43 protein-coding genes, 2 pseudogenes and 1 other annotated feature (1 of these 46 running past the window's edge) are annotated in these 52,580 nt (G+C 46.4%); of the genes and pseudogenes, 14 read left to right on the top strand and 31 right to left on the bottom strand.

Translation table 11 applies throughout. The annotated features are described in order from the left end of the window. Positions 1 to 186: 186 nt before the first annotated feature. From CS921_RS15640 to CS921_RS04160, 5 genes are all read right to left on the bottom strand, one after another. Positions 187 to 357: a hypothetical protein gene (locus CS921_RS15640; RefSeq protein ID WP_205527763.1), complete on the bottom strand. Its 171-nt coding sequence runs from the start codon at positions 355 to 357 to the stop codon at positions 187 to 189. Between the two features lie 53 nt (positions 358 to 410). Further along, positions 411 to 1,148 carry an SUMF1/EgtB/PvdO family nonheme iron enzyme gene (locus CS921_RS04175; protein ID WP_205527762.1) on the bottom strand — a complete coding sequence of 246 codons (738 nt, stop codon included), beginning with the start codon at positions 1,146 to 1,148 and terminating at the stop codon, positions 411 to 413. Between the two features lie 81 nt (positions 1,149 to 1,229). Further along, entirely contained in the window at positions 1,230 to 1,661 is a 432-nt protein-coding gene (locus tag CS921_RS04170) for a DUF805 domain-containing protein (protein WP_099221794.1), read from the bottom strand. A 110-nt stretch (positions 1,662 to 1,771) separates the two neighbouring features. Beyond that, the gene (locus tag CS921_RS04165) at positions 1,772 to 3,124 is read right to left on the bottom strand and encodes an MATE family efflux transporter (RefSeq protein WP_099221793.1); all 1,353 of its coding nucleotides are present in this window, start codon (positions 3,122 to 3,124) and stop codon (positions 1,772 to 1,774) included. Beyond that, positions 3,108 to 3,569 carry a MarR family winged helix-turn-helix transcriptional regulator gene (locus tag CS921_RS04160; RefSeq protein WP_099221792.1) on the bottom strand — a complete coding sequence of 154 codons (462 nt, stop codon included), beginning with the start codon at positions 3,567 to 3,569 and terminating at the stop codon, positions 3,108 to 3,110. Before CS921_RS04160 ends, CS921_RS04165 begins: the two co-directional genes overlap by 17 nt. 165 nt (positions 3,570 to 3,734) lie before the next feature. On the opposite strand from CS921_RS04160, the gene CS921_RS04155 reads away from it, so the two are divergent. Beyond that, positions 3,735 to 4,610, top strand: coding sequence for a PucR family transcriptional regulator (locus tag CS921_RS04155; RefSeq protein WP_099221791.1), 876 nt, complete (start codon positions 3,735 to 3,737; stop codon positions 4,608 to 4,610). A gap of 153 nt (positions 4,611 to 4,763) precedes the next feature. Here the strand turns inward: CS921_RS04155 and CS921_RS04150 are convergent, their stop codons facing one another. The 10 genes from CS921_RS04150 to CS921_RS04105 all read right to left on the bottom strand — a co-directional run bounded on the left by CS921_RS04150 (position 4,764) and on the right by CS921_RS04105 (position 12,543). After that, positions 4,764 to 5,375, bottom strand: coding sequence for an HAD family hydrolase (locus CS921_RS04150; RefSeq protein ID WP_099221790.1), 612 nt, complete (start codon positions 5,373 to 5,375; stop codon positions 4,764 to 4,766). 20 nt (positions 5,376 to 5,395) lie between these two features. Next, positions 5,396 to 5,746 carry a hypothetical protein gene (locus CS921_RS04145; protein WP_099221789.1) on the bottom strand — a complete coding sequence of 117 codons (351 nt, stop codon included), beginning with the start codon at positions 5,744 to 5,746 and terminating at the stop codon, positions 5,396 to 5,398. A gap of 83 nt (positions 5,747 to 5,829) precedes the next feature. Next, positions 5,830 to 6,786 carry a LacI family DNA-binding transcriptional regulator gene (locus CS921_RS04140; protein ID WP_099221788.1) on the bottom strand — a complete coding sequence of 319 codons (957 nt, stop codon included), beginning with the start codon at positions 6,784 to 6,786 and terminating at the stop codon, positions 5,830 to 5,832. Positions 6,787 to 6,860: 74 nt separating this feature from the next. Continuing rightward, the gene (locus tag CS921_RS04135; RefSeq protein ID WP_099221787.1) at positions 6,861 to 8,198 is read right to left on the bottom strand and encodes a hemolysin family protein; all 1,338 of its coding nucleotides are present in this window, start codon (positions 8,196 to 8,198) and stop codon (positions 6,861 to 6,863) included. 156 nt (positions 8,199 to 8,354) lie between these two features. Further along, on the bottom strand, positions 8,355 to 9,062 hold the full coding sequence (locus CS921_RS04130; RefSeq protein WP_099221786.1) for an NAD-dependent protein deacylase: 708 nt from the start codon (positions 9,060 to 9,062) through the stop codon (positions 8,355 to 8,357). Positions 9,063 to 9,068: 6 nt separating this feature from the next. Then, the gene (locus CS921_RS04125; RefSeq protein WP_276106742.1) at positions 9,069 to 9,350 is read right to left on the bottom strand and encodes a helix-hairpin-helix domain-containing protein; all 282 of its coding nucleotides are present in this window, start codon (positions 9,348 to 9,350) and stop codon (positions 9,069 to 9,071) included. Between the two features lie 2 nt (positions 9,351 to 9,352). Beyond that, positions 9,353 to 10,555, bottom strand: coding sequence for a multidrug efflux MFS transporter (locus CS921_RS04120; protein WP_099221785.1), 1,203 nt, complete (start codon positions 10,553 to 10,555; stop codon positions 9,353 to 9,355). Between the two features lie 160 nt (positions 10,556 to 10,715). After that, on the bottom strand, positions 10,716 to 11,069 hold the full coding sequence (locus CS921_RS04115; RefSeq protein WP_099221784.1) for an SH3 domain-containing protein: 354 nt from the start codon (positions 11,067 to 11,069) through the stop codon (positions 10,716 to 10,718). Between the two features lie 15 nt (positions 11,070 to 11,084). Beyond that, the gene (gene fsa, locus CS921_RS04110) at positions 11,085 to 11,729 is read right to left on the bottom strand and encodes a fructose-6-phosphate aldolase (protein WP_099221783.1); all 645 of its coding nucleotides are present in this window, start codon (positions 11,727 to 11,729) and stop codon (positions 11,085 to 11,087) included. 127 nt (positions 11,730 to 11,856) lie between these two features. Then, entirely contained in the window at positions 11,857 to 12,543 is a 687-nt protein-coding gene (locus tag CS921_RS04105) for a Crp/Fnr family transcriptional regulator (RefSeq protein WP_099221782.1), read from the bottom strand. A 356-nt stretch (positions 12,544 to 12,899) separates the two neighbouring features. On the opposite strand from CS921_RS04105, the gene CS921_RS04100 reads away from it, so the two are divergent. The 3 genes from CS921_RS04100 to CS921_RS04090 are packed head-to-tail and all read left to right on the top strand — an operon-like array spanning position 12,900 to position 16,396. Continuing rightward, positions 12,900 to 14,636, top strand: a complete 1,737-nt coding sequence (locus tag CS921_RS04100; protein WP_099221806.1) for an ABC transporter ATP-binding protein — start codon at positions 12,900 to 12,902, stop codon at positions 14,634 to 14,636. Between the two features lie 36 nt (positions 14,637 to 14,672). After that, a complete protein-coding gene (locus CS921_RS04095) occupies positions 14,673 to 15,341 on the top strand; it encodes a response regulator transcription factor (RefSeq protein ID WP_099221781.1) in 669 nt (222 codons plus the stop codon). After that, the gene (locus CS921_RS04090) at positions 15,338 to 16,396 is read left to right on the top strand and encodes a sensor histidine kinase (protein WP_099221780.1); all 1,059 of its coding nucleotides are present in this window, start codon (positions 15,338 to 15,340) and stop codon (positions 16,394 to 16,396) included. Before CS921_RS04095 ends, CS921_RS04090 begins: the two co-directional genes overlap by 4 nt. A 572-nt stretch (positions 16,397 to 16,968) precedes the next feature. On the opposite strand, the gene serS is transcribed toward CS921_RS04090, so the two are convergent. Next, a complete protein-coding gene (serS, locus tag CS921_RS04085) occupies positions 16,969 to 18,255 on the bottom strand; it encodes a serine--tRNA ligase (protein ID WP_099221779.1) in 1,287 nt (428 codons plus the stop codon). Between the two features lie 87 nt (positions 18,256 to 18,342). Next, positions 18,343 to 18,568 (bottom strand) — a binding site (T-box leader). Positions 18,569 to 18,767: 199 nt separating this feature from the next. Between serS and CS921_RS04080 the strand changes: the two genes are divergently transcribed. From CS921_RS04080 to CS921_RS04070, 3 genes are all read left to right on the top strand, one after another. Next, the gene (locus CS921_RS04080; protein WP_099221778.1) at positions 18,768 to 19,364 is read left to right on the top strand and encodes an anthranilate synthase component II; all 597 of its coding nucleotides are present in this window, start codon (positions 18,768 to 18,770) and stop codon (positions 19,362 to 19,364) included. Beyond that, complete coding sequence (gene pabB, locus CS921_RS04075; protein WP_099221777.1) at positions 19,361 to 21,091, top strand: aminodeoxychorismate synthase component I; 1,731 nt, start codon at positions 19,361 to 19,363, stop codon at positions 21,089 to 21,091. The genes CS921_RS04080 and pabB overlap by 4 nt, the downstream gene beginning before the upstream one ends. Positions 21,092 to 21,190: 99 nt before the next feature. Further along, positions 21,191 to 21,472, top strand: a complete 282-nt coding sequence (locus CS921_RS04070; RefSeq protein WP_162921689.1) for a helix-turn-helix domain-containing protein — start codon at positions 21,191 to 21,193, stop codon at positions 21,470 to 21,472. A gap of 403 nt (positions 21,473 to 21,875) precedes the next feature. On the opposite strand, the pseudogene CS921_RS04065 reads toward CS921_RS04070, so the two are convergent. Next, positions 21,876 to 22,868: pseudogene (locus CS921_RS04065) on the bottom strand (ABC transporter ATP-binding protein); the annotation flags it as partial. 339 nt (positions 22,869 to 23,207) lie between these two features. On the opposite strand from CS921_RS04065, the gene CS921_RS04060 reads away from it, so the two are divergent. Further along, positions 23,208 to 24,599, top strand: coding sequence for a DHA2 family efflux MFS transporter permease subunit (locus CS921_RS04060; protein ID WP_099221774.1), 1,392 nt, complete (start codon positions 23,208 to 23,210; stop codon positions 24,597 to 24,599). A gap of 94 nt (positions 24,600 to 24,693) precedes the next feature. Here CS921_RS04060 and pbpD1 read toward each other — a convergent pair whose 3' ends face one another. The 8 genes from pbpD1 to iolA form a co-directional block, all read right to left on the bottom strand. Continuing rightward, a complete protein-coding gene (pbpD1, locus tag CS921_RS04055; RefSeq protein WP_099221773.1) occupies positions 24,694 to 26,031 on the bottom strand; it encodes a D-alanyl-D-alanine carboxypeptidase PBPD1 in 1,338 nt (445 codons plus the stop codon). Between the two features lie 131 nt (positions 26,032 to 26,162). Next, on the bottom strand, positions 26,163 to 27,842 hold the full coding sequence (locus tag CS921_RS04050; RefSeq protein WP_099221805.1) for a CocE/NonD family hydrolase: 1,680 nt from the start codon (positions 27,840 to 27,842) through the stop codon (positions 26,163 to 26,165). A 354-nt stretch (positions 27,843 to 28,196) separates the two neighbouring features. Then, positions 28,197 to 29,084: an NlpC/P60 family protein gene (locus CS921_RS04045; RefSeq protein ID WP_099221772.1), complete on the bottom strand. Its 888-nt coding sequence runs from the start codon at positions 29,082 to 29,084 to the stop codon at positions 28,197 to 28,199. A gap of 302 nt (positions 29,085 to 29,386) precedes the next feature. Further along, positions 29,387 to 30,256: a class II fructose-1,6-bisphosphate aldolase gene (fba, locus tag CS921_RS04040; protein ID WP_099221771.1), complete on the bottom strand. Its 870-nt coding sequence runs from the start codon at positions 30,254 to 30,256 to the stop codon at positions 29,387 to 29,389. Positions 30,257 to 30,278: 22 nt separating this feature from the next. Further along, positions 30,279 to 32,195: a 3D-(3,5/4)-trihydroxycyclohexane-1,2-dione acylhydrolase (decyclizing) gene (gene iolD, locus CS921_RS04035; protein ID WP_099221770.1), complete on the bottom strand. Its 1,917-nt coding sequence runs from the start codon at positions 32,193 to 32,195 to the stop codon at positions 30,279 to 30,281. A 19-nt stretch (positions 32,196 to 32,214) separates the two neighbouring features. Continuing rightward, positions 32,215 to 33,192 carry a 5-dehydro-2-deoxygluconokinase gene (gene iolC, locus CS921_RS04030; RefSeq protein WP_099221769.1) on the bottom strand — a complete coding sequence of 326 codons (978 nt, stop codon included), beginning with the start codon at positions 33,190 to 33,192 and terminating at the stop codon, positions 32,215 to 32,217. 13 nt (positions 33,193 to 33,205) lie between these two features. After that, the gene (gene iolB, locus CS921_RS04025; RefSeq protein WP_099221768.1) at positions 33,206 to 34,027 is read right to left on the bottom strand and encodes a 5-deoxy-glucuronate isomerase; all 822 of its coding nucleotides are present in this window, start codon (positions 34,025 to 34,027) and stop codon (positions 33,206 to 33,208) included. A 17-nt stretch (positions 34,028 to 34,044) separates the two neighbouring features. Further along, a complete protein-coding gene (gene iolA, locus CS921_RS04020) occupies positions 34,045 to 35,511 on the bottom strand; it encodes a methylmalonate-semialdehyde dehydrogenase (RefSeq protein WP_099221767.1) in 1,467 nt (488 codons plus the stop codon). A 303-nt stretch (positions 35,512 to 35,814) separates the two neighbouring features. Between iolA and CS921_RS04015 the strand changes: the two genes are divergently transcribed. Together CS921_RS04015 and CS921_RS04010 are read left to right on the top strand one after the other, a co-directional pair. Next, entirely contained in the window at positions 35,815 to 36,585 is a 771-nt protein-coding gene (locus CS921_RS04015; protein ID WP_099221766.1) for a DeoR/GlpR family DNA-binding transcription regulator, read from the top strand. 13 nt (positions 36,586 to 36,598) lie between these two features. After that, a complete protein-coding gene (locus CS921_RS04010) occupies positions 36,599 to 36,988 on the top strand; it encodes a tautomerase family protein (RefSeq protein WP_099221765.1) in 390 nt (129 codons plus the stop codon). Between the two features lie 153 nt (positions 36,989 to 37,141). On the opposite strand, the gene CS921_RS04005 is transcribed toward CS921_RS04010, so the two are convergent. From CS921_RS04005 to recQ, 3 genes and pseudogenes are all read right to left on the bottom strand, one after another. Further along, complete coding sequence (locus tag CS921_RS04005; RefSeq protein ID WP_099221764.1) at positions 37,142 to 41,053, bottom strand: immunoglobulin-like domain-containing protein; 3,912 nt, start codon at positions 41,051 to 41,053, stop codon at positions 37,142 to 37,144. 342 nt (positions 41,054 to 41,395) lie between these two features. Then, a pseudogene (locus CS921_RS04000) lies at positions 41,396 to 43,551 on the bottom strand (DNA topoisomerase III). Between the two features lie 47 nt (positions 43,552 to 43,598). Further along, positions 43,599 to 45,380: a DNA helicase RecQ gene (gene recQ, locus CS921_RS03995; protein WP_099221763.1), complete on the bottom strand. Its 1,782-nt coding sequence runs from the start codon at positions 45,378 to 45,380 to the stop codon at positions 43,599 to 43,601. Between the two features lie 250 nt (positions 45,381 to 45,630). Between recQ and CS921_RS03990 the strand changes: the two genes are divergently transcribed. Then, complete coding sequence (locus CS921_RS03990; RefSeq protein ID WP_099221762.1) at positions 45,631 to 45,951, top strand: phage repressor protein; 321 nt, start codon at positions 45,631 to 45,633, stop codon at positions 45,949 to 45,951. Between the two features lie 366 nt (positions 45,952 to 46,317). Here CS921_RS03990 and CS921_RS03980 read toward each other — a convergent pair whose 3' ends face one another. Further along, entirely contained in the window at positions 46,318 to 46,842 is a 525-nt protein-coding gene (locus CS921_RS03980) for an O-acetyl-ADP-ribose deacetylase (RefSeq protein WP_099221760.1), read from the bottom strand. Between the two features lie 50 nt (positions 46,843 to 46,892). Then, positions 46,893 to 48,521, bottom strand: a complete 1,629-nt coding sequence (abc-f, locus tag CS921_RS03975) for a ribosomal protection-like ABC-F family protein (RefSeq protein ID WP_099221759.1) — start codon at positions 48,519 to 48,521, stop codon at positions 46,893 to 46,895. A 471-nt stretch (positions 48,522 to 48,992) separates the two neighbouring features. Here abc-f and CS921_RS03970 point away from each other — a divergent pair, with 471 nt between their 5' ends. From CS921_RS03970 to CS921_RS03960, 3 genes are read left to right on the top strand one after another with little or no spacing between them, the layout of a single operon-like run. Then, positions 48,993 to 50,447 (top strand): glycoside hydrolase family 1 protein, encoded by a 1,455-nt coding sequence (locus CS921_RS03970; protein ID WP_099221758.1) that lies wholly within the window; start codon positions 48,993 to 48,995, stop codon positions 50,445 to 50,447. 51 nt (positions 50,448 to 50,498) lie between these two features. After that, on the top strand, positions 50,499 to 50,798 hold the full coding sequence (locus tag CS921_RS03965; protein WP_099221757.1) for a PTS sugar transporter subunit IIB: 300 nt from the start codon (positions 50,499 to 50,501) through the stop codon (positions 50,796 to 50,798). A 53-nt stretch (positions 50,799 to 50,851) separates the two neighbouring features. Continuing rightward, a complete protein-coding gene (locus CS921_RS03960) occupies positions 50,852 to 52,222 on the top strand; it encodes a PTS sugar transporter subunit IIC (protein ID WP_099221756.1) in 1,371 nt (456 codons plus the stop codon). A 161-nt stretch (positions 52,223 to 52,383) separates the two neighbouring features. Here the strand turns inward: CS921_RS03960 and CS921_RS03955 are convergent, their stop codons facing one another. Next, positions 52,384 to 52,580 carry the 3' portion of an L-fucose isomerase gene (locus tag CS921_RS03955; protein ID WP_099221755.1) on the bottom strand. It continues 1,570 nt past the right edge of the window, so 197 of the gene's 1,767 nt are visible here — the last part of the coding sequence; its start codon lies off the right edge, out of view — the gene reads right to left on this strand; the stop codon is at positions 52,384 to 52,386.

The following is a 52,580-nucleotide window of genomic DNA, read 5'->3' as shown; positions in this document are numbered from 1 at the left end:
TGTTTAAAGTAAGTATTAGAAGTTAAAATTTCAATTAGTTTTTCCACTTTTATTGCTCCTAATCTTAAATTTGAAATATTTTTTACATAATCAGTATTCCCTCTAATAAAAATGTCAATCTACTACCTTTTTAAAATAAAAAAGAGAAGAAAATATTCTTTCTTCTCTCAAGCTTCAAATTTACTGTTACAAACGGATAATTCGCCGATAAGACGTATAGTCCCCGCCAATATCATCCAAATAATCCAGTTCATCGTCTTTTTTATCATAGCCCTTATAATAAGTGGCGACAGGAAGGAACCCTAGCACAAGTCCCGCGCCGCCACAAAGGTTACAGCCTCCGTCGCCTGCTTTCAAAAGAACGTCCTGATCTGCAACAATCTCATAGCGATATGGGTCAAAGGCGATTTTTAAACCAAACTGATTCGGCCAGTCAATATCCCAAACAGGTCATCTATTTGGAAATGCGGCAAATTCATTTGGAAGTCGAAGCTATCGCCCCATCGCCACAAAGTCCTCGAGCCACCCCCGCACAAATATTCCCACTCATCTTCTGTTGGCAGGTCAAAGCCATCACTCTGAACGCTTTGGACAAGCTCCTGATAACTGATTTCCTCATAAATCTGCACCAACAGCTTCCCATCTTGATACTGCAATTTTAACGTATTATTCAGCTCATGAATGCCAGGATTTTTTTCCTTCAAAAAGCCTGCCAAAAATTCTTTCGCGTACTTATCTTCGATAATTCGCGGATCGGTCTCTGAAGTGATTTTCCAGCCAATCTCATTCACATCCCGCTCGACAAGCATGGGAGAAATCACAGCGGTTCTGACCGGCGTACAGTTTTCATTTAGAAACTGTTCCAACTGCAAATCCCCAAGCATCTGCTCGATTTCCTGCCGCGTTTCTTCATTCATTTGACTAGTCTCGGCATTCCAGCCTAAAGTTACTGTGTCCCCTGGAACAAAGACGAATTCGCCGCCGTCCTTGTACTGAAATACGCCGGTTTCTGTTATTTGACCAAATGCTTCAAACCGCTCCATCCGTTTAAACTGAAAGTCGGGGAAGTGCTGTATGCGTTGTTTCAGCAGCTTTTCCTTGTCCGCTAAGGGCAGTGCCTGATATTCCGCGCGATGATTTAAAACCATGTGAGTCCCTCCTATTGCTGATTTTTTCCGCATTAACAGTAAAAGAATAACACCAAACCTGCAAAAGTCTGGTGTTTCTTTTTAAATATCAAATTCTTCATCCTGAAAACCGTATTTATCTGTTTTGACACTCGGCATGGCAAGGAGAACTAACATGATAATGCCTCCAACCCACGGAATTAGGCATAACCATATGAAGTGCCCGCTTTTGCCAGTATCGTGCAGACGGCGTACAGAACAGCTAAGACTGGGCAGCAAAACTGCTAGGCAAAACAGCACATAGATAACAATAAATACCATTGAACCTGTTGCCAGTGAATTAACGGTTGTCACATCTCCCGAAAACGGAATCGCCACTAAGCCCGAAAATAAGAAGATGAGACTAATCATCATCAAAAGTATTAGTATCACTACATTGATTAATGCACTAAACCAGTATTCCGAACGTGATGCCCGGCCATGAAAATTTACGTAATTTTTCCAGAAAAGCTTGTAAGCCCGAAAAATATTCATTAAAAATCGCTCCTTGGTGTATAGACTCTGTTTGTCATTATATAACTTCTCTTAGGGAGCTTCAATACTTGTTTGAAAGCTTCACGTGATCGTCACACATGACTGCTTTTTCAGTTTAATTCCCGCACACGAAAAGTCTTGCGCCATGTTTTCGCCATAATGAAGCAGCAGACGGCAAATGCGCCGAGATCTGCCAGTGGGAAAGCATACCAGACGCCTTCCAGACCGAAAAAGTTCGGTAAAATTAAAAGCAGCGGTACGAGACAAATAATTTGCCGCATGAGTGAAATAATAAAGGAAATGCGCGCCCTTCCAAGTGCCTGATAAAGCCCGCCGCAGACGATCTGAAAGCCAATTGTCGGAGCCGCAAGCAGGATTAGACGAACCGCATTTGTTCCTTCTGCAATCATTTCCGGTTCATTCGAGAAAATTCGGACGAGCTGCGAAGGGAAAATTTCAACCACTCCCCAAGCAATGATCGACATGACCGTCGCCACCACCATGGACAGCTTGACCGCCTTCATCACACGTTCATATTGTTTGGAGCCGTAATTAAAGCCCACGATCGGCTGCATGCCTTGCGTGACACCATTGATCGGCATGACCATAAACGAAGCGATCCGATTCGCCACACCATAAACCGCAATCGCCAGCGTGCCGCCGTAAATTTGCAGCATCCAGTTGACCACGATTGTCACGATACTCCCCGCCGACATCATGATAAAGGACGGAAAGCCAATTGCCATGATCTGCCAGCTGAGCTTTGTATCCAGCTGAAACTTAAAACCCTTCAAAGAAAGTGAACTCTTGCCTGACAGGAAGTAGATCAAAAGCCAAATCGCACCGACCGCTTGGGCAATAACCGTTGCCAGTGCCGAGCCGCGAACGCCAAGGCCAAAGCCCATGATGAAAATCGGATTTAAAATCATATTGATAACAGCGGAAATAACCATGGTCAGCATCGCCGTTTTGGCGTTCCCTTCCGAACGGACAATATTGTTCATCGCCATTGCAAAAGTCTGGAAAATCGCCGCGACTAAAATCAGCGACAAGAAGTCCTTGGTCATTTGATGGATTTCTTCTGGTGCGCCAAACATCGTGATGAGCGGATCCAAGAAAATAAATGTGGCAACCGCAATGACCACACTGGAAATCAGCACCAGCCAAATCACCTGATGGTAGACCCGGTTGGCATGCTGATTATCACCCGAGCCAAGTGACCGCGAAATAATCGAAGCGCCACCAATCCCAAACATGGCTGCCATGGCCATTAAAATCATTTGTACGGGAAAAGCGATCGACAGGGCTGCAACCCCATTTGACCCTACTCCGTATGAAACAAAAATCGTGTCGACAATATTGTACATCCCCATGACAAACATCCCGATAAAAGCCGGAATGGAAAGCCGCGCCATTAGGGACGCAATACCGTCTTCCCCCAAACGTTTACTCTGTTCTTTCATTCAGATACCCTCTTTCTATAACCTCTAGTGAATTGGCTGTCATTTTATCAAGCAAACGCAGCAATTCGTCCTTTTCGTTTTCCGACAAGCCGGCCGTGACACATTCACTCCACTTTGTCGTAATTTCTTCAATCAGTTCCTGCAGCTGCCAGCCTTTTTCCGTAACGAAAATGCGATGAACCCGCTTATCAGACGGATCCGATTCCCGGCAGATCATGCCAAGCTCTTCCAATCGGTTCATGTGGCGCGTGACATTGGCTTTATCGGTCATAAATCGTTTGGCCATCGCCTCTTGTGTCAAGCCATCATGGCGGTAAAGTGTGTAAAGATAACGCAGCTGTCCCTTGCTTAGACCCGTGTCTTTCAACCGCTCATTTTTAAACACCCATTCCGCCCGGTGGATGATTGCAATATCCTTGGTCATTTGTTCGTGCCGTTCGCTCACTTTTTCTCCCCCTATACATGAAAAAAGCACTCCGGTAAACGCCAGAGTGTCATTCTACTTGTTTATCTTATCAAAAAATAGTTGACTACGCAACCACTTTTCTTATTTGACTTCATGTCGGCAATTTGTAAAAATAAACCTATCAGTAGAAAGGACGCGCATGTGATGGATATAAAAGATCTCAAGCAGAAATACCCAGAAATCCGTTTTTCAAAAACGCCAATCAAGCAGGAGCAAGGTGAGCTTGTCTTTTTTGAAGCCCCCTTTTATTTTGCCATTCCTGAAAAGCAACTGACGGAAGCCGAAAAATCGCTGCTCCTGGTACTTTTTAAAGAAGCGGCACCTGAAATAAAAAATGAAGCGGCAAAAGCCTGGTATCAGCTGTTATTTACCGCGGAAGCAGTCGACATGGAAGAAACCTCGGCGCAATACCGCTTCATTCAATTTTACCTGCCTAAAACGGCTCCTAGTAAAACGATTTTTCAAGACTGGAAAAAGGCACTGCTGGGCTTCTTCCATTCAGATACCGAATTGATCCAGCTTTCCACGCAATACGGCGTACTAATCGAGCCGGTTTCCGATTCCCTTTTAGGCGACGAGGAGCTTGAAGCGGTTGCCAATACACTTGAAAATGATTTTTACTTCCCTGTTCGATTTTTCATGGGGCTGTTTTATCAAAAGTCCTCCGCAATGCGTCGCTATTTCAGCGAAGAACGCCGCTTTTTCGATTTCCAGTCCGCCAAATCAGTTCAAACGGTTGCTTCAGGCATGATTCATGATCTAGCAGGACATTGGCGCGAAAATCCGCTGGCTGAACTCGTTTCCCAGTCCTTCCAAAATGACGAGACTTTGCTTGACCTCATTGAGGCGCTGTTCCTTCATCAGGGCAATATCAGCATGACAGCGAAGGAGCTATTCATGCACCGCAACACGGTCCAGTACCGGCTCGACAAATATTATGAACAGACCAACCTTTCGCTTAAGACGGCTGATGGGTTGTTGATGGCTTATTTGAGTTTGAAAGGCATGCGCGACATATAGACCACAAAAAACCCCATTGTTGTTAAGAGCAACAATGGGGTTTTGGGTGTTTCAGTGCTAAAATTCTTTTCATTTACATGTTCAAATCCTGTGACCTTACACTACAGTAACTAGCTCGTGGTCATCCCTCACGTAAATTTCTTATATACTTTCTTAACGCGCAATCAATTTCAATATATCTGTCGGATGTTCAAATACATGCTCTGCCTGCTCAAAGCCGTCTGTCGAACCGGCTCCCCAAAGCGCCAAGCCAAAATCTGCACCGGCGGCATGCGCACAGGCCATATCATAGGGAGAATCCCCAATGTAGATGACTTCTTCTGGTGACCGCCCTAATACTTCGAGACTTTTCAGCAGTGGGGCTGGATGGGGTTTATGTTCGTCTGTATCGCTGGCGCAAACAATCGCGTCAAAGTGATGGTCAATCTCAAACGGATAGAAACCGCTCGCCATTTCATCTGCATTTTTCGAGGTCACAACACCGCTTTCTGGAATGGCAGCCAGAATTTCATGAACGCCCTCAAAAACCTCGACTTCTTCAATCATCGAAGCTTCGCGCGCCAGCCATTTTTCCAGAATAGTCTCTTCATCTAAAATGTTTAGCTGCTCAATCGCCGCTTTTCCTGTAATGCCCAAAACAAAGCGCAGTTCGTCCAGCTCATAATCAAGCCCTTCTTCTGCCAGCACCGATTGCAGCGAATGTAAAACCGCATTTTCCGTGTTTAAAAGTGTACCGTCTACATCAAAAATAATCGCTTTATACATCTTTTATCTGCCTCCTTGGTTTACTTTGCAAATAGATGATCGTGATGCGCGCTGAATTTACGCTTTCGTTGCGCGTCCTGTTCTGGCTCAAATTGATACGCTGAAAAATCGCCATTCAGTCCATCCGCCAGTGATTTGATTGCCTCATATGGTCCATCTATTTCAAAATGGACGTTCCCGCAGCTGAAAGTTAGGTTTGACCGCCGTTTTTTCAGCGACATTTCGATATGACAAAGCTTTTGGAGCGGGTAGGTGCGTCTGCTGCTGAGGCCATGCTCAAAAACAAGATAATCGCGCTCGATATAGAATATGCCGAATTGATACTCCATACCAAGTGCCGTCGAAATTTTGCACGTTCCTTCGATTTTCATTGTTTCAGCCCCTTTCATCACTCTCTACTTATGTTGTAAATGATGAAACGGGTTTCAGGTCAAGCCTTTTGTGAAAAAAATTTTTAAACCGTTGTGCGGATGATTAATGAATGATCAATTCGTTTCTTTTGGACCTTTCCACTTTTGAAAATTTGAAAAGCGGTCCTGCCAAGTTTCTTCAAATGTTGATCGAGCGTTGAAAGGCCTAGAACTACACCTATCGGCAAATTCTCCTGTCCGAGAACCGCCACATCTTGCGGTACCTTAAGGCCATGCTCGGCCGCATACTGCATGATGCCGGCACCAGCCTCGTCACCGGTCGCATAAATGGCATCCGGCCGAAAACTTGTCTCCGCGAAAAAATAATCCGCCGCATCGTAGCCATCTCGAACAGAATAACAATCGAGTAGCAAATTGTCGCGCGGCTCCTCGCCAAAAACCGCTTGGTAGGCTTTGATTTTTGCAGACGTGCTGGGACTGATCCCCGCGTCCCTTCCAGCCGTGAAAGCCACTCGACGATAGCCCTCATTATAGAGATACTGAAAGCCGGCTCGGTAAGCTTCTTCCCGGTCGAGATAGGCACACGACAAGCCTTCCAGTTCCGTATATTCACTGACAACAATCGGCCCATAAGCCGCATAAGGTTCAATAATTTCCAGCGGGTTGGCTCGCGAAACGATGATCAGCCCGTCGACCTGCTTAGTTTTTAACATCATCAAATATTTTTCTTCCGTTTCAGGATCATAATTAGTCGGAAACAGCGTCACAGAATATCTCTGTTTGAAAGCCGCCTCCAAAACGCCGCTTGTCACTTTGTCAAACCAGGGATGGTCATTATACGGCAAAATGACACCGACTGTTTCCGTCTTGCCGCGCGCCAGGTTGGTCGCACTGCGGTTGGGTATGTAATCCAGCTCCTTGATCACCTCTTGAACGCGCGCCCGTTTTTCTGCCGCTACATACGGGTGGTCATTCAAAACGCGCGATACGGTCGTCACTGAGACGCCAGCCAGTTTGGCAATTTCACGAATATTTGGCATGCAGACCTCACTTCTTTCGCTCTACTAAAAATGGGCAGGATCCAAAATCACCCTGCCCATTTGTTTTTTATTTATCAAGCCAGTTCAATCAGCTCTTCCGCCATTTCAGACTTTTTTTCAACGCGGATGGAGACTAATCTGGCATTTTTGATTTCCAGTACGGTAAATTTCAGCGGTCCGTATTCGACTTCGACCTGGCTCCCTTCATCTGGAATATCGCCAAGTAGCGTCAAAACAAATCCTGCAATCGTGTCGACTCCCTTTGCCGGAATCTCCACGTCAAGCATCTCACAAAAATCATCAATCGACAATTTGCCATCCATGATGTAGAGATGGTCATTGATTTTCGTAAATTCATTGGTAATTTCATCATATTCATCATCAATATCACCCACGATTTCTTCGAGCAGGTCCTCGATCGTGATGATCCCAGCTACACCGCCATATTCATCCATCAGAATCGCAATCTGATTGCGCGTTTTCCGCATATTTTTCAAAAGATCGTCGATAAAAATGGTTTCCGGGGCGAAATAAGCTTCTTTGACGAGTGATTTAACGTCGACATTTTCAAAACCCACTTTTCGCGCTTCTGCGAAATAATCTTTCATGTGCAGAATACCATAAACCGAATCTGCATCATTCAGGTAAACCGGAACTCGTGAATAATTTTCACTTAGCAAAAGATCGCATAGCGCCTCTGAATCCATCTCGCCATCGATCATGAAAGCATCTGTCCGCGGAACCATGGCTTCACGGGCATACTTGTTATCGAGCTCAAAAACACCTTGTAGCATGCTCAGCTCCTCTGCTTCCAAAATGCCGTCTTTCGTGCCGGCTTCCATCATTTTTTGCATTTCTTCCCTCGTCATTTTCTCTTCACTGTCGCCTTTATCCATGCGTGTCAGCTTGACCAGAATGTTCGTCGAAAATGATAACAATTTGACGAACGGGCGTAAAACGTATCCCACCACAATAATCGGACGAACCGAAAAACGCGCGATGGCTTCCGATTTTTGAAGGGCGATCCGTTTGGGATAGAGTTCACCAAATACCAGCGTAATGTAAGACAGAACAATTGTGACCAAAATAATTGACAGCTCTTTGGCAAAACTGCTCCCGCCAAGGTATACCTCGAGTCTAGTCGCAATACTTGTTGCGGCCGAGGCACTGGAGAAGAATCCAGCCAAAGTGATACACACCTGGATGGTCGCCAGAAAATTACTCGGATCATCAATCAGCTTCGTCAAAAGAATGGCCTTCTTGTCGCCATCTTCCGCCTGATTGCGGATACGGTTTTTGTTCAGTGAAACGAGCGCCATCTCAGCTGATGCAAAGAAAGCATTGAGTAAAGTGAGTACGAGGATAAGAATCAGTTGTACGATAATCTGCTGACTCTCGGGGTCAGGGCTCATAAAAGCGTCCACTCCTTGTTTTTCAAAAATTTTGACTGAGAAAACTCCCAGTTAATCAAATTTTATCATGGCTTGCAAGCGGTAGCAAGACAAAGTGCTTTTTTGCACAAGAAAGCCCGGCCTGTTTATTTGCCGGGCGGTTGGACCATTTACGCCTTACAATTTCGCGAATACAGTGGCGGCATCTGCTGTCATCATGGTGAACGGTGCTTGCAGGGTCAGTAGCTCCCGATTGATCGCGACAATTTGGGCATTCGGCTGCCGATAGTCGATCAGATTGCAGAACGGGCTGACCTGAAAACTCGTCCCCACAATGACCAGCAAATCTGCCGCGCGGACTGCTGCAAGCGAGGCCTCAATGACCCGCTGGTCGATCGCTTCCCCGTAAAGCACGACTGCTGGCCGAATGATGCCGCCGCAATTTTCATGTTGGTCGGAATGCAGATACACATCACTCGGAACCGTTTGACCGCATTTTTGACAGTAGCAATCGTATAGACTGCCATGAAAATTGACCACCTGCTTGGAGCCGGCCTTTTCGTGCAGTCCGTCGATATTCTGGGTAATGATGGTCACTGTTTTGTCTGGCAGCCGCTCGATTTCTGCCATCTTTTGATGAATCACGTTCGGCTTTGCATCTGGATAGTATAGATTATTTTTGACAAATTCATAAAACACATCGGGTTCGCGTTTCAGGCACTGCTCGCTTAAAAGATATTCGGGCTGCCTAACGCCTGAATAAAGCCCGCCTTTCGATCGATAGTCTGGGATTCCGGATGGCACCGAGACACCTGCGCCGGTCAGAAAAACAATTTTTCGTGCAGCCTGGATCATTTTTTCAAAAGTGATTGTACTTCCAGTCATTCTTTCTCACTCCTTTGCCGCCTGTTCATTTTTGTGGGTGCGGTCTTTCCAGTTCCACCATTTGGTCAGTTCGCTTGTCGTGTCCCCTGTTTCAGCCGCATGAACCGCACATCGATAGGTATAAAGCACGCAAGGATCGAGCCGTTCTCCCGCCTGCTGACAGGAACGTTCGTAAAGTGTCATCGGGTTTTGCCCTGCCAGATCTTGCGGGGTGTGGATGTCGATTTTCCCCAGCATGACGGTCATTTTTTTACCGATTGACGGCAAATCTGTTAGTTTTTGGTTCAAATTTATCCGCTCCTTTTAGAGGCGTGCAGTCGGCGATTGAAAAAGGCCGAGATCAGCACATTGATCAAAATAAAGCCGGCGACTACAAAGAATACATCATTGTAGCCAAAGTGTGCGGCAACTGTCGACCCGACCATGGGCCCCACTACGTTACCAATATATTGAAACGATTGGTTGTAGCCGAAAATCCGTCCTGAAACATCTCGCGGCGTATTCTTGGTCAGCAGGGATTGGACTGCCGGGAAAAGTGCCCCATCTGTCACGCCGAGCAAGAAGCGCAGAATGGCCAGCTGCCAAGGGCTTTCCACGAACGCCATCGGAATTTGCAGCACCATGGAGCCGACCAATGCCCAAAGCAGAATCCGTTCTGTCCCAATCTTATCGCCCCATCTTCCAAGGCGCGGTGCTGTCAGCAATGCCGCAATCCCCGGAACGGAAGAAATCACCCCACTGATGAATGCGATGTTTTGGGCATTTCCAGCCAGATCGCGCACATATAAGGTCAAAATTGGATTCACTGCATTGCTTGAAATTTGAATGATCATCGTTGTGAAAAACAGGGCGAAAATCAGCCAAGGACTTTGCAGCTTATGCAGTACCTCTTTGGCAGAGAGCATATCGGCCTTTTCGACAGGTGTGAAATTTTCCTTCACAAAGAAAAGCGTCAGAAGAAAGCTGCCTGCAATCAAAATACCGGTAATGAAAAATACCGGTCGAACGCCGAATGTATCGGACAAAAAGCCGCCGATCAGTGGCCCAATCAAAACACCTGACACGCCAGCAGTTGAAAGCAGTCCCAGTGCCTGCCCGCTTCGATGCCGCGGTACTTGAGTGGCAATCAGCGCATTGGCTGTAGAGATATAGCCGGAAAAGACCCCCATCAACAGGCGTAATCCGACAAACTGATACACGTTGGTCACAAGCCCCATCAGGATCATCGCGACCGACATGCCGAGTGCCGCACGGAGTAGCATGATTCGCCGTCCCTTGCGATCGGCCAAGCTTCCCCAAATGGGCGACATGATGGCTGAAACCAAAAAAGTCGAACTAAGGGCGATCCCTGACCATAGGCTGACTTGATCGGGATTATGAACACCTAGTTCTTCAATATAAAGTGGTAAAAATGGCATGATCAGATTAAGTCCAGTCCCTGTCAGAAAGCAGCCAATCCAAACAACATAAAGATTTTTCTTCCAATCTTGCATAAGCCCACCAGATTTCTCTTCTTTTTATCTTTATTATTCCACAAAACGGGCAAAAGATAAACCTGATTGCAGGCAAACAAAAAGACGGCAAACCGCATAAAACGGCTCCCCGCCTTCTTACTAACTGATTTTCAGAAATTCAGCACTTGGTTCAATTGTTTCACGTGAAACATTCCAGAGCTTCGAGTGGCACCCAGCCGGCTTGCCCATCCTCCGTAACACACCACGCCCATTCGTTCAGCTCGCGATTGCTTTCCAGCTTGTCTCCTGGCTCGACATTCAGCTCTCTGGCTGAGTAGTCCTCGGTGACTGTGCCACTTTTGCTTCCCGCTTCTGCACGAATGATTTGTTTAGGTACCCAGCCCTCCTTGCCGGTTGTTTTCACTTTGCAAAACAGCCAGTTTGGATACTCGGTGTCCTCCCGCCCGATCCAAATCGATTCATTTTTATTTACAAATAATGGGTCTGGATAATTGCTTTTATGGGCTTTTTTTACAATGAATTGTCGATTCAAGTCGATCCTCTCCTTTTAGTTCTTCGCCGCCTCCCAATCAGCCAAAAAGCGTTCAATGCCGCTGTCTGTCAATGGATGTTTCAGCATTTGTTCAAAAACTTTGTACGGAACAGTTGCAATGTCAGCGCCGGCTTTCGCGCATTCGATCACATGGATGGGGTGTCTGACACTGGCAGAAATAATTTCTGTTTGAATATCATGGATGGCAAAGATTTCGGCAATATCCCGAATCAAAGCTAAGCCGTCCGTGCCAATATCGTCCAGTCTTCCCAAAAACGGAGAAACATAAGTGGCCCCCGCTCTGGCCGCCAGAAGTGCCTGCGCTGCCGAAAATACCAGCGTGACATTTGTTTTGATGCCTTCCCTGTTCAGTACACTCACTGCCGCCATCCCTTCGCCTGTCATTGGGATTTTCACGACCATGTTCGGGTGGATTTTGGCAATTTCCCGCCCTTCTTCTATCATTTCTTCTGCTTTTAGACTGACGACCTCTCCACTGATCGGTCCGTCTACAATCGCTGTGATTTCTTGGATGACTTCATTAAAATCCCGGCCTTCTTTGGCAACGAGAGATGGGTTCGTGGTCACGCCTGCAATAAATCCCATTCTGCTTGCCTTTTTGATTTCCTCAACATTTGCCGTGTCAATAAAAAACTTCATGCTTCATCCTCCTTCGATTTTGCATTAGAAAACGATTTCACAGCCATTATAACGCAAACTGGTCAAATTTCTTTATGGAATGCTCAAAAAACCGACCTGCCATTAGCAGATCGGTTCGTACAAGATCTTATAAGCGGTGCTTGTCTAAAATCAAAAGTGGTTTTGGACGATTACGGACGATGTCTTCTTTGATCAGCTTCATAATCGTATGGGCCACATATTCGCGTGATGTGTTTGTGTAGCGGGCTAATACTTCCTGTGTGATTTCTTTTGGAAGCAAAATACCATTATCTGAATATGTACCAAGCGATTGCGCACATTTTAGCAGTGCTTTACGGATACGTTCTTCTTTTTTTAGGAAACTAAGCTGTGTAAAACATTGTGTTTCGCGAAGTTCTTCTGATAGACAACGAATCATAAAGAAGTTATTTTCATCCCACTCATCTAGAATTGAGAAAAGGAAATTGCTGTCGACTGCCATGACTTCCCCGCGGCCTAAGCTTTGCAAACTAACGCCTGGCTCCCAGCAATCATAATACATGAAATACAGGCCAAAACTATCACCTTTTTGAAGGAAACGGATAATGCATTCTTTTTCATCATCTTCACTTTCGTTGGCTTGTTTAACAGTCATCCCGTAAATGCCGTTTAAGATAAAGTAGATTTTTTCACTCTCTAAATTTGTGTTCTCCAACACCGTGCCTTTTTTTGTACTGATAATTGAACAGTAGTCTTTGTAATTTGGATGTTCAAAACATTGTTCCATTAACTTGTTGACTGTGAGATTCGTTTCTAGTTCTTTTAAAAAAAGCATAATGTCTCCTTTGTTGTTCAGTTTGTAATTTTATACGCATTATAACATATTTTAATTTTAAACCTCGCAAAACGAAAAATTACATATTTTAACAAAATAGAACTAAAAAAATCGTTTTTAGCACTAAATTTTATAAATTTTTCCCGAGAATTACCACATAGATACAAAAATCGACCTAATTATGAACATTTATCAAATTTTTTTAATTCCCTAAACAAGTAATTGTTAATTTGATAAAAATACCGCCTAAACTACTCTAAAGCACGATATAATTAGTATAAGCAAGTACTTTTGTTCATATAGGGTTCACAATAGGTGGCTATAATAGCTTTAGAACAAGGGAAAGGATGAAAGAAATGACATCAAAAAAAGACTCCAATTATGGATGGAAACAATTTTTCCAGCTGATTCTGTCGGCCAGACCAGGCGGATGGGTCATATTTTTTGCGTTGATTACAAGTATTATTACGACAATTGCAGGACTCATCATTCCTATATTTACCAAGGATTTGATTGACGGTTTTTCATTTTCAAAATTAAACGGGCTGATGATCTCCCTGATTGTCGGGGCATTCATTTTACAGGCAGTAGCAAACGGCATTTCCATTTACCTGCTTTATTATATGGGGCAGAAGGTCGTCGCTCAGATTCGTAACCGGCTTTGGAAAAAAATCGTTCGTCTACGTATGAACTATTTTGATGATCACAAGACTGGGGAACTTGTCAGTCGGATTATCAATGATACTGTAGTCGTGAAGGAGCTGATTTCCAACCAATTTCCGCAATTTATCACAGGGGTGATTTCCGTTATTGGTGCCGTAACGATTTTATTTGTGATGGATTGGAAAATGACGCTGATGATTCTAGTTGCGATTCCGATAACAGCAGCGGTTGTCGCCCCTCTCGGCAGTAAAATGTTCAAAATTTCAAAAGGACTTCAAAAAGAAACGGCCGATTTTACTGGCGCAATCAGTCAAACTTTGGCGGAAGCTCGCCTGGTAAAGGCCTCGAACGCGGAAACCTATGAAACGGAAAATGGTGTGGCACGCATTAGTCGACTGCTTGATTTTGGAAAACGGGAAGCCAAGATTTTTGCCATTGTTAGTCCGCTAATTATGTTTGTCGTGATGGGCGTAATTTTCGCCATTATCGGATATGGTGGGATTCGAGTTGAACAAGGGACTCTTTCAACGGGTACATTGATTGCCTTTCTGCTTTACTTATTCCAAATTATCGTTCCAGTAACTTCATTTGCGTCCTTCTTTACTCAATTGCAAAAATCGAAGGGTGCTACAGAGCGGATTGCGGAAATTTTGGATCAGCCGACGGAGGATTTTACATCTGGAAGCCGCTATGATCTGACAGGCAAGGCGATCAAAGTTAGCGACATTGCGTTTTCCTATAATAAAGAGGATCAAATTCTGCATGATATCAGTTTTGAAACGAAGCCGGGTGAAGTGGTCGCATTTGCTGGTCCAAGCGGCGGTGGGAAATCCACTCTTTTTGCGATTTTAGAACGCTTCTATGAGCCGGATGCAGGTGAAATCACGGTTGGCGACCGACCGCTTCGAGAGGTTTCGATGCATAGCTGGCGGGAACAAATTGGCTATGTTTCTCAGGAAAGCGCCATGTTATCTGGGACAATTCGAGATAATCTGTGCTATGGTTTAAAAGAAGTTGTATCCGATGAAAAGCTATGGCAGGTGGCAGCACTTGCCTATGCGGATATTTTTATTAAGGAGTTGCCTGACCAACTTGATACGGAGGTTGGTGAACGCGGCGTGAAATTATCTGGCGGACAGCGGCAGCGAATTGCGATTGCACGTGCTTTTTTACGCGATCCTAAAATTCTCATGCTGGATGAAGCGACGGCAAGTCTTGACAGCCAATCCGAACAAATCGTTCAACAAGCTTTGGCAAATTTGATGGAGGGGCGAACAACTTTTGTCATTGCCCATCGCCTTTCGACCATTGTCAGTGCGAATCAGATTTTGTTTATCGAAAATGGAACCATTACAGGGCGCGGCACCCATCAAGAGTTAGTGGATAGCCACCCTCTATATGCGTCATTTGCTGCACAGCAACTACAGTAGAAATTATTCCCCGGGAAATATTAGGAGGCAGGAAAAATGAACCGGATATTGATTGTGGATGATGATCCTCATATTCTTGAGCTTGTGGAAACGGTCCTCGGAAAAGAAGGCTTTCAAACATTTGTGGCAGAAGATGGTCAGGCGGCCCTTACCCTGCTGGAAACTCAGACAGTTGATCTGGCAGTCATCGACGTGATGATGCCGGGGATTGATGGCTGGGAGTTGTGCCGCGCGCTCAAATCATTTCTTGATATTCCGGTGGTTTTCCTGACTGCCCGTGGAGAAATTGCTCAAAAGGTGAAAGGATTTGATCAAGGGGCCGACGATTACATTGTTAAACCCTTTGCACCTGAAGAACTTGTAGCTCGTGCAAAAATGCTACTCAAACGGTATCAGATTCTTAGCGCCAAGAAGCTCCAGATTGGCCGGGTCACCCTCTTAGAAGAAGAGACTAGCGTCGAACAGGACGGCAAGACCTATTTGCTGCCACTGAAGGAATTCCAACTGCTCTACAAGCTGGCCGGCACGCCGAATAAGACTTTTTCGCGCGAGGCACTCATCGAACAGATTTGGGGCTATGACTACCACGGTGATGAGCGCACGGTCGATGTGCACATCAAGCGGCTTCGGGAAAAGTTTCCTGATAGCGGGTTTCGGATTCAGACGATTCGCGGCCTAGGCTATCGTTTGGAGGAAAGCAAATGAGCGACAAGGTGAAACAGATTCTTTACACCTCGCTGGTCGTGCTGGTGATCGTTTCCGTCTTTATGATTTCCTTTTATCTGGTGGTTCTGGCGGAAGATATTTGGTCTTTCCAGCTGGCGCCTTTTTGGGAGCAATTAGCGGTGGCAAGTGTCAGTATTTTATTATTGATGATGGCGGCTTTTACGCTTTTTATCGTATCGCGTCGCTCGGAACGCCGGTTTTATACGTTGCTGCTCGACATGCTGGCAGAAATTGGCCATGGGAATTTCCAATTGGGCGAGTCTTTCCAGCAGCTCTCCAAAATGACGCGCGACAGGCATTGGGACTTGATGCTCGATCAGGTGCGCCTGACGACGGAGCAGCTTTCTGAAATGGAGACTTTGCGGCAGGATTTTATTGCCAATGTATCCCATGAGCTTCAGTCTCCGCTAACCTCGATTGCCGGTTTCACGAAGCTGCTGGATGATGAGACGTTGAGCCCTGAAAAACGGAAGCACTATCTGGATATTATTGCGACTGAGACGGCTCGACTTTCCAAAATCAGTGAGAATTTGTTAAAACTGGCGGCACTGGAGCAGCAGGATTACCAACTGTCCACTGCCCCTTTTCGGCTTGATTATCAGATTCGCAGTGTGATTTTGGCATTTGAACCGCAATGGTCGGCCAAAAATATCGACGTGACGGCCGATCTGGATAGCGTTACCTATGATGGGGCGGAGGATCTGCTTTATCAAGTTTGGCAGAATCTGCTCCACAATGCGATTAAATTCACGCCGGATAGCGGTGCCATTCATGTGGGGCTCAAACGGCAGTCGGACAATGCTTTTCGTTTTACGTTGACGGATAACGGGGCGGGTATGACAGAGGCGGAGAAAAGCCGCATCTTTGAACGTTTTTATAAGGCTGATCAGGCCAGACAAGCAAAGACGGGCGGCAGCGGACTGGGGCTTTCTCTTGTGAAGCGTATTGTCATTCTGCATCAGCTGGAGATTTCTGTGGAGACGCAGGTTGGTCAGGGAACTTGTTTTATGATTGAAAAGAAGAAGCTAAAATGAAGCAAAATCCATTTTGATAAATGGGTATCATGCTTGATTTTAGCTTTTTTATTTGATGATTATCTTTGCGGGAATCCTTATATGTCTTTTTTTATTTTCCCCTTTCGGATATTTCTTGTATCTTATCGTTCAAATTATATGTATTTTCATTTGTTATTGATGTTACAGTTTATGGGGGTGGCTAAGGGGATGCCTCTTATGATTCCTAATTGCGTTGTCCCTAGAAAGGTATAACCTACTAATGATTGCTTTTGCATCTTTAGTGTTGCTCATTCGTGACGGTAATGAGCATAAAAAAATAACCTACCATAAGCTTTAGCCCCGCTGTAGTAGGTTATTTAAATCTATTCAATAATGGGTGCTTACAACTTTAAGCGTCATGTGGGTGCATGGCTCTTTTTCCGCTTACATTGTACCCTATTTTTTTCTTGTGTAAATGTGCAAATTGGTTCATCACTACCTATTCATCCTCGGAAAACATGGCTCTTTTTTCGCCCAAATCCATTATGTGCCTTCTTTACAGATAAAAAGCTCGCGACAATTGAGTCGCGAGCTTTTTAGTGTCATTATTTTTATTCGGCTGGGGCTTCGATGCGTTCGATGCCGCCCATGTAGCCTTGGAGAGCTTTTGGAATGCGAACGGAGCCGTCTGCATCTTGATAGTTTTCAAGAATGGCTGCGACTGTACGGCCGATTGCAAGGCCTGAGCCGTTGAGCGTGTGGACATATTCTGGTTTTGCACCGGGTTCGCGGCGGAAACGAATGTTGGCACGTCTTGCTTGGAAGGCTTCAAAGTTACTGCACGACGAGATTTCACGATAAGTGCCGTAGCTTGGAATCCAAACTTCTAAGTCGTATTTTTTCGCTGCCGTGAAACCAAGGTCGGCTGTACACATGCTGAGTACGCGATATGGTAGCTCCAACGCTTGGAGAACGGCTTCTGCATTGCCGGTCAATTTTTCAAGCGCTTCGTAGGAATCTTCTGGTTTGACAAATTGCACGAGTTCGACTTTGTTAAACTGATGCTGACGGATGAGTCCACGAGTATCACGTCCGGCAGAACCGGCTTCAGAACGGAAGCAGGCGCTAAATGCGGTATACTTGCGCGGCAGATCCTCAGACTTTAGAATTTCATCACGGTGATAATTGGTCACCGGTACTTCGGCAGTTGGGATTAGGAAGTAGTCTTCTTTTTCAACAAGAAAGGCATCTTCCTCAAATTTAGGCAGCTGACCAGTTCCCGTCATGCTCGCCCGGTTGACCATGTACGGCGGCAGCATCTCTTCATAGCCATGCTCCGTCGAATGCAAGTCCATCATAAAGTTGAGAAGTGCGCGTTCTAAACGTGCGCCTAGTTTTTTATAGAATACGAAACGGCTGCCAGTTACTTTCCCTGCATTTTCAAAATCAAGGATGTCCAAATCCACGCCTAAATCCCAGTGCGGTTTTGGCTCAAAATCAAAGGCGCGAACCTCTCCCCACTTGCGAATTTCCACATTATCATCTTCTGATTCACCGACTGGCGTGGATTCATGCGGGATGTTGGGGATCGACATGAGAATGCGATCGAGCTTTTCGTCAATTTCTTTCAGTTCTAAATCGAGTGTCTTGATGCGGTCACCTACAACACGCATTTCTTCGATTTTTGCATCTGCATTTTCTTTATTGCGCTTTAAAGTGGCGATTTCTTGGGAGACTTCATTGCGCTGACTTTTTAGTCCTTCTGTTTCAAGAATCAGTGTCCGGCGACGTTTATCCAGCTCGCCAAATTTTTCAAATTCTCCTAAGTCTTCTCCGCGATGTGCCAGCTTTGCTTTTACTTCATCAAAGTGGTTGCGTAGTAATTTTACGTCTAACATCTTTTTTCCTCCTCATATCATTTTTTCTCGAATTGTCTGTCGGTATAAGGAAAATAAAAAACTCCCCTCCCCTTATACTCGACGTATAGAAGGGACGGAAGTTAACCGCGTTGCCACCCTAGTTGAGATCATCCGAAATGATCTCCAGCTTCATTGAGATTTAACGGTTCACACCGGAATGATTTACTGACCCCAAAGGATGTTCCACCATTCACTCCAAGATGGATTCACAAAGCTTCTGCACAGGCTTGCACCGACCGCCTGCTCTCTATAGGAAGAAAACTCTGCTACTATTTCTTGTCAACGTTTTAGATTGTTCGATTACTTGTATTCTAACGTATCTCAGGCTGTTTGGCAACCGCTAGATTTTTACTTGTCCACTGATAAAAAAATCCCGGCTTCATCTTGCTTTTTATGCTGTAACGTACTACTTTATAGATATAACACTTGTAAGATTATTTTCATATTTTTCATTTGTTGTGAATAGTATCTTATTCGGCGGGAGGTCTGCTATGTTATTACTCATTGATCATCATGATTCTTTTACTTATAATTTATACCAGTATTTTTTAACTTTGGGTGAGGATTGTGAGATCGTTACTCCGGATAAATTAGTCGCGCTCCAGTCTGTGGAAAACTATTCTGGCATCGTGCTTTCGCCAGGTCCGGGAAGTCCGGCTGATGCGCACGAAACATTGGCCTTCTTGGCAAAATATGCGACAAAGCGTCCGATACTCGGCATCTGTTTAGGGCACCAGCTAATTGCGCATTTTTTCGGTGCGGATATTTTGCACGGAGCTGCTCCTGTTCATGGTAAAAATAGTCTGATTTCCGCAGACACTTCTAGTCGACTCTTTCAAAAACTGCCGGCTGAATTTTCCGTTACTCGCTATCATTCGCTGATTGTTTCACGTGAAACTTTGCCGAACTGCCTGACTGTCACGGCTGAAACTAAGGCCGATCAAGTGGTGATGGGGCTTGAGCACACGGAATTGCCAATCATGAGTGTACAGTTTCACCCGGAAGCTGTCTTAAGCGAAAATGGGCATGCACTCTTGGCGAATTTTATTGCCTGTTTGGCCACGGATCGAGTGGTGACGGCACGATGAGTCGACTGCGATTTGATTTTGAGGGGCAGACGAAGATTTTTACTAATCCGGAAGTGGTGCTTATGACGGACGATGTGGCTGAGATTCCGGAAATAATGGCACAAATGGAGGGTTATCGGGCGCAGGGCTATTACATTGCCGGCTATATGAGTTATGATGCGGCGCCGGCATTTCATTCTGAGATGGTCGTTCATTCTGGAAATCGGGCATTGCCGCTGATCTGGTTTGGCATCTATCGAGATTTTTCGACGGGTGAGCAGGTGGGCGCAGATTTAGCCTGGCCGCTCGACTTGGTGCTGGATACGGCCGAAAGTGACTACCGGCGGAAAATTGAGCAGATCAGGCAGCACATTAAAAATGGTGTGACCTATCAAACGAATTATACGGTACGGGCCACTGGGGCGCTTGATGTCGAGGCGAACTTGGATGACACTGCATTTGCACGGCTTTATGGGCAGCTGCGGCATGTGGGGCAGGTCGACTATGCGGCACATTTGGATTTGGGCAGGTGGCAGATTCTGTCCGCCTCTCCAGAATTGTTTTTCAAGGTGCGGGATGGGCAGATTGTCACGCGGCCGATGAAAGGAACCGCACGACGAGGGGCCAATCAGGAAGCGGACCGGCAGCTGCGGGCATTTTTGGCAAATGATGAGAAGAATCATTCGGAAAACGTTATGATCGTGGACTTGCTGCGGAATGACCTGGGACGAATCGCCAAAACTGGCAGCGTGAAAGTGCCCAAACTTTGCTCGATTGAAGGGTATCCGACTGTTTGGCAAATGACTTCCACGGTTACTGCTGAATTATTGCCGGAGACGGACTTGTTGGAAATTTTTCGCGCCCTCTTTCCGTGTGGCTCGATTACTGGGGCGCCGAAAGTCAGTACCATGCAGGTGATTGCGGAACTCGAGACGGCTCCTCGGGAAGTTTATTGCGGGGCGATTGGCTATATCTCGCCAGATAGCGAAATGATTTTCAGCGTGCCTATTCGGACGCTTGTCTATGAGGCAGCCAATCAACGGGCAAGTTATGGCGTGGGTGGCGGCATTGTCTGGGATTCTGACCCTGCCGCCGAGTTTCAAGAGGTGCATGCCAAGATGGCTGTGTTGAAGCAGGCTTTTCCCACGTTTGGACTGATTGAAAGTATGCGGCTTGAAAATGGCCAAATTCTGCGGTTTGAGAAGCATCTCGCCCGGCTTGAGAAAAGTGCGCGGGAGCTTGCTTTCACATTTGATGACCGCAAAATCAAAAATAGCTGGCAACGAGTAGCCGCCGCTCATTCTGTTGGCATCTATAAACTGCGCAGTGTTTTATATGCCAACGGAAACTTGGAAGTAACAGCTGACCCTATTCCGGCGCAGGTGCCCGAGTGGGATTTTCAGCTTGCCGACCGGCCGATCGATTTTCAGCCGCTGCTCGCTCATAAAGTAACGGAGCGAGATGCCTATGAAATGTGCCGAAAAGCGGGTAGCGTGGAGACCTTGCTTTGGAATGACAAGCATGAATTAACAGAGTTTATCAACGGAAATTTGGTGATCGAAAAAAATAATCAAAAAATGACACCTCCGCTCTCCGCTGGAATTCTCGGCGGAATTTTCCGGGACTCGCTTCTTCAAGCCGGCGAAGTTCATGAACAGACTCTTTCAGTAGCTGATTTACATACAGCTGACAGGGTTTGGTGCACAAATAGTGTCCGAGGTTGGATACAGATGAAATGGCAAAAATAAATTATTTCCCATTTCACGCCAATATTTTACTTGTGTAGAATGCTGGGAGGCTCATTATTGATTAAGATGAAAGAAAAAATCATAATGAGGTTGACTCACATGGAAATTACTTATGAAATTTTAAAAGTCGTTGGGACGACTTTAAAAGAGAGACGAATGAAGAAATGTTACACCGTTTTACAGCTATCGGAGATCTCCGGAGTCACTGCTTCTTACATTAGCCAAATTGAGAATTATAAGCGTGAGAATGTCAGTTTATCAAAGCTTCTTGAGATTGCCATTGCGCTTGAATTACGCCCTAGTGAGCTGTTTAGTCCGCTAGATGAACTTCCGCCTTTTTCTTCTATCAAAGATGAAGAGCCGGAATATGTCCGTTACTAGTTAAACTCATGTTACAATTGTGAAATTTTGCTATTATACGGGTATTATGCTATTATTTGCACGTAGGGTCTTATCCCCAACAACGACTCTATCCAAAAAAGGATTTCTCATGTGAGAAATCCTTTTTCTATTGTGCTGGAATCTTTAGCGTCTGACCTGGGTTGATCGTGTCTGTTTCCATATCGTTTGCTTCTTTGATTTTTTCTACACTTGTCTGTACAGAATCATCGGGATAAAATTGGGCGGCAATGCTTGAGAGCGAGTCCCCTGCTTGCACTTCATAGGTTTGGGCTGTTGCAGATGCTGCCTGCTCTTGCTCCGTCTTTTCGGCAGATTGCTGTTCCTTTTGTTTCTTTTTATCTGCTTGCTTCTCCTTGTCCGCCTGATTATCGGTGGATGTTTCTTTTTTCTTGGTCTGTTCGGTCTGTGTTTTTGCTGGCTCGGCGGTTTGGTCTTCGCTTGTAAAAAGACCGATAAACGATGTGCCGCTTCCAACTAAAATGGCGAAAAACAGCGTCAGTAGTGCCAGCAGGATTCCGGAAGCGGTGGTTTTCCATGACATTTTTTCCTTCGTGGGGGATTTCATGATGCGCGACAAGCCGACGCCATGTTTTTGCTCCTCGCGATGCTCTTTAATATACTTGCTTTTTACTTCTTTGGAGAGTTTGTTATACCAGTTGACAAAATCCACGTAGTTCTGGGCGATTTCCGTGTTTGTACCCACCTCGCGCACCTGTCCATAATGCATCCAGACAATGCGGTCGCAAAGATTTTTGACCTGCGTGATGGAATGGCTGACAAAGATGATTGTTTTGCCGCGCGCCTTGAATTCATTGATTTTGTCGACACATTTTTGGTAAAAGGTCTGGTCGCCTACTGACAATGCTTCGTCAATGACTAAAATATCCGGGTCCAAATGCACTGAAATGGCAAAGCCCAGCCGCGACTTCATCCCGCTTGAATAGTTTTTGATCGGCTGGTTGATGAAATCGCCAATATCCGCAAAATCAATGATCGACGGGATTTTTGTATCAATTTCTTTATTCGTCATGCCGTGCATTAAAAGCTTGAGTCGAATATTTTCAAGTCCTGTGAGCGGCCCTTTCAACCCGACTTGGATCGCAATCAGCGACACTTCACCCTCCACTTCCACCTTTCCAGATGTTGGAACGATGACACCGGAAATAATATTGGAAAGGGTCGACTTGCCTGATCCGTTGATGCCAATCAAGCCGATCGCTTCCCCATCATAAATCGTCAAGTTGACATCTCGCAGTGCCCAAAAAGACTCCGTGTGCTGATTAAACAGCATTGCTTTGATTTTTTCACTTTTTGTCTTTGTCAGATCGTATTGTTTTGTAATATGTGAAAGCTTGATTCGATGTTTTTTCTCCATCTTTCCTTCTCCATTAATCGTATTGTTGTTTGAAATCTTGTTTTAAATTATACACATTCTTACACATTGTGACAACCTCTCACGCCGCTTAAACCCTTGAATTATCAAGCATTACTTCGTCTTTCCAGCTTGATTATAAGTAGGATAAATTACATAATTATTTAATTTGACATTTTATAGTGTGCTTTCCCGCTAAAATTTTTCAAAAAAAAAACTTACGAAAAAATTTTTTATCTGCTATGATGGGTACTGTTGTTGTTTCAGAGCAGGTAGTCGTTTCATTGGATTATTTCCAAGATTTGCGCTTGTTTGAAAACAGCACGATTGAAAGGAGAATTTATGACGAAAAAACATACAAATCCCAATCTAATTATGCTTGGTCTGCTGATTGGCGGTTTCGTAGGCATGTTCAGTGAGACGGCGCTCAATATTGCGATCCCTGAACTAATGACTCAATTTGACATCAGCGCGGGTACGGTGCAGTGGCTACTGACTGGCTATCTGCTGTTGATCGGTATTACTTTACCGCTTGCAAGTCTGTTAACAAAGCTTTTCTCGACGCGCAAACTGGTTATTTTTGCAATCTGCGACTTTATGGTCGGCGCGATTATTGCTGCTCTGGCGGTGAATTTCCCGATGCTACTTGTCGGAAGGCTGATTCAGGGGCTGGCGACCGGGATCATTTTGCCGCTTATTTTTATCGTTCTACTGGCTGTCTATCCGCCTAACAAACGCGGGGCAGCGATGGGACTTGTCGGACTCGTGATCATGTTTGCACCGGCGATCGGGCCAACACTTGCCGGACTGATTATCGGCTTGCTTTCATGGCGGTTCATTTTCTGGCTGCTCGTCCCACTCATGCTTATTGCACTTTTTATCACCCTTCGATTTATGAAAAATGTAACGGAGGTCACCAAGCCGAAAGTGGACTTCTTCTCAATCCTACTTTCTACGATCGGTTTCGGCGGCCTTGTAATTGGCGCCAGCATGGCCAGTGATGCAGGTTGGGGATCGCCTGTCGTTTTAGTCAGTCTTTTGATTGGCCTGCTTGCACTCTTTTTCTACGGAAAACGCCAGCTTAAACTCGACACACCGATCCTAGATGTTCGTGCTTTCCAAACCAAACGCTTCACACTCGGCCTTTTGCTGGTGATTCTTAATTTTGCTATGATCATGTCGTCCATGTATCTTTTACCGATGTTTTGGCAAAAAGGGATGGGCATTTCGGCAACGGAAACCGGTCTTTTAATGTTACCTGCTGGTGTCCTGAACGCCTTCTTTTCGATTATTTCGGGACGGCTGTTCGACCGTTTCGGTGCCAAGGCGATCGTCCAGCTCGGCTTCCTTTTCGCAATCTGCGGTTCGGCCCTGCTGGTATTCGCCACGAACACCTCATCGATCTGGTACGTCCTCATCGCCCACATGGTGCTGATGGTCGGAATCCCGCTTATCATGTCACCTGCACAGATGTACGGTCTGAACGCGCTTAGCGGCCCACAGGCTTCAGATGGCAGTTCGATCTTGAATACGTTACAACAAATCTTCGGCGCCGTTGCAACAGCCATTACGACGAGCTTGTTGAGCTTTGGTGAAATCAACGCACAGGATGCCGGAAAATCAACCGTCGAAGCGTTCGTTCAAGGTTCGCACCTCGGCTTCGGTTTCACACTGGCGATTGCTGTAATCGGGCTGATCGTCGCATTCGGACTGAAGAAACCTTCTGCATCATGAAAAAAATCTGTCCTTCTTAAATGAAGGGCAGATTGACATTTTTCATCATAAAAAAAGGCTGTAAAACATNNATGTTTTACAGCCTTTTTTTCTATTAAAACCAGCCTTTGACGCCGTCCACTACATAATCGCCAACGCCTACGAAGAAGTTGCCTACAGATTGCATGGAAAGAACGAACCAGTTGGCTTTTTCAACATCGCCAGCCGTTGCCACTCCAATTGTTTCTGCTTGCTTGCCGTCCAGATAGCCCAAATCGTCGCCATCTTTAAGCGCTACGGTCATTGTGCCAACCTTGGTGCCCTTTTTAACCGGGGCCTCGAGCTCCTTCTTGTCGAGCGTTACTTTTGTTTCCAGTTTGGCTTTTTCAGTCGATTTCGGTACAACCAGTTTGACATCATCTGTCGTCACTAGTCCCACTGAATCTTCCTTCCCTTTTGTCACCGCCACAGATGACGGATCTGTTACTTTCGTGCCTTTTGCCTGTACGTCCATTACTTTAAAATTATTAAACGCATAATCGAGCATTTTGTTTGTCTCGTCAAAACGGGCGCTATTGTGATCACTACTGCTGTCGCCACCATTGGCATGCATCACAACCGTAATCACGCGCATGCCGTCCTGCTCAGCCGTAGCTGTCAAGCACATGCCGGCATAATCTGTCGTCCCTGTTTTCAAACCGTCGACACCTTCACGACCGTAAAGCAAACCGGGCAAAAGCCAGTTCCAGTTGGTCATGTCAATGGCATCAGAAGTGCCCTCGCGGAACGTCTTTTTCGTAATGCTCGACGTTTTGAGAATTTCTGGATAATCATCAATCAAATGCTTGGCTAGCTTGGCCATGCCGCGTGCCGTCATCTGGTTCTCATCCGTTGCACTGCCGACTTGCTGACCGCCTTTCAAGTCTGAGTTATTCAGCCCTGTCGAATTGACGAATTTGTGCTCGCCAAGGTTCAGCTCTTCTGCTTTCTTGTTCATCATGTCGACGAATTCGGCTTCGCTACCGGCCATTTTCTCTGCCAGCGCAATCGCCGCACCATTTGCCGAATAGATCGCCATCGCTTCATACAGTTCCTGCACCGTGTATTCTTCGCCTAGACGAAGTGGCACATTGGAAAGCGAGGTATCCTGCGAGATTTTATAGGCATAATCAGAAATCGTTACCTTGTCGTCCCATTTCAGCTTGCCAGAATTGATTTGTTCTAGCAGTATGTACTCGTCCATCATTTTCGTCATGGAAGCAATGCCCATCAGTTTGTCGGCATCTTTTTGGTAAAGGACTTTACCCGTGCTTTCTTCAATGGCGATCGCTGCATTGGCATTCACATTTGGCTGTTCGGCCGCCGCTGCACTTTTAGGACTGACGAAAACGCCGCTAGCAGCTACTCCAAGCGCAAGTGCCGCGACTGTTATTTTTTTGATTAATTTATTCACTCTACCTTCTCCTTCATTGGTTTCTGTCTATTTATAAATTCCCTTTTTAGAATCATCATGGCTAATTTTACAGTTACTTCTTATTTTACCATGATTTAAAAGCAGAGTATAGGAACTATTTGCATAAAAAATCATTTGATGATCGGTAAAATGATATGGGACGGATGTGCCAGATCGTGATAAATCTGCTGACGGGCTGTTCGGCTGGCGGTCGTGTCGATGAAACTGCCGCCTGTATTTGGATTGGGGTCAAACCGCGGGAAGTTGCTCGATGAAATTTCCACACGAATCTGGTGCCCTTTTAAGAATACATTGCTGGTTGCCCAAAGATCGATCGTATATTTATACACTTTATTATCCAAAGGTGCCTTTTGCTGCTTGGCGGCTCGAATAATGCCGTCCGTTAGATTGTAGGCCGTTCCGTCTGGCGCTACGTCTACTAGTTTCGCCGTAAAGTCGGTATTCGGGGCATCCGTTCGTGCATAAAGTTCGACCTGGATGGGGCCGGTCACCTCAAGCTCTTTTTTCAGCGGTGCTGTTGTGTAGCAGAGGACATCTGCCCGTTCTTCCAACTGCTGTTGATCTTGCGGACCGTCTGCGTGGAGGCCCTTATGCAGTGTTCCTCCTCCGTATGACGGCACGGGATTTTCTGGATCATAGATAAACTGATCGACAGGACTTTTCTCGTCTGGCTGGTGAAAACTGGCTGTTCCATCGCCGTTTTTTGTGTTGGCCTGCCCGTTACTATGAAAATAAAGCGGGGTGAAATGGGTGTTTTCAAGCGGCCAATTTTTCGCCGTCTTCCACTGATTGGTTCCCATCACAAAGTACTGAATTGGCGGGATGATTTTTTCGGGCGCCCCTTTCAGCCAGTGGTCAAACCAGTCTAAATGAAGCTCGTGCATGCTGGCCTCACCAAATCGACTTGCGGCCACGCCAAAATTCCGGTCACCAATATAGGAAACAAAATTGGCGTGCGTCCACGGCCCGATAATCAGCCGGTCGCCTAGGCCGCGCTCATGCCCATTCTGAAAATTGGCGATCGTCTTGTCGAGAAAGCAGTCGTACCAGCCGGCAATATGTAGACCCGGTACGCGCACTTTTTGATAGACACTTTTCACATCAATTTTCTGCCAATGCTCATCTTCTGCATGCAGCCCTAGCAGTCTGTCATAATAGTCCATCGCACCTGTACGCGTAATCGGCCGATACTGCCCGTATGGCTTCCGGCTATAGCTCTCCTCGATTCCATCCAGATCCTGCAACAAGTCTGCCATCCTCGTCTCCAACTGATCCGTATCTCTATAGCGGCGCAAAAGCATATCCGGCAGAATTGATTCCAGATTCCAAGTCGTCCACATGCCCAGCTCAAGCGCGCCGTCATGGTCATTAAACACGTCCGTCATGCTGTTTTGCGCCATCACAGGAGCCACCACTTTCAGCTTTTCCGAACCGCTGATTGCCGCCAGCATCTGCGTGTAGCCATAATAAGACAGCCCAAACATGCCGACCTGCCCATCAGAATAAGGTAGACCCGCTGCCCATTCGATCGTATCATAGCCGTCCTCTACTTCCGCCACATACGGCACAAACTCCCCTTCCGATTCAAAACGCCCCCGCACATCCTGAACAATCACCACATAGCCGCGCTCAGCCAGCACGTCCGGTCGCAGAAAATGCAGACCGTATTTTTTACTATACGGCAGCCGAGTCAATAGCACTGGATAGCGTCCGTCATCATTGGGGCGGTAAATGTCTGCCGCAAGCCGCACACCATCGCGCATTTCCGCCATCACATTTCGCTCGATCATAATTTGTTTCACGTGAAACACTCTCCTTTGATCTGAAAATATTCCTTCACGTCCATTTTTTCCCACTTTGGGTTGGATGTCAAACGAGCCGTTTTTGGGATATAATGTTCTTGTAATAGCCAAAATTTGTCAGTCTGGAAGTGATACGATGTCCTCAATTTGGCGCACATTGCTCTATGTAACAGCTGTGTTTTTAGGCGCTGGCCTAGTGGTGACACTCTTAACGCTTGTCATCAGCTATTTCGTTTTGACCTAGTAAAAAAAGCTCTGAAAGCTGCGCCAACCTCCCGAATGTTAGATTTTTAGGACTAATATTTGGAAGTTGGTGCAGTCTATTTTCAGAGCTTTTCATCATTAAAAATTCGCTACCCGTCCATAACCGACGAGATAATTTTTCCAGTAACCGCTGGCGATGTTGTCTAATTTGACGCCATTATTTTGGCAGTTGATCATCGTGCCATTGCCTACATAGATGCCGACATGGGCAATCCCGGAGCCGTAATTGAAAAAGACGAGATCGCCGGCTTTTGCCTGGGAGGAGCTGATTTTTTGAGCGGCGTTGTACTGCTCGCGCGCCGTCCGCGGAATCGTTTTGCCAATGCCGTTTTTAAATACATATTGGGTATAGCCGGAGCAGTCAAAAGTTTGTGGACCGACCGCGCCGTAAGTATATTTTTTGCCGAGGTGCTTTTTTGCTTCTGAATAAAGCGCGTTGTAGTCATCTTTAGCAGGCGTATTGGCTGCATTTACGAACCAGTATTTATCGCCCTTCAAGTCGCTAGCCTTAAAAAAGACCATCCGCTTTGTATCGCCGTAATAATCGGTGGAAAACCAGCCGTTGCTTTCGCCGCGGACTGTGATGGAGCCTTGAAGCTCGCCAATTTTACGCATTGCCGTATTCGCGGTAATGTTGGTTTCATTCGGATTGACCAGTTCATAGATGGCTACTTTGCCGTTTGTTTCTACTCTGGTCGGCTGCCCGTTTTTAAGTGGTGTGACGAATTGACCTGGCAGATAGCGCTGCTTATTTGACCAAGTGTAGCCCTTGCCGCCTCCATGACCGTGAATCGTATAGGTTGTATTTGGTTGATTTGTATAGGCTGTCGTGCCGTTTAAATTGCGTTCGTAAGTGCTGAATCCCCACGTATTTTTACCTTGCACAGCTGCTTCTGCCTGCTTCGGAAGGAACACGAAGAACAGTGCGGCAATCAGCAGTGCGACCCCCAAACTCCATTTTTTCATATATTTATAAAACCACCCTTTTTTATAAAATCGCTTTCAAACTATCAAAAGCATAGCATACGCATGTTACAGTTGTTTAACAGGTGGTCGACAATTCAAAATCAGACTTAAGTAGCAGTGCGGGCAAATTTACTTATCCTGTATCAGGTATTTAGTCGACCCGGTTACATCCAAAATGTCGCCCCCCGGCAAAGCGGGCTGGTTGTTCTCAATCAAAAAAACAGGTCAGAAAACGTGTCGATGCGTTTTCTAACCTGTTTTTTGTGTGGCTGAGCGATGGGTGCCCCAGCTTCTTTTCTAGATTATTCGACGTGTTGTGCCAGACGATTGGTCGAGCCGAATTCGGTCATTTTCTCTTCCACGACGCGTTCAATGGCCGTTATGCTGGGCAAAAGAAGGGCTCGCGGTTCAAAAACTTCTAGATTTTCTTCCATCGTCTCCTGCAAGGCCTGTCGCCAAGCCAGATTGCACTCTGTGTTGATATTGATCTTGGCATGCCCGTAAGCAATCGCCTTTTTCAGCTGCGCGAGTGGAATGCCGGATGCGCCGTGCAGGACGAGCGGAATGTCGATGGCTGCTCGGATGGCCTGCATTTCATCGAAGCCCAGAACCGGCTCGCCTTGATACTTGCCGTGAACGGAGCCTAGGGCGGCTGCCAGCGCGTCAATTTGGGTTTCTTCAACGAGACGGACACATTCATGCAGGTCTGCATATTTGATACCGCCAACCAGTCCGTCCTCCATGCCGCCGACCGAACCGACCTCTGCTTCAACAGAGACAAATTTGGCATGGGCATAGTCTGCCACTTTTTTGGTGTTGCGGATATTTTCCTCGATTGGCAAGTGGGAACCGTCGTACATCACGGAGCTGTAGCCTGCGTCCACGGCGGCGATGCAGCGCTCGACTGTTTGGCCATGGTCAAGGTGCAGGACGACTGGGATGGTGATGTTCATTTCTTTCATTAGCGCGTCGACCATTTGGGCAATCGTTTTGAAGCCACCCAGATAGTCAACAATTCGGTCACTCGAAGCGATGATGACGGGAGACTTGAGGCGTTCAGCCGTGCGCAAAATTGCCTGCGCCCAGATGAGCCCGTTGATGTTGAATTGGCCGACTGCATAGCCGTTTTTTTCGGCATCTTTCAGTAAATGCGTCATGGATACGAAAGCCAAGCGAATCCCTCCTTTTTCCCCTTTAGAATTTGCGGGCTTTCTTTAACATTTCCTGTTTATCAGCAAAGGCTTTTTGAATGCCCGCCTTGCCGGAAACTTCTGAAACGCCAACATTCCACCAGCCCAAGTAGCCGTCAGTCATGGTTTTTGGTAAAACTTTCATTTCGATTAGGGTCGTGCGGGTTTCTTTTTTCGCTGCCTCAAGCGCGGCAATGAGCTCTTCTTTATTGTTGGCACGGAAAACTTTGGCGCCGTAGCCTTCTGCAATTTTGGCATAGTCCACGTTCATAATTTGATTGTTTTGATCGCGGAACTCACAGTAGAAGCTGTCGCTGCCGTTTTCCATTTGCAAATTGTTGATGCAGCCGAAGCCAGAATTATCAAATAGCATGATGTTGATTTTATAGCCGTATTGTAAGGAGGTCAGCAGTTCAGAATGCAGCATGTTGAAGCTGCCGTCCCCAACCATCGAGTAGACCTCTTTGTCCGGTTCGGCAATTTTGGCCCCCAGCGCTCCGTTAATCTCATAGCCCATGCAGGAATAGCCGTATTCGAGGTGATACGTGTCGGCTACTTTTGGATCCCAAAGCCGTTGCAGGTCGCCCGGCAAGGAGCCAGCAGAAGTGAGCGCAATACTGTCCTCTGCTACGACATCATTGATCGTGACAAGCGCTTCTGTCTGAGTGAATTCCGTGCGGAGGGCATCTGCATATTCGTTCAGGGTGGCTTGGTCAAACTGATCTTTGATTTCCGGGTCAAAATTTTCACGTGTAAATTTGATATTGGCCAAGCGGTCGCGTTCCACGTACCATTCCGCCTTCAGCGCCTTCAGTTCATTGCCATAGCTCGTCTGGTAGCCTTCAAGCGCCGGAATGAGCGCCTGCAGGGTCACCTTGGCATCTCCCACGACTTGGAATGCATCAAATTTATAGGCTTGCGGACGGCTAACATTGATATTTAGAAACTTGGTTGTCTCATAGTTGAATGCTGTTTTGGAGCTGGTCGTGAAGTCCGTATAGCGCGTCCCAATTCCGATGATCAAATCGGCGGCTTTAATCGCCTTATTGGAAGCAAGCGTCCCGAGTATCCCGTTGCCGCCCAAATTATTCGGGAAGGTGCATTCGACGGTCGACTTGCCGGCATGCGTTTCGACAAGCGGGATATTGTATTTTTCCGAAATGGCGATAAGTTCTTCGCGGGCGCCGGAATAGCGGGCACCTCCGCCAACAATGATCACAGGGCGTTTGCTGGCCTTGATGGTTTCGACCGCTCCACTCATTTCACGTTCGGTAGGAATGCGACGGTTTACGTAATGCACCCGTTTTTTGAAAAAGTCTTCGGGGTAATCGTAGGCCTCTCCTTCTGTATCCTGCGCAATGCAAATGGTTGCTGGACCTGCTGTTGCCGGATCGGTCATCACTTCAAACGCACGAAGCAAGGCGCTCATCAGCTGTTCAGGGCGCTCGATCCGGTCCCAATAACGCGATACCGGGCGCAGTGCATCATTCGTGGAAACGTCGGCGCTGTACTCATGCTCGAGCTGCTGCAAAACTGGATCTGGCTGACGTGTCGCAAAAGTGTCTGCCGGCAGGAAAAGAACCGGAATATTATTTGCCAAGGCTGTCCCTGCTGCGGTCACAAAATTGGCACTGCCCGGACCTGCTGATGCTGTACATGCAAAAATTTTCTTGCGGTTATTCTGCTTGGCAAATCCGATCGCCGCATGCGCCATTCCCTGTTCATTTTTCCCTTGAAAGACTTTTAAATGGCCTTGATGTTCTTCCAGCGCCTGCCCGATTCCGACGACGTTCCCATGGCCGAAAATTGCAAATACGCCTTCGACAAACGGTGTTTCTTCGCCATCGATCTCTATATATTGCTGATTTAAAAATTTTACCAAAGCTTGAGCGGTTGTTAAACGAATCGTTTTCCCTGCCACCTTTTATACCTCCATTCGATTACTTTTGTTCTTCCAGTAAAGTTTCGATTTCAGCTGCTGTCGGCATGGCATCAGACGAGCTGTGCTTGCTGATCACAATGGATGCTGAAGCGCTGCCATATTTGAGCGCCGTTTCGATCCCCTTGTCGTTAAAGAGCGCGTATAGGAAGGCGGAAGCGTAAGAATCGCCCGCGCCAAATGTTTTCAATACGTTTGTTTTGTAAACGCCTGCTTTAAATGTAGCGCCCTCACGTGTATAGGCAAATGAACCTTCCACGCCATGCTTGATAACGACGAGTTTGGCCTGATTTTCAAACAGATGATGTGTTGTAGCTTCGTTCGTGCCGCCCTCTTTGCCTTCCATCATATCATATTCGTCGCGCGTCCCGATGACAATATCGGCCTGTTCTGCCACAAGCGTATAGTAAATGGCGGTCTCTTCTTCGGATACCCATGTATATGGCCGGTAATCCAGCTCAAAAACCACCAGGCAATCATTTTTCTTAGCCAGATGAATCGCATGTAGAACGGCCTCACGTGACGGACTTTTTGAAAGGGCTGTTCCAGATACCAGCAGGACGCGTGCCTGACGGATGTAATCTTCATCCACTTCGCTTGGCGCCAAATAGAGATCGGCCACATTGTCGCGATACATGAGGATGCTGCAATCTTCGGGACTTTTGATTTCCGTGAATGCCAGACCAGCTTTGCGTCCTTCCGTGTCGAGCACCATGCCAGTCGTATCCACTCCGACGCCCGCCATATAAGACTGGATGAAACGGCCATGCTGATCATCTGGAATTTTCCCGATAAAGCCGGCTTTCAGTCCCAGCTTGGACGTTCCAATTGCAATATTCGCCGGACTGCCGCCGACATATTTGGAGAAAGTCATGGTTTCTTCCATCGGCCGGTTATATTCCACCGCGTTCAAATCGATGCAGGCACGCCCAATGGCAATGATGTCAAATTTTCGCTCGCTATTTTTATTCAAGTTCATTCTTTTTTCCTCCCTATTCTCGGTCTAAAATCCATTCATGGGCCGGATCATTATGGAACTTCCAAACTCTCGTCGGACCGGCCATCACATTTAAATAGTATGAAGTATAGCCATCTGGAACGCCGACTGGATGATAACCAGCTGGCACTAGCACCATATCTCCATTTTCAACGGTCATGGTTTCATCAATCGAGCGGTCATCTGTATAGACACGCTGAAAAACAAAGCCCTGACGCGGGTTCATTTCATGATAGTAGCTCTCTTCAAGGAATGATTCTTCCGGTAAATTGTCCTGATCATGTTTATGCGGCGGATAGCTTGAGAAGTTGCCGCCTTCCGTGTATACCTCCACAACGAGCACACTGTCGGCGATCTCGGAGGAATCTGGCAAGATATTATGGACATGGCGCTGATTTTGATACTTGCCGCGGTCCTCAATTGAGTTGTCGCTGGCTTTGATCAGCTTTGTCGGCAATTTTTTCCTAGTAGGTGAGTAGCAAAGTGCCACGCGGGCTATTTCCGACTCGCCCTGAATGGTAAAACTGCGACTGTTTCCGATATACACACTATCTGTGGGAATTTTTTCAAAGACGGAATCCCGCGTCCCGATTTTTTCAAAAGTTGTCTCGCCTTCCTGAACGGTAATTTTACCTGTAAGGGCTACGATACAAACTTCCTCCCCGTCCAGACTCTCTTGGTAGACCGCACCTTCTGCAAGGTCAATCATCCGAAAGGCCACATAAGTAAGCGGCGAATTGGCTTTATGGATTTCATGGACAAGCGTCACGCCATCCTTGATTGCTTCATGTTTTGGTTTGCGCAGTAGTTTTTTCATTTCATTTGGCCTCCTGATTATTCCGCAAAGCCTTTTTGCGGGTATCTTGCCGTAACAACCTTTTTATGTGTGAAGAAATCTACGCTGTCTTTTCCATTGGCGTGAAGGGTTCCGTAGAAGGACGATTTCCAGCCGGAGAACGGGAAGAATGCCATTGGCGCAGGCACGCCCAAGTTGATTCCAAGCATTCCGGCATCAATATTTTCGCGGAAATACCGAATCGCATTGGCATTATTTGTGAACAGGCAGGCTCCATTGGCGAATTCCGAACGGTTGGCTGTACGAACGGCTTCCTGCAAATTTTTCACCCGAATGATTGATAGAACCGGCGCAAAAATTTCATCCTTCCAGATTGTCATATCTGTCGTAACTTCCTCGAAAATCGTCGGTCCGACAAAGTAGCCATTTTCAGGTGCTGTTTCGCGACCATCTACAGCCAGTTTGGCGCCTTCTTCCAGCCCTTTTTCAATATAGGCGAGCGTTCTTTGTTTATTTTCATCACGAATGACCGGTCCCAAGAATACGCCATCGTCTAATCCATTCCCGATTTTCACGTTTCTAGCCTTTTCTTTTAAAGCTGCTACAAATTCATCATAAATGCCATCTTCAACAGTTGCAACTGCGCAAGCCATGCAGCGCTCGCCGGCAGAACCGAAAGCCGCTGCAATCACATTGGTCACGGTATCTTCAATATCCGCATCATTTAGAACGATCGTATGGTTTTTCGCACCTGTTAGCGACTGCACGCGTTTCAAATTAGCACTTCCTGTTTTATAAACATACTCGCCGACCGGTTTTGATCCCACGAAGGAAACCGCTTTGATCGTCGGGTTTTCCAGAATGCCATTGACGACATCATGCGCACCGTAAACGACATTTAAAACGCCATCTGGCAGCCCAGCTTCGGAAAAAAGTTCGACCAGCTTTTCCATTAGAAGCGGCGTGCGTTCAGAAGGTTTTAAAATAAAGCTGTTTCCAAGCGAGATTGCCATTGGGAACATCCAGCATGGCACCATCATCGGAAAGTTGAACGGTGCAATCCCGCCGCATACTCCGATTGGATAGCGATAGTTGGCAGCCTCGACATCCGTTGCAATGGATGCCAGTGAGTCCCCCATCATGAGAGACGGTGTGCCAGCCGCAAATTCAACATTCTCAATGCCGCGTCCCACTTCGCCAAGTGCTTCGGATAAGTTTTTTCCATTTTCGATCGTGATCAGTTTTGCCAGTTCTGTTTTATGCTTTTGGAGCAGCTGTTGAAAATTGAATAAAATGCGGGCACGTCTGGGAACGGCTACTTTACTCCATTTTTCAAAAGCTGATTGGGCAATTTCTGCCGCCGCATCAAGTTCCGCACGCGTTGAGATTGGGACTTGGCAAATAACTTCTCCCGTTGCCGGATTGTAGACATCTTCATATTTATCCGTATTGCTCTCTACCCATTTGCCGCCGATAAAGTTCTTTAACTTTCTTACTTCTGTCATAGTCGTACTCCTCCACATCACTTAATTTATTCAACAAATGACCATAAATGTTATCTTTTGATTATATTACTAATAATAGTTGATTACATTCAGGGAGTCAAGTCCTTAAATGGAATTTTTGTGAGGTTATAGTTAAATTACTGCTCTTTATAACTGTTTATCGAAACCTAAAATAACCAACCAATATTTAAACTTACTCAAAAAAGTTAAATATTGATTATTTTTTGGTTATATGTTATAAATGAGTATATTAGTACAACAGAACGAATGGCTTTTGATCAAAATGAAAAGGTGGAAAACAATATGAAGGTGAAGCGAATTCAAGCAATCGAGGATTATATCCACACACAGGGAAGCGTCAGCCTTGATGATCTTTGTGAGTACTTCGGTGTCTCCAAAAATACGATTCGTCGCGATATTAATAAAATTGTCGAAAAGAAAACGATCAAAAAGGTTTATGGCGGCGTCGTTTCTCTTCAAGAAAATGTGAATGAGCTGCTGCCGTTTGAAAATCGCGACATTACCAATCATTCCGAGAAGGAAAAAATCGGCGAACTGGCGGCACAATATATAGAAGACGAGGACTTAATTTTTATTGATTCGGGCACGACGACACGCTATCTGGTTGACCACATCCCAAGTAGCAAGAATGTAACCATTATCACCAATAATTTAGACGTCATCAATCTGGCGGCTGACAGGGACAATATTCACATCCTCGTAATCGGAACGACCTTTAAGCGCAAAACAAAGTCCTTTGTCGGCATTGAAAACTGGTCTTTTTTCCAAAAGTACAATGTGACCAAGGCTTTTATGGCGGCCACCGCATTTTCGGCGTCTCACGGCGTCATGAATTCGGATATTTTGGAATATGAGGTCAAAAAACGCATGATTGAAAAGGCTGAGAAGAAAATTCTGATGGTCGACCATACGAAAGCGGACAAATCCGCGTTACTGACTTATGGCTCCTTGGCTGATTTTGATGTGCTGGTTACTTCCAAAGAACTGCCAGCAATTTATGAACAGTACTGCCGTGAAAATCAGATTGAACTAGTTTACAATTTGGAAAAGTGAAAGGAGTGATCGAATGCCGCTTCTAAATATCGATGTGCTGGAGGGCCGGTCTGATGCGGAACTTCGTCTTCTGCTGGACACGATCCACACTGTTGTTGTGGCGGCTTTTGGTGTCCCCGAGCGCGACCGTTATCAAATTCTCCATCAGCATAAGAAAAATGAGATGATCATTGAGGACACCGGTCTCGGCTTAGATCGGACAGACAAAGTGGTGATCATTCGCATGACCAGCAAAAAGCGCACACCTGCACAAAAGCAGACTTTCTATCGATTGCTAGCGGAGCAGCTGGAAGAAAAGCTGGCCATCCAGTCGAGCGACATCATGGTTTCAATTGTTGAAAACAGCGATGCAGACTGGTCTTTCGGCTTCGGTCGGGCGCAGTTTTTGACTGGGGAGCTTTAGAAATGAGGGGGGGTAAATGGCGCGGATGGGCTGTTTATCCTTTTTTATGTTGAAATAATCGACTGATGGCTATCATTTTTTACCATCTGATGTGCCAACTTTTCCCGAGAAAAGAAAAACGCACCCAAAATCTGGGCGCGTTTTTTTAATTGCTTATTTTTTCCTTCTGAACAGGAAGGCACTAACGGCTGCAAGTCCTAAACCAATGATTGGCAGTGCTTTGCCAGACTGATCGCCCGTTTCCGGAAGTTTGTCTGCTGCTTTTCGCACACGGCTGTCCTCCGATTGCTCAGTGTTGCCTGTAACAGTCAGCTCGTCGTTCGCTTTACTGTTTGCTCCACTATTGGATTCACCGTTTGCTCCACTATTGGATTCACCGTTTGCATCCGAATTGGCGTCATTTGAAGCATCGTTATCTGCCGGCTGTTCACTTTCAGTTACAATGACCTGAATTTCCTTGCGAGTCGTTACTCCAGCTGCATCTGTGACTTCATAAACCACTTTGTATGTGCCTGGAGTTGAGGTGTCCACGGTACTTTCGATCACTCGAACCTTGGAATCAATCACACCGTCCTGCTTATCAAGAGCTGTTACAAAAGCAAGCGGATCAAATTGACTGCCTTTTGCAATCACCTGATCTTCGGCTTCGATTTCTGGCGGATCATTTTTCACATGAACAGTGATCGTTTTGGTCGTCACTACACCTGCTGCATCCGTTACCTCGTAAGTTACTGTATAGTCACCCGTTGTTGTCGGATCCACATTATTTTCCAGAACGACAATCTTATTGGTTAAATTACCATCCTCTTTATCTGTTGCAGTCGCGTAATCCAGCGGGTCAAAGCTTGTTCCGTTAATGTCGATTTCATCGTCCGCTTGAATGACTGGCGCTTCGTTGGTAACATGAACCGTAATTTCCTTCGTTGTCGTTACTCCGGCCGCATCCGTCACTTCATATTTCACTTTGTATTCACCTGGAACCAGCGGATTGACCGTGTTTTCTGTCACTTTGATCTCGTCCGTCAGATCGCCATCCTCTTTATCCTTGGCTGTCGCATAGTCTAGCGGGTCAAACTTACTGCCAAATGGAATGGTTTGGTCCTCGGCTTTGATTTCCGGTGCTTCATTGGTAACTGTGACCTTGATTTCCTTCGTCGTTGTTGCTCCGGCTGTATCAGTCACCTTGTACTTAACTGTATATTCACCCGGTGTAGTCGTATCAACATGATTTTCGAGCACTTCCAGTTCACCCGTCAAATCACCGTCTTCTGTATCGGCGGCTGTTGCATACGCGAATGGATCAAACTCACTGCCAAATGGTACCACTTGATCTTCTGCGGTGATTGTTGGTGCATCATTTTGAACGAGCACTTGAACCGTTTTAGTCGTGGTCACTCCTGTGGCATCGGTCACTTCATATGTGACGGTATAGGTGCCCGGTGTGCTTGTATCAACTGTATTTTCGATGACTTTCAGCTGACTAGTTATGTCGCCATCCTCTTTGTCCGTTGCTGTTGCATAAGTTAGCGGATCAAATACGGTACCATGTACTTCAATTGTATCCGGCACCTGAATTTCTGGCGCTTCGTTCGTGACGGTGACTTTGATTTCTTTCGTCGTAGTCACTCCCGCTGCATCTGTTACTTCATACTTCACTGTGTACTCGCCCGGAATTTGCGGATTCACCGTGTTTTCCGTCACTTTAATTTCGTCCGTCAGATTGCCGTCCTCTTTGTCCTTCGCTGTCGCATAGTCTAGCGGATCAAATGTACTGCCAAATGCGATGGTTTGGTCTTCGGCTTCGATTTCTGGCGCTTCGTTCGTGATTGTCACCTTGATTTCTTTCGTTGTCGTTGCTCCTGCCGCATCGGTCACTTCGTACTTCACTTTGTATTCGCCCGGAATTTGCGGATTCACCGTGTTTTCCGTCACTTTAATCTTGTCCGTCAGGCTGCCGTCTTCTTTGTCTTCAGCAGTGGCATATTTTGTTGGATCGAATTCACTGCCGAATGGAAGGGTTTGATCGACGGCCGTAATAACAGGTGGCTCATTGGTTACCGTTACTTTGATTTCTTTTGTCGCCTTGGCACCCGTGTCATCTGTGACTTCATAAACCACTTTGTATTCACCTGGGCGGCTTGTGTCTACAGTATTTTCTTTCACACGGATTTTGTTCGTGATTGTGCCGTCTTCTGTATCAGCAGCTGTTGCATACGCCAATGGATCGAATTCACTGCCAAATGCCACCACTTGATCTTCTGCTGCGATTGTTGGCGCATCATTGATCACATGGACGGTAATCGTTTTAGTCGCAGTCTTGCCTTCACTATCTGTGACTGTATAGGTGATCGGATAATCTCCCGGAACCAGATTGTCCACCGTTCCGCTGATTTGAATATCGCTTGTCAAATCGCCGTCTTCCACGTCAAGAGCTGTCGCCAAATCTTTCAATGTGATGCTTTCTTTCACATGAATCGTTTTGTCTTCTGCCGTAATGACTGGCGCTTCATTTCCTTGGATAACGGTCACTTTAATTTCCTTTGTCGCTACAGCACCTGTATCATCAATGACTTCGTAAACAACTTTATATTCACCTGGCGTTGTTGTGTCCACTGTGTTTTCCTTTACAGTAATCTTGGAAGTGGAATCGCCATCTTCTGTATCTGTTGCTGTTGCATAATCAAGTGGATTAAAAGTAGTTCCCGTCTTGATCGTCTGATTTTCCGCCTCGATAACCGGCGCATCATTGATCACATGGACGGTGATTGTCTGGCTGGTCGTTTTTCCGCCACTGTCCGTAACAGTATAGGTGATTGGATAGTCTCCAGGAACTTGATTGTTGACCGTCCCCGTGATGACAATGCTGTCTGTCAAATTGCCGTCTTCTTTATCCGTCGCTGTCGCCAAGGTTGCTAAATCAAGCCCTTCTTTGACATGGATCGTTTTGTCATTTGCCGTTACTTGCGGTGCTGCGTTGGATGAGTCACTGTAGTAATAAGTGACTGTTTGGTCCTCCTCTGCAAATTGACCCGTCTCGTTTCCTTCAACTCTGACAAACGTGTAATCGGTGAAAGTTTTCTTCGTCGTACTGTAATCTTCCCCAATGTCGCCCTGCAAAATTTCTTCAGGAGCCAAGTCGTTGCCTGTTGCCAAATCTTTATATTGAACTTTTACAACACCAAAAGCGGACGTATACTGAAAGGAATTAATTTTAAACTGATGCATATTGTAATTCGTACCAGTCGATGCTGAAACACTAAATGCATAAGCCGTTGTGCCACCGCCACTGTTCATCCATGACGTAATATCCTTCGACCAAGTTTTGCCGTCATAGGTGACTGTCATTGTCTTTGTGGCCGCTGAATAGCTGAAAACGACTGCTTCAAAGCCATTGTTGACCGGATCGGAAATAACTTTCGGCTTGCCGGCCTCGTCATTACGTCCTGTATACATGCCGCCCCAACCATCTGGCTCCGTGTAAACAAATCCGCCGAACGTCGTGTCTTCAAAACCAGCTGGGTCATCATAGGTTTTAACGCCCGCGTCGATGGTTCCATTGAAATACGTATCAAATTTAAAACCAAAGGCATTGGGCAAGCCGCTGATTCCTAGTGCCGCACCAGAATAACCTAGCTCATCAATGTTGCCGGGATGGAACGCAAACCCCATACCATCAGCGCCACCCTGGCTTTGGTTTTTATTTCCAAGATTGATCTGACCCTGCAAAGTAAAATCCTGACTGAGATCAATTTTATCTTTCAGGTAAAAATTACCCACCTGATTTGCAGCATCCTCTGTTAAAGTTACTGTCCCTGTTGATTTGTCATAGCTCGCATTCGTTCCACCAAGTTGAAAATAGTCCAGAAAGTTGTTTGAGGTAACCGTAACCGTCTTACTTCCCGCTTTCAAATTCGCCCGTTTCTTTTTCTCTTCTACCGTATTAGCAGTGCCGTTCTCTGTTTCCTGCGCTTGAACAGTCACAAACGACGGGGCAACAAGTGATACTGCCACCGCTCCTGCCATCGTTGTTTTTATCAGGCGGCCATTCCTTTTCTTCCCTTTCATTTGTAGTCCTCCTTGATGTGTAGCATGATTTTAATTTTAATTAAGCTTTCTTATTATATGCTCCCGTTTTCCACCAATCAATATACATTTTCAGCACTTTTCTTCCGACTAAAATTCAGATTTATTACTTTTTTGTCAAATTTAAATAAGCTGAATATTCAATTCTGTAAATTTCTCACAATCAACATGCTAAATCGATAAGAAAAAATGCTTTATTTTTACATAAATCCTCCATTTTAGTCAATGAAGATTTAAATGTATTTTCCGAATATTATTTATCTGAATTATTTTGTTTTAGTCACAAATAAAGACCTCTATGTCACATTTAGAGGTCTTTACGATTTATTTATCCAATTTTAGTTTGGCCAGCGCTTCTGCCATCGGATTATTGAACGGCTCATCCTGCGCCTTGTCCTGCTTCTTCATATACTGAGCGACATCTTTTTTCGAGATGTTCTGACGCTTCTCCTTGCCGCGACGTTCATTGAAGGCTGACAGTTTTTCCCGATAGCCGCAGTTCATGCAGACAAAAATTTGCTTATCGCCCTGCCCCTTCATCTCAAGTCGTTTGTGGCAATTCGGACAGCGGGCATTAGTCGTACGTGATACCGATTCGCGATGACCACATTCCCGATCCTGACAAACAAGCATCGTGCCTCGTTTCCCCTTCACTTTGAGCATCGGTTTGCCGCAATCCGGGCATTTATGAGAGGTAATGTTGTCATGGCGGAATTTTTTATCATTTTTCTTAATCTCCGAAACGGCTTTTTCTGCATAACTGCGCATTTCCGAAGTAAATTGTCGATAGTCCAGCTTCCCGTCTGCAATTTTGGCCAATTTTTGCTCCCAGATCGCGGTCAGTTCTGGCGACTTGAGATCTGCTGGTGCCAAGTCCAACAACTGGCGGCTTTAGAGGTAATATGGATTTCCTTGCCTTGCTTCTCAAGGGAAAAGCTGTTGAAAAGTTTCTCAATAATGTCTGCTCGAGTGGCTACCGTACCGAGACCACCCGTTTCACCAAGCGTCTTAGCTAGCGCCTTGTTTTGACTCTCCATATACTTCGCCGGATTCTCCATGGCAGAAAGCAAAGTGGCCTCATTGAAACGTGCTGGCGGCTTCGTTTTGCCGGTGCGCAGATTGATCTTTTGGACGGTTATTTTTTCGCCATTGTGAAGCTTCGTGGCGTGCCCCTGATCATCCGACTCATTATAAATCGCCTTCCAGCCGCGCGTTTTTTCTACCTTGCTTTTTATCCGGAAAGACTCACTGCCGATTTTGGCGGAAGCGGTCGTTTCATCGTAGACATATGGTTCAGACAGTACGGCAAGAAACCGCTTGACGACAAGGTCATAGATTTTGCGTTCCCGGTCGGACAGATCAGAGAGTGCGACGGTTTCTTCGGTGGGAATGATCGCATGGTGATCACTGACTTTGCGATTGTCCACAAAGGATTTATTAGCTTTGATTCCTCTGTTCAAAATGCTTCGCGCCGGTTTGGCATATTCGCCGACACCACACGCATCCAGCCGCTCCTTAAGCGTCGGCACAATATCCTCCGACAGGTATCTGGAGTCCGTCCGCGGATAGGTCAGCACTTTATGGCGCTCATATAGATTCTGCATCAGATTGAGCGTCTCCTTAGCCGAAAAATCATAACGCTGGTTGGCATCTCGCTGCAATTCTGTCAGGTCATAGAGACCCGGTGCGTATGTTTTCTTTTCCTTCGTTTGGACCTGCTCGATTAGGAGGCTCTTCCCGCGGAGTTCCCGTACAAGCTGGTCGGCCTTTTCGCGGTCAAAAGTTTGGCCTTCCGCCCAGTCGAACGTCCCGCTTTCAGTGATGGCTTCCAGTTGATAGAACTCTCTCGGTTTAAAATTCCGGATCTCTTCTTCGCGTGCAGCAATCATTGCCAGTGTTGGCGTCTGAACGCGACCGCACGACAGTTGGGCATTGTATTTGGTCGTCAAAGCACGTGTGGCGTTGATGCCCACCACCCAGTCAGCCTCTGAACGTGCAACCGCCGAATGGTAGAGATTTTCGTATGCCTTGCCGGGTTTCAATTGTTTGAAGCCCTCTCGAATCGCTTTGTCGGTAACCGATGATATCCAAAGCCGTTTGAGCGGTTTTTTCACCTTGGCATAATCGATAATCCAACGTGCCACGAGCTCCCCTTCACGACCGGCATCTGTCGCAATGACAATTTCTGTAACGTCCGACCGATTCAGCAGCCCTTTGACCGTTTCGTACTGCTTGCGGGTCTGCTTGATTGGGACAAGTTTCATATTTTTGGGAAGGATCGGCAAATCTGCCATATCCCAGCTCTTATATTTTTGATCGTACTGCTCAGGGTCTGCCAGTGTGACCAAATGGCCCAGCGCCCAAGTGACGATATAATTGGAGCCTTCCATGTAGCCATTTTTACTTGATTTTGCCCCAAGTACGCGGGCGATATCTTTGCCGACAGACGGTTTCTCTGCCAGAACTACTGTTTTTGCCATCTGTAAAAATCCTTTCTTTCGTTCATTTTCCCTAGCATATCATAAATTCAGCCTTGCGTCGCTTTTTCATTTTGCAGAAGCGGCAGGAAATCCGCCCCATATTTTTCTAGTTTGGCGGGTCCAATCCCCTTCACTTCGAGCATTTCTTCGTCCGTCTGCGGCAAATAGCGACAGAGTTCCCGCAGCGTCTCATCTGAGAAGATAATATACGGCGGTACGTGGAAACGTTCTGCCAGTTCGCGCCGTTTTTCGCGTAAAATTTCAAACAGTCCAGCATCGACTTCTGCTGCTACCTTTGTCTTGGCAGCCTGTCGAGCGGCTTTGCGCATGACAGGGAGCTTGCCTTTTAGCACCTGTGCCGCTTGCTCGGTAAGATGGAGCGACGGGTACTGGCCATTGTCAGGCATGAGGAACCGCTCGGCTGTTAGGTAATCGAGCAGCTGCAGCACGTCCTTTTGTGACTGTTCACGCATAATGCCATAGGTGCTGAGTTCGTCAAAATGCCACTGGCGAATTTTCTGATCATTCGAGCCGGTCAACACTTTGGCCACCATTACTTTGCCGAACCGCTCGCCCATCCTTTTGACACAGGAAAAGACTTTTTGGGCATCAATCGTAATATCCTGTGCCTCACGGGTGTCGAGGCAATTCCCACAACGCCCGCAATCAGTCCCTTCCTCGCCAAAATACTGGACGATATATTTTTGCAGACAGATTTCCGTATAGCCATATGCCGTCATCTGGCGCAGCTTCTGATACTCAGCCTGTTTGCGCTCATCTGGAAGCTCCGATTGGTCGATTAGAAACTGCTGAATGTGGGCATCTTGCGGGGAGAACAACAGAATGCAGTCACTTGGCAAGCCGTCTCGCCCCGCCCGACCAGCTTCCTGATAATAGGCTTCCATCGTGCGCGGGATATTATAATGAATAACAAAACGGACATTCGACTTATTAATGCCCATCCCGAAAGCATTTGTCGCCACCATCACCCGAATATCATCATAGAGAAACTTCTCCTGCCAGTCATTTCGCTCCACATCCGACATGCCACCATGGTAATAACCGCAAGCGATGCCTTTTTTATGAAGCATCTCGGCAATCCGTTCTACTTCCTTGCGAGTGGCCGCATAGACGATACCAGATTCCGTTTGATTTTCTGCCAAATAGTCGATCAGATAGCGATCCTTATCCTGCCCCTTGACGATTGTAAACGCCAAATTTTCCCGTTCAAAACCCGTTTTGACCGCTCGATCTTCTGGGATTTTTAACAAGCGGCAAATGTCCTCCGCAACAGAAGGCGTGGCTGTAGCCGTCAGCGCCGCAATCAGTGGCCGCTCCGGAAGATCATCCAGATAATCGCATAATTTTAGATAGCTGGGCCGAAAATCATGCCCCCACTGGGAAATACAGTGCGCCTCGTCAATCGCAAACAAAGAAATTTCTGTCGTCAAAAGCAAGTCTTGAAACGCCGGTGTGTCCAGCCGCTCAGGCGCAATATAAAGCAGTTTCAGATTCCCCGATTTGGCAAGAAAAATTCGTTCATTCACTTCCTTTAATGACAATGTACTATTAATATACGTCGCCTCGACACCTGCCGAATGAAGCGCGTCCACCTGATCCTTCATAAGTGAGATCAGTGGCGAGACAACGATTGTCAGGCCTGTAAAAGTGAGTGCCGGAATTTGGTAGCATAAGGACTTCCCGCCACCAGTCGGCATGACCGCTAGCGTGTCCTGCCCGTTTAAAAGCTGTTCGATCGCTTCTTTTTGTCCCGTTCTGAAGTCGGAATAACCAAAATGCTGTTGTAAGATTTCTTTTGCTTGTTGCATCGTTCCGCCTCCTTTTCCTACCTTCCAGTATAATGCTTTTTGGCTCTGAATTGAAGCCTTTCAGCTAAAGTTGGCAAACTTGGCCGGATATGGAATTTTGAGCCGATATGCAGCTTTTTCATGTGAAATTTGTGGACAAGTCCGCTGCCATGGCCTGGGCTCCCGGCCGTTTCTTGCGTACCGCGAACCTGTTTTCACTTTGAAAGCGGTCTCTGTTATGTTATACTAAATCGGAAAAGGAGGTCTAGCAATGTCAAAGGCAAGTTTTGTCGCTTCCCTGCTTCAAGAAGGCAAGTTCATCGAGAAGTATAAAGAAGCGGGAAATTCCATGCTGCCAATCTTGAAATCCAATCAGCCGGTCAGTCTCGAACCAGTAACTGATTCAACTGAACTCGCTGTTCGTGATATCGTTTTTTGCAAGGTAAAGGGCAATTATTATACGCACCTAATCGCAGCGGTACGCACACGCAACAATCAAACGGAATATCAGATTGCGAATAACCACGGCTATGTGAATGGTTGGGTTAAACGGCGCAGCATCTATGGAAAAGTTGTGAAAATTTGGCCCTAAACGCCAGGTTTTTTTATTTTGCCTTAAAATGTTTCACGTGAAACAATCAGCTGTTGCTTCCCCCATCAAAAAAGACCTAATGGCAGTCATCAGGTCCGATCGGTTTGTTTATGCATTTTTTTAAGCTTATAAACGCTTTGTACGATTCCCCATACAATGATTATAAGGAAAAGAAGATTGAAATAGGCGTGGTTTCTGAGGGTTTGGACGATGATCGTCACTCCCGCTACGAGGAAAATCAACAAGGCAACTATGTAAAAACTTTTTTTATTCAATTCATCACATCCTTGTCCGCGTTCTGTTGTTAACTTTTATTATATCATGAAAGCGCAACAAAAAAACGGAGAAGCTGTTCGCTCCCCCGCTCTATTTTTCATCCAGCAGTCTTTGGTAAATCTCATAATTCTCATCATCAAAACATACAAAGCGGATCTCTCGCAGGCTGGTATCGGGGTCTGCCTGCATCCATTCGTTCACCGTATAAAGTGCCACTTCGGCCGCTTTTTCTTTTGGGAAACGATAGATTCCTGTTGAAATATTAGGAAATGCAATGGTTTCTAAATCTTTGGCAGCCGCCAGATCCAGCGATTTCCAGTAGCAGGAGGCAAGCTTGTTCGGTTCCTGCTTATCGCCGCCATTCCAGACTGGACCAACTGTATGAATGACATATTTGGCGGGAAGATTGAATGCCGGAGTGATCACTGCCTCCCCAGGGGAACACGAGCCAATTCGGGCGATCACTGTGCGGCAGGCGTCCACAAGTTCAGGCCCTGCAGCTCGATGAATGGCCCCATCAACCCCGCCTCCGCCAAGCAGTGACGAATTGGCCGCATTCACAATCGCATCTGTCGTTTGTTTTGTAATATCTCCTTTGATAACCTTGAGTTCCACTTGTATCACCTCGATTTCGTTTCTTTCAGTTTAGCGTATTTTGCTCCAAACTACAAACTTTCTGCGAGCTGCTTCCTTTTTTCCAAATAATAGCTGTAATTACCGGAAAAGCTGGTCAGCTGGCAATTTTCCAGCAATATCGTCCGGTCGCATATCTGGTTCATAAAGTAGCGGTCGTGCGAAACCACAATGACAGTTCCTGCAAAATTCTTGATGGCTTCTTCCAAAACCTCTCGTGACGCAATATCCAAATGATTCGTCGGCTCGTCCAAAATCAGCGTATTGACCGGCTGATGGATGAATTGTGCCAGCCGCAGCCGCGTTCGTTCTCCCCCGCTTAAAGCACTGACTTTTTGGAAAACCATTTCTTGATAAAACATAAATCCGGCTAAAAGTTGTCGCGCTTCTCCTTCCGTGACTCGCACTTTGTCGCGAAACGCCTCTAAGACGGTCAGATTGGGTGCCATTTCTTCCATTTGCTGTGACAGATAGGCCACTTGCACACTAGGCCCAATCCTGAATTCCCCCGCATCCGGTGTCAACTCGCCTAGGCAAAGCTTCAACAAGGTGCTTTTCCCGGCGCCGTTCTCACCAACAATCGCCACTCGTTCCCCCTGCTTAATCAATAATTCGGCTTCTTCAAATATCGGCTTCTCGCCAAACGACAACCAGATCCCCTCTGCACGAACGATTTCGCCACTTCCACGTCCGCCATTTTCAAATTGCAGCCGCATCTCTTTCTGCTCTAAAACCGGCTTTTTGACAAGCTCCATCCGTTCCAATGCCCGTTCCATATTTTTCGCGCGTCTGAAAAAAGCATCATTTGGGGGATTCGCCTCCATCGCCCACTGCCTCAGCCGCTTGATTGCCTGCTTCATTTTTTTGATTTTCTTTTGCTGGTCTTTATAGGCCTGAAATTCGCGCAACAGCCGCTCTTCACGTTCCTTCAAGTAGCCGCTGAAATTCGTGTGATAGGTTATCAATTCCTTATTTTCCAGCTCGACAATTTTCTGGACTGTTTCATCAAGGAAGTAGCGATCGTGGGAAACAATTACTACCGCCCCTTTGTAACGTGTCAAAAATTGGGTCAGCCACTCGACTGCATGGAGATCCAGATGGTTGGTCGGCTCATCCAGCAGAAGCAGATCCGGTTTTTGCAGCAATTGAGCGGCTAGATTGACCTTGGTTTTCTCCCCGCCGCTAAGGGCTGCATATGGGTGACTTTGCAGCTTGCTGATGCCCAGTCCCTGCATGATTCGCTCGACTTCATGCTCCATTTCATAGCCGCCAGCTTTGATAAATTGCTCCTGTAGCTCCCCATAGCGCTCGATCAGCCGCGTTGCAGGACTCGCCGCCATCTCCTCTTCTAAAAACTTCAACTGCCCCGCCATCTTATTCAACTTCTCAAAGCTGCTCAGCAAATATTGGTACACCGTTTGATCTGCAGCCGATTCTGGAATCTGATTCAGGTAGCCAATCTGCAAGCCTCTTTTGATGGTCACTTCTCCGCTGTCAACGCGTTCCAGTCCGGCGATGATTTTTAAAATGGTACTTTTCCCTTCTCCGTTTCGACCAATTAAGCCCATTCGTTCATTGTCCATGATTTGCAGCGATACATTTTCCAAAATCTGATCACCACCAAAATTTTTCGATACCTGATTGATTGCTGTAATAATCATTTTTAGCACTCCTCTTTATGGGAGAGAAGCAGAATTGTTTCACGTGAAACAATTTTTGCGTACGCAAAAAAGAGATGCCGACAAGCTGACAGCATCTCTTGATAATTTCAATGAGATATTCATGCTTCTCTCCAAATTTCCGCTATGCATTTGCTTGAAATTGGGCAGACTTCACCCCTGCAAATGCAAAACCGGAAAAAAGCGCACGAACAATGTATAAAAACTCAGCAAAACTTGAACGTACTTTGGATGGAAACATGTCACTCACCTCACTTTGTAAATAGTTACCCTTAGCATACGAAATGTTCTGAGAAATGTCAACTTTCCCAATTTGAAACACCCTGTTTCAGCACTGAAATTTTTACCAAACCGCTGAAACAATGACCGGAAATGCCAAAACCTATTTACGAATCAACCGGAACCGTTTACATTTAAAGCAGCAAAACGAATGGCTTATTTTGGAGGTGCAAAATGGAACATAAACAATTACAGCCCTTCCCGGAAGATTTTCTTTGGGGATCGGCCTCTGCCGCCTATCAGGTTGAAGGCGCTTGGGATACGGACGGAAAGGGGCCTTCTGTCTGGGATCAGTTTGTGCGGATTCCGGGAACAACTTTTCAAAACACGAATGGTGACGTGGCGGTCGACCACTACCACCGTTACAAGGAAGATGTCAAATTGATGGCTGAACAAGGCCTGCGTGCTTATCGCTTTTCGGTGGCATGGAGCCGCGTAGTGCCGCTTGGAAATGGAGCGGTCAATGAAGCGGGGCTGAAATTCTATGACGATTTGATTGACGAATTGGTCGCCCATGGCATTGAACCGATCGTCACCCTTTACCATTGGGATATTCCTCAGGGTATTCAGGACGAATATGGCGGATGGGAGTCGCGGCGCGTTATTGCGGATTTCACGGACTATGCGGAGCTGCTTTTCAAACGCTACGGCGACCGGGTTAAGTACTGGGTCACACTGAATGAGCAAAATGTTTTTATCAGCCATGGCTATCAGTTAAACTATCATCCACCGGGGGTTTCTGATCAGAAAAGAATGTTTGCGGCCAATCACATCGCCAATCTGGCCAACGCTTCGGCTATTGCGAAATTTCGCGAGCTTGGATTAAGCGGTAAAATCGGGCCGAGTTTCGCCTATGGTCCGAATTATGCCATCGATGCAGATCCGCGCAACCAGCTGGCCGCACTCGACAGCGAAGAATTCAATGCTCACTTTTGGATGGATGTTTATACATTCGGCGAGTACCCTGTCGCGGCATGGAACTGGCTGACGGAGAACGGCTTAGCGCCTGAAATCGCGCCGGGAGATGCAGCACTGCTTAAAAAAGGTCGACCGGATTTTATGGGGGTCAATTATTACCGGACGATGACGAATGCTTTCAACCCGCTTGATGGTGTCGGAGCTGGTAAAATGAACACTACTGGTGAAAAAGGTACGACGGAGGAAAATGGGGTTCCCGGTCTTTATAAGCATGTCAATAACCCCTATCTGGAAAAAACGAACTGGGATTGGGATATTGATCCGATTGGGCTGCGGATCGGGCTTCGACGCATCGCGAGTCGCTATCGCCTGCCGGTCATGGTGACAGAAAACGGGCTGGGCGAATATGATCAGCTGACAGACCAGCATGAGGTGCATGATGAATATCGGATCGATTATCTGAGAGCGCATGCTTTGGCTATCCAAGAAGCTATTACGGATGGCGTGGAGATGCTCGGCTACTGCACGTGGAGCTTCACGGATCTGCTCAGCTGGCTGAACGGCTATCAGAAACGCTACGGCTTCGTCTATGTTGACCGTGATGAAACGGATGAAAAAGATTTGGCGCGTTATAAAAAAGACAGTTTTTACTGGTATCAAAAAACCATCGCAGAGAACGGCGCAAATTTGGCAGTTGAACGAAAAAAATAAGGGATTTGAGGGTGTCACAATCTGGCGCCCTTCTAAGAGGAGGAACAGATCATGAAACAAATTTTACTTGTTTGTGCAGCGGGAATGTCTACGAGTTTACTGGTGACAAAAATGAAGGCTCACGCTGAGGCTATCGGTGAAGAGGTGGAAATTGAAGCCCTGCCCGCTTCCGAAGCATCCAGCAAAGTCGATCAGGTGGACATCATCATGCTCGGCCCGCAAGTTCGCTATCAACAGGGGCAGATTGAGCAGATGGTTGCCGGCAGAATTCCTGTCACGGTCATCGATATGAAAGATTATGGCACGATGAATGGCAAGGCAGTATTGGAGAAAGCATTCAGCCTGATTTAGGCGGCTCGATTTGAAAGCGTTTAATAGAATGTAAAAATGGGAGGTAACAAATTATGAGTTTGATGTCCAAATTTGAACACGGTATGGAACGTGTGCTGGTCCCTGTCGCCAACAAGCTGAATTCGCAGCGCCACATTGCCGCAATTCGTGATGCATTTATTCTTGTTTTCCCGCTGATCATGGCCGGGTCGATCATCACACTGATCAACTTTGCCGTGCTTTCACCGGACGGCTTTATCGCCAAAATCCTTTTTCTAGGGAAATTATTTCCTAATCTATCCGATGCGCAGGCTATTTTTGCCCCAATTATGCAGGGCTCGACCAACATTATGGCCATCCTGATCGTCTTTCTGGTCGCACGAAATCTGGCCATCTTTTTCAAGCAGGATGATCTCCTGTGCGGGCTGACGGCTATCGGAGCCTTTTTCATCGTTTATACGCCCTATTTGCCAGTCGACGGGCAGAATTACCTGACGACACAGTTTTTAGGCGCACAGGGTCTATTTGTTGCCATCATTGTCGGCATCCTTACAGGTGAAATTTTCAGCCGCTTGGCACGTGCACCTCGTTTGACCATCAAAATGCCGGAGCAAGTTCCGCCGGCAGTCGCGCGTTCTTTCAAGGTACTGATTCCAGTCATTCTTATCATGGTTTTATTCTCCGTACTGAACTATCTTGTAACGCTGGTGGCGCCAAACGGACTGAATGATCTAGTTTACAATGTGATTCAAGCACCACTTAAAGACATGGGCACCAATATCGTTTCTGTGATCATTCTGGCGGTACTTTCCAACTTCCTGTGGGTGCTTGGGATTCACGGCCCAAATACGATTGCCGCGATTCGCGATACCATTTTCACGGAGCCGAATCTAGCCAATCTCTCCTATGTTTCTGAACATGGAACTGCTTGGGGCGCGCCCTATCCGTCCACTTGGGCAGGTCTGAATGATGCATTTGCCAACTACGGCGGCTCCGGCATGACGCTTGGCCTCCTGATCGCCATTTTCATGGTCAGCAAGCGCGCCGACTATCGGGACATTGCCAAGCTGTCTCTAGCACCAGGGATTTTCAATATCAACGAACCGGTCATCTTCGGTTTGCCAATCGTGCTCAACCCAATCATGGTGATTCCTTTCGTGCTGGTACCCGTTGTGAACATTTTGATTGGCTACTTCTTCATTGCGACAAAAATTATTCCACCGATCGCCTATCAGGTGCCTTGGACGACACCGGGGCCACTCATTCCATTCCTCGGAACCGGTGGCAACTGGCTCGCGCTGCTCGTCGGACTGCTGGGACTGGCCGTTTCCACCATTATTTATCTGCCATTCGTCCTCGTTTCCAACAAAGTGGCGGCTTCCGATGCTGCAATGGATGAAAAAGCAGCCGAATCAACGGAAGTGGTGGAGGAGATTGTGAAATAAGGAATCCTTTTAAGTATAAAAAAAGGGGCAACACTTAAAAAAAAGCTAAAATCAAGTAGAATCCATTTGAAGAAATGGCTCTAATACTTAATTTTAGCTTCTTTTACTGTTCAAATGGCTGGTGGCAGCTTTCCTATGTTCGAGCCTCGCACTTTTATTCCCTACTTATAAACCGGTCCGAAGTTCTGGCACGCCCGGAAATCGGCGCCTTCCAGATCGGTCGTTCCAAACAGCGACCATACGCGCGGCCGGAAAATGCGATCCTCTGAGACATTATGCATGTTGACCGGGATCCGCAGCATTGATGCAAGCGTGATTAGATCGGCACCAATATGGCCGTATGAAATGGCTCCGTGAT

Source organism: Listeria costaricensis (assembly GCF_900183385.1).
GTDB lineage: Bacteria > Bacillota > Bacilli > Lactobacillales > Listeriaceae > Listeria > Listeria costaricensis.
This window is presented reverse-complemented; position numbering and strand designations above follow the sequence as displayed.

Coding starts and splice junctions, on each gene's coding strand:
- CS921_RS03965 (WP_099221757.1), top strand. CDS start 50,499: ATGAAACAAATTTTACTTGTTTGTGCAGCGGGAATGTCTACGAGTTTA.
- serS (WP_099221779.1), bottom strand. CDS start 18,255: ATGTTAGACGTAAAATTACTACGCAACCACTTTGATGAAGTAAAAGCA.
- CS921_RS04150 (WP_099221790.1), bottom strand. CDS start 5,375: ATGTATAAAGCGATTATTTTTGATGTAGACGGTACACTTTTAAACACG.
- CS921_RS04130 (WP_099221786.1), bottom strand. CDS start 9,062: ATGACTGGAAGTACAATCACTTTTGAAAAAATGATCCAGGCTGCACGA.
- CS921_RS04015 (WP_099221766.1), top strand. CDS start 35,815: ATGAAGGTGAAGCGAATTCAAGCAATCGAGGATTATATCCACACACAG.
- CS921_RS04155 (WP_099221791.1), top strand. CDS start 3,735: ATGGATATAAAAGATCTCAAGCAGAAATACCCAGAAATCCGTTTTTCA.
- CS921_RS04140 (WP_099221788.1), bottom strand. CDS start 6,786: ATGCCAAATATTCGTGAAATTGCCAAACTGGCTGGCGTCTCAGTGACG.
- CS921_RS04060 (WP_099221774.1), top strand. CDS start 23,208: ATGACGAAAAAACATACAAATCCCAATCTAATTATGCTTGGTCTGCTG.
- iolB (WP_099221768.1), bottom strand. CDS start 34,027: ATGAAAAAACTACTGCGCAAACCAAAACATGAAGCAATCAAGGATGGC.
- CS921_RS03970 (WP_099221758.1), top strand. CDS start 48,993: ATGGAACATAAACAATTACAGCCCTTCCCGGAAGATTTTCTTTGGGGA.
- CS921_RS04100 (WP_099221806.1), top strand. CDS start 12,900: ATGACATCAAAAAAAGACTCCAATTATGGATGGAAACAATTTTTCCAG.
- recQ (WP_099221763.1), bottom strand. CDS start 45,380: ATGCAACAAGCAAAAGAAATCTTACAACAGCATTTTGGTTATTCCGAC.
- iolC (WP_099221769.1), bottom strand. CDS start 33,192: ATGAACTTGAATAAAAATAGCGAGCGAAAATTTGACATCATTGCCATT.
- CS921_RS04095 (WP_099221781.1), top strand. CDS start 14,673: ATGAACCGGATATTGATTGTGGATGATGATCCTCATATTCTTGAGCTT.
- pabB (WP_099221777.1), top strand. CDS start 19,361: ATGAGTCGACTGCGATTTGATTTTGAGGGGCAGACGAAGATTTTTACT.
- iolA (WP_099221767.1), bottom strand. CDS start 35,511: ATGACAGAAGTAAGAAAGTTAAAGAACTTTATCGGCGGCAAATGGGTA.
- CS921_RS04070 (WP_162921689.1), top strand. CDS start 21,191: ATGGAAATTACTTATGAAATTTTAAAAGTCGTTGGGACGACTTTAAAA.
- CS921_RS04045 (WP_099221772.1), bottom strand. CDS start 29,084: ATGAAAAAATGGAGTTTGGGGGTCGCACTGCTGATTGCCGCACTGTTC.
- CS921_RS04170 (WP_099221794.1), bottom strand. CDS start 1,661: ATGAATATTTTTCGGGCTTACAAGCTTTTCTGGAAAAATTACGTAAAT.
- CS921_RS04050 (WP_099221805.1), bottom strand. CDS start 27,842: ATGATCGAGCGAAATGTGATGGCGGAAATGCGCGATGGTGTGCGGCTT.
- CS921_RS04120 (WP_099221785.1), bottom strand. CDS start 10,555: ATGCAAGATTGGAAGAAAAATCTTTATGTTGTTTGGATTGGCTGCTTT.
- CS921_RS03960 (WP_099221756.1), top strand. CDS start 50,852: ATGAGTTTGATGTCCAAATTTGAACACGGTATGGAACGTGTGCTGGTC.
- CS921_RS04090 (WP_099221780.1), top strand. CDS start 15,338: ATGAGCGACAAGGTGAAACAGATTCTTTACACCTCGCTGGTCGTGCTG.
- CS921_RS04165 (WP_099221793.1), bottom strand. CDS start 3,124: ATGAAAGAACAGAGTAAACGTTTGGGGGAAGACGGTATTGCGTCCCTA.
- CS921_RS04175 (WP_205527762.1), bottom strand. CDS start 1,148: ATGGTTTTAAATCATCGCGCGGAATATCAGGCACTGCCCTTAGCGGAC.
- CS921_RS04135 (WP_099221787.1), bottom strand. CDS start 8,198: ATGAGCCCTGACCCCGAGAGTCAGCAGATTATCGTACAACTGATTCTT.
- CS921_RS04080 (WP_099221778.1), top strand. CDS start 18,768: ATGTTATTACTCATTGATCATCATGATTCTTTTACTTATAATTTATAC.
- CS921_RS04005 (WP_099221764.1), bottom strand. CDS start 41,053: ATGAAAGGGAAGAAAAGGAATGGCCGCCTGATAAAAACAACGATGGCA.
- abc-f (WP_099221759.1), bottom strand. CDS start 48,521: ATGATTATTACAGCAATCAATCAGGTATCGAAAAATTTTGGTGGTGAT.
- CS921_RS04105 (WP_099221782.1), bottom strand. CDS start 12,543: ATGCTTTTTTTAAAAGAACTAGAAACGAATCTCACAGTCAACAAGTTA.
- CS921_RS04010 (WP_099221765.1), top strand. CDS start 36,599: ATGCCGCTTCTAAATATCGATGTGCTGGAGGGCCGGTCTGATGCGGAA.
- CS921_RS04145 (WP_099221789.1), bottom strand. CDS start 5,746: ATGAAAATCGAAGGAACGTGCAAAATTTCGACGGCACTTGGTATGGAG.
- CS921_RS03990 (WP_099221762.1), top strand. CDS start 45,631: ATGTCAAAGGCAAGTTTTGTCGCTTCCCTGCTTCAAGAAGGCAAGTTC.
- fsa (WP_099221783.1), bottom strand. CDS start 11,729: ATGAAGTTTTTTATTGACACGGCAAATGTTGAGGAAATCAAAAAGGCA.